Source organism: Peribacillus sp. AS_2, assembly GCF_026891895.1.
Lineage (GTDB): Bacteria > Bacillota > Bacilli > Bacillales > DSM-1321 > Peribacillus > Peribacillus frigoritolerans.
This window is the reverse complement of sequence record NZ_JAPTGA010000010.1, coordinates 57,517-115,187: the sequence shown is the minus strand read 5'-3', so window position 1 is coordinate 115,187 and position 57,671 is coordinate 57,517. Positions and strand designations below refer to the sequence as shown.

Here is a 57,671-nt window from a genome sequence, read left to right as displayed (position 1 = left end):
GGGAATACGCGTCCAAGGGAGACCCCGCAGGCGCAAAGCGCCGAGGGCGGACCGCCTGCGGAAAGCGAGTGCCTGCAGTGGAAATCAATGTCACAATTTCACAAAAAAAGATGAATCATTTTCTATCTGTATTCCTCCAGAATCGTGCCCGGCTGGGAAGATTTTTCTAGCTTTATCGAAGAGGAGCTAGTTGGTACTTGTTTCTGCTTCAGCTACCTTTTTGACACGATCTAAAAATTCCACGACCACTTTATCGGTAGCAAATACTAAAAGTAATTTCAAAAACCACTTCAATGGGCGACTGGTGACTGTATATGTAAAAGAAGTTCTATTGTCATTGATTTTATTTAGTTCATAAAAAGCCGTAATATCAAACATTTTTGCAAGTATAAATCCTACTTTTAGCTTTTTCTCATTAGTTTCATTCAAATATTCCAATGTTTCTATATCATACTCTTCTGTTCGTTTTCCTTCTCGATATTTTTGGCGATATACACTTCCAACCACTTCTTCCGTTATTTTAACCGGCTTTTGTTCAACTACTTGAGGCATGATTTTTTGCAAATTTTCTACAGAACCATCAAGAAACTTCCATACCTGTTCAATTGGGGCATTTATTTCTATTTCTTTTGTCCATTTTTTCAATGAAAATCACCTCTGCCTCTATTATATTTCCTTTATTATGTAATAACCAAATTCGAACGGATGAATCGTTAAATAATTCTAATTAAATAGATACATTAACCAACTTTTTTTTAATTTAAATGTCGTTCTGTAAATAAATTACTTATTAAGATTCTCTTTTTTGGTGTTATTCTTGTATAATAAACCAAACGGTTACTTTTTCAGGAGAATCTTATGAATTTTATTTATATTAATCAAAACATATTAGATAATCTTTTTTATATCTTAGTAAGCATTTTGATTTATTACATTTTATTAGATCATGGCAAAAGGTTAAGTCATTATGGCAAGACCCTTATTACTGCATGCATGAGCATTCCTATTATTTTATGTATGAAGTTTCCTATTTATATCGATGAATATTGTGTCCATGATCTCAGGCAAATCCCTTTTATAATAGGGACCCTTTATGGTGGTTGGCCTGTAGGAGCTGCACTGTTAGTCATCATATTAACTTTTAGGTTTGCTTTTTATGGTTTCAATTTACTTACGTTAACTGTATATATCGTAATCTTTATTATAACGGCTTTATTTTCTTCCAAATTCAAAAATTTCAATCGAAAAAATAAGCTTAATAGCTCGATACTATTAATTTTGTTTCTTGGAATACTAACGAGCTTCATTTCAATCGTTATGTCTGATTATTTTCGAATAACGGAGGCATATGTATTTTACTTTATTATCCTCCCTCCTTTCATTATCGTTTTGGCTTTATATATCATAGAAATTTTAAAAGATGCCATTATAATCCGGACACAAATGGTAAGGCTTGAAAAAATGGAGGTAGTCAGTCAGCTTGCAGCCAGCATTTCACATGAGGTTAGAAATCCTCTAACGGTTGTGAAAGGATTTGTTCAACTGCTAAAGGCTCCTGATCTGACTCAGGAAGTAAGAGAACAATATATCCAACATGTAGTTAGAGAGCTTAATAGTGCAGAATCCATTATCAGTGAATACTTAGCATTTGCGAAACCTGCACTTGAGAAAGTGGAAAATATTTTAATTAACCGTGAAATAGGATATGTAATTGAAATGATCAAACCATTGGCTAACATGAATTTAGTTACTATATCTAATCAGTTGGCTCCAGGCATCACCCGGGGGAATATTCAACATTTCAAGCAATGCTTTCTAAACCTCATCAAGAATGGTATAGAGGCAATGCCAAACGGCGGGGAACTTAATATTGTTTCTTATGTAAATAATTTCGATATCATTATCGAAATCAGTGACAATGGAGTGGGAATGAACAAGGAACAAATAAATCGTTTTGGTGAGCCTTATTACAGTTCCAAAGAAAAAGGAACTGGGTTGGGATCTATGGTGGCTGTCAAGACCATCCAAACGATGAATGGTACACTTCATTTAACTAGCGCTTTGAATAAGGGAACAACGATTTCAATAACACTTCCCGTTTATCAAGAAGATCATTCTGGAAAATAATAAAAAAGTCCGCCATTTTCGGCGGACTTTTAGTTTGTATAAGGTTTTTTTAATTTGACCGTTGATTTCCACTCCAGGCACTCGCTTTCCGCGGGCGGTCGGGGAGCCTCCTCGGCTTTCGCCTGCGGGGTCTCACTTGGACACGCTTTTCCCGCAGGAGTCTCGCACACCCGCTCTCCTATCAACTTTGTTTTAAATCACTTTTCGCCGACTGTCTGCACTGTCTTAGGCCATTGACGCAGTTTATCGTCCTGAACCACATAGTATTCGCCGCTCACGAATTTTTTTCGACCTTCACCTCACTATTCGGACTCTTAACCCCTTATGTCCCCAAAATAAAAGTCCGCCATTTACGGCGGACTTTTTACTTTATTTTTTCTGTTCTAGGCATTGATGAACCGCCATCATGTCTCGTTTGTTCAATTCACGTATCCGGGCGAAAATGGGGATATCGGCCACGGCCTCGGTACGTTCACTTTCGGCCACGACATCCTTCACTTTCCCTGTCAGCCAGGTCTGGACGTCGATGCTTTCGACGGTTTCTTTGCGCCCTTCATCATCGATGCCACTGGCATGACAGCTCACACAAGGGATCGTTAATTTATACACACCGTCATGGATGTTGTCTTCTGAAATGACTTTCTTGCCATTACAGAATGGGCATTTATGACTTGCTTTAATTTTATTGATTTGGGTAACGATTTTTTTGTAGCCGAATGCTTCATAGACATAGGTTAGTTTTTTGTATTTGCCATTGGTGAAATATTTATCAATAATGGTTTCTCTTGTTTCGTTAATATTGGCAAAGTCACAGATGGTAATCTGATTTTTGCTGCTGATTGCTTCGATATTGCCTTTAATGCTGTCCCAGAATGGTTGGGTATTTTGTAAAACCACTTCATAGCCGACAAAGCTTGCTAGTTCGAGTTCGAGCATTTTCAACGCCGCTTTTGTTTCACGTGGAAGGAATGAGACATCATCAGTGAGTGCGGTATCGCTGCCCACAATCGCTTTTAGTTTTTCCAGTTCCGGCAGCTTTCCTACAATTTTGATGACTTGATCAATTGGCTGTTGGATGATCTCGCGAATGTCCGTATCACCAAACATCAGCTTTTTATGATGTTTGAGAACCGTTCCTTGACAGACTGGACAGTCGATCATCTCTTTTGTTTCTTTCATCTGCTCTTTAATGATTGATTTCGATACGAAGATATAACGCCCAATGATGAAATTGAACCCTTCCCAAATTCTCGATGCCTTGCCTGCTTTATCGTAAAAGGACTTTTCCCAATACCCATATAAGAAGGTATGCTTTTCGGCATCTGTCATCTCATTATAGCTTTTACTAATGTCGTGACCTAGTTCATTCTTGATCTCATCAAACAGGAATTGCAGTTTGGAATGCTGATAATATTTTAATACTTCCATCACGTCCGGATGTAATAAACCATCCCAGAATGGCACGTTTTTGTCTTGTATGACTACATCGAAATCGAATTTTTCAATGAACCGGCGTCCCGAACAGCTTGGACAATGATTTTCTGCAGAATAGAAATCGAAGCTTCTTGTATCCTTATTGGTCGGATGTGCAGCCACTATATGGTTGATCATTCCGCACAATTCATAAAGAAACGTATATTGACTGTACAAGTGCCGTTCAAGATCAATGGCGATCACAGGGGCAATCGTATCGGACTCGTACTCCCCATAAATCACGCGAGCGATTGGTGATAAGCTTTTTAAAATGCCGCCCTTATAAACGTTCTCTGCGTTTTTGAAATAGTCCAGATGATTTCCCTGTAAATAATCGATACCAGTTTTTGACCGGATCGTCGAAGAGATATGCAAAGGCTCCACCCGTTCGTCACTGTTTTTGTGACTGTAATAATCATCATGACTGACAACGTCAAGATGCTGGACAGGTGTTAGCTGTCTTTTGCCAAAATCCACGATATAATCCGAGCTTTCCAGCATATAGGCATTATGTTCAATCATGATGATGGAGACGGATTCATCCTCCAGAATGACCCTGACACTGTCGATGAATTGGTTTAAAATATTTTGCGATAACCCTTTTGAAGGCTCGTCAAAAATGAACAGCGTGTGCGGGTTCCTTGTCTTCGCAAACAGCTCGGAAACTAAGTGGACACATTGAAATTCACCCGTCGATAGTGTTTGTGTTTTTCTCTCTAACGTTAAATAACCAAGCCCAAGTTTGATCAATAAGCTCAAACGTTTATGTGCGATGTCCTCTTTTGGGAGTTCTTCGATGATATCTTCGATCGAACGCTGAAAAATATCATCAATTTCATCACTGTATTTGGTTAGCTTCTTTTTAATATCAAGAAACGTCGCAACGGTCGACCGGCTGGTGATCGATTTATTTCGGTCCTGCCCGACCATGACCAGCTTATCCTTTGGATACCGCTTCTGAAAATCTTTGGAAATGCATTCATTGACTAGTGTAGATTTACCGCAGCCGGACTCACCCGTAAAGGTAACGAGTCTATTCTTGGGAATCCGGATTTCTTCCATTTGAATATTACGGCAGTAAAGATCCTGAAATTGATAGTATTCCGTTGGCGCTGCTTCATTACGCTTCCAGCTGATTGGTTTGGGCCGCGGTGATTCCTCAACGATTTTCCCGCCATATTTTCCGCTGCCGGGTCCAAAGAACAATTGGTCATCCGTGCTATCCAACACCGTGTCTGAATGATCAATGAGCCAAATTTGATTTTTATAACCTAATTGCTTAATCTGCTCCAAAATTTTCAAAAGGGTTTGATGATCAAGACCGACGGAGATTTCATCGATGATGATCACGGTATTTTCACTTGTTGCCATGAATTCGGCCAAATAAAGCCGGGTTAATTCCCCTCCTGACACTGTCCCCATAATACGGTTCAAGCCTAAATAACCAATATTCATATTGATAATATTTTGGAGAATATGCTGTTTGGCTTCACTTATATGTAAGGTCTCTGCGAGTGAAAGGATCGTTTCGATGCTTAAGTTGTTGATATCGGATATAGTATGCGGGCGGTCTAATAATTCAATGGTATATTGCTCGACTTCTTGATTGTAGCGCTTGCCCTCACACTTTGGACATTCGACGTTTTTCGTCGTACCGCGTCCTTTACAAGTGGGGCACCAGCCTAAGGCATTATTAAATGAAAAAACTTCCGGAGAAAGATTGAATTTTTCTGCAAGACAAACACGTATCTCTTTAAACACACCAGTATGTGTACCAATGGTCGAACGGGGATTAGCTGAAATGGATGATTTGCCGAGAAAAAGGACCAGAGGCATTTCCTCCATCTTGATGGCACTGAAGTTGGTTTCCATAATATTAGGGAATAAATACTGATATTCAGACTTCGGCAATAAGGAAACGAGACGCTTCTTGGATTCTTCGCCAATGGTTTGACAAAAAGTCGTCTTCCCGGAACCTGATAAACCAGCAATTCCTAATGATTGGTCGTCTGGCAGTGATGAATCTAAATGGCTTATATTGTTCGCTATTAATCGATTTATTTTCATTTGTAACTCCTCTCATTTTTTTAAGCTCAGTCTTTCATATTAGCACAGCGGTATATGTATTTGGTATTTTTTTAACGGTAACCCCATCCTTCTATTCTTTCACATTCCGCTGCTTCAAACACGTATGATTCATCGACAAAAAACGAGGAGTAAGGATTAGATTTTTTCCATAACCAAACCAATATGATGATTAAAGCCTTCTAGATTATAAAAGCCCCTCTCGACTAAGAGAAGGGCTTTCCTTATAAAGTATGAACGCATTTTTATCCAATACGTTTATTTTGTATTGGACTTTTTTGCCTTGTTTTCAAGATCGCTTTTAGGCTCGGTGGAGAATTCCACATCTTTTCCATGTCCCTGCGGGTTAACACTTGGTGCGATGCGACCTCTTCCTGTCTTTTTACTCATTTCCTTCACCTCCAAGTATATGATGTTGGACGGATCTACTTTACATTACGGGTGTAATTAAATGTGTCTTTGTTCTGAGGAACATCAGGATCTTTTTTCCCGGCAGGCTGTACGGCTCTTCCTGTATTTCCGCTATAGCCTTCTTCCACGGGCCCTGGATAATGATAATGGCCATCATTAACTGTTTGAGTCGTTGATTCACCAGTCACCTGGCTTCCTCCCGTTTCCACCTGTTCTTTATCGTTAGTCAATCCATCTCCTCCTTTTCTAAAGCTTTTCTTTTATAGTATTTCGATAAAAGAGCAATAAAATGAAAGGAGAAAAAAGGAAGCACTAATAATGACTCCATTCTTTGTTATTTGGAGGTCAGAAGTGAACTCTCCGCTGCACTGTTTTTCAAGAAGGGACTGGGTTCGCCAACCGTATAAATTTGCAAGTCATGCATAGCCCTGGTGCATGCGGTGTAAAACAATCTACGCAGGCTCTCATCACCGTATGTTTGCATGGATGCATCATAAATGATGACTGCATCGAATTCGATGCCTTTGGCTAAATAAGCCGGTATAACAACTACACCCTGTTCATATTCATTTGTGCCTTTCTGTACGAGTTTAATTTCACCGTGGGCTTTAAGGGCATCGTATGCGGCGGCACTTTCGGCAGCAGATTTACAGATTATTGCGATTGTATTGTACTCACGGCTTTGAAAGTCTTTGACCTTAGACATGATCTCACGGTGCAATTCATCACGGCTAGACACTTGAGTGAGTACCGGCTTCTCGCCTTCACGATTGAATGCCTTAATTCGATGGCCTTCTGGAATTAGTTCACGTGTGAATTCTATAATCTGCTTTGTGGATCTGTAGCTTTGATCCAAGGTAATGCTCTCGGTTTCACTTATCCCGTATAAACTGGTCAGAGTCTGGAAATCCACCCGTTCGCTGGCATGAGCGAATATTGCCTGGTTAAAGTCACCGAGCACGGTCATCCTGGCATTAGGAAACAATCGTTTCAAGAACTCGAATTGAAATGGAGAATAATCCTGTGCTTCGTCTACAAGCACGTATTTTATAGCTGTATTCGACTGAAATCCTTGAATTAACTCCTTCAGCAGCAAAAATGGAGTCGCGTCTTCATAATACAGTTTACCTTCGTCCAGCATTTTTTGGGTTGATAAGCAAATTTCCCTTTCGGCAGGTGCTTCACCCTCATTCCACAGTTCGATCCGTATTCGTTCGTCAAAAAGTTGCTTGTATATGCCCTTAATATTGATAAAATGAAGTGCTTTTATCCGTTTGCGTAACGTCTTCAATTTCTTTCGAACAATCATACGCGCAAGCATTTTATTTTCCATCTCATAATCGTCAAAGGAATCTTCATTATCACTGCGTTTTTTCTCTAAATAGGTGTATACCTTTTGGTAGTCTTCTTTGCTAAGATACTCGATTTCCTCCTCGACCCAGGGTTGTTTCAACTCGAACTTTTCCCTTTCATCAAGTAACTTACATAACCACTCTTTCAGCTTTTCAATCCTATTATGAAATTTTAATGTGGTGTCTGTGTTATAAAATCTTTCCGAGATTTGTTTGGCGGAGACGAGCGTTTCCCCTCGGAACTTCACCCCTCTAAAGATCATTCCGGATTGCTCCAGTGATTGTCTGTAGGTCTTGATGATTTCAAAGAAGCGAATGGATGCCTTAAATTGGATACTCGCTGTCCTGGTGCTATAGGAAGGATCCTCCGCTCCAGTCAGCAAATATTCCAGTTGCTCATAAGGATCCTCAACTTGAAACGAGTCAGTCAGACGATGATCCAGATATTCCTGGAATGTTACCTGCTGCATATTCTCTTCGCCAAGTTCGGGCAACACATTGGATACGTAGTTATTAAACATGGAGTTAGGAGAGAATAAAATGATTTGATCGGCTTTCAGCCTTTCTCGGTTCTTGTAGAGCAAGTAAGCGATCCGTTGAAGGGCAGCTGATGTCTTCCCGCTGCCAGCTGCACCTTGAACAATGAGCAGACGTCCGCGATCGTTCCGGATGATCCTATTTTGCTCACGTTGAATGGTGGACACGATACTGTGCATATGCTTATCCGTTCCCTTGCCCAGTACCTGCTGCAGGATTTCATCCCCAATGGTGAGACTCGTATCGAACATCGATTCGATAACGCCGCCCTTGATGGTGTATTGCCACTTGTTCTCCAACATCCCCCGAATTACGCCTCCGGGAGTGGAGTATTCTACAGGACCGGGAGGATAGTCATAATAAACACTCGAAACCGGGGCCCTCCAATCGTAGATAATGAAGTTTTCTCCTGTTGCATCAGTTAGAGTGGAAGTCCCAATATAAATTTGTTCCGTAAGGGGAGACCCTTCTTCAGTGATATCAATCCGGCCGAAGTAAGGCACTTCCTGCATGCGGCGTAGTGTTGACAGCCTCTTGAAGGCATATCTATGTGCGCCTTCGCTTTGTGACAAGTCTTGGGCCTGCTGCCTTAAGCCAATGATGGTCTCGAGGTAATCATCGAAAGTATCGATATTAACTTTGAGGTCATCCCAAAAGTGTTTACGGATATTAACAACTTCTTTTTTACGCTTTGAAGTTTCTCCTTCTATTTTGCTGATTTGTTTCGTGATTGTTTCTATCACCTCATTCAAACGTTCTTGCTCCTGCCGAATTTCATTGTTCATAACGGACACTCCTTTAAAAAATGAGAAATTAGGGGTTGACTAGAGGTGAGTTTTACCTTATACTTATAGTAAGGGGTAAACTGTTTAGTGCGTATTTAAATGTGTTTCTATACTAATTTATCATAAATTCCGAATGATATCAATGTATTTTACACAACAGTTGCCATAATGAATCGTCATTTTAAACTTGAATTTAACATGTAAAGCCAGAACCAGTTGAGCAATAGCTTGGCTGGTTATTTTTATGATTATTGAAGGCCTAAAGCTTCGCCAGTCCCGCCTTTCATAAGATCTGCAACACCCACATCAACGTTTGATTCGTTTCGATGAGATGTGATTCATATTGTCTTGACTTAACTTTGTTTGTTAGATAATGTTTAGGATAAAACTTTTTGTAGGAGAAATTATCATGAAAAATTATAAAGCATGTCAAAGTTGTGGAATGCCGCTATCTAAAGATGAATTAGGTGGTGGAACTGAAAAAGATGGTAGGATAAGTACTAAATATTGCAGTCATTGTTATATAAATGGTGAATTCACTCAAAACATTACTGCGATAGAAATGCAAAAAGTTGTTCAAAATCATATGATGGAAAATATGAATATGCCTAAATTTATTGCTAAGTTTTTCACTAGAGGCATCCCAAAATTAGAGCGATGGAATTAATCAACGAATAGAAAACGAATGAACTTTTTTATCATTTTTCTATAGATTTGAAACAATACTGTTAATAAAAAAGCCTGTTTTCACATACTTTGTTGCTATTCACCAGGTAGTGGGCTGTGGTTGATTTCCCCTCAAGATGCTCGCTTTCCTTGGTGCGGGCGGTGAGCCTCCTCGGCGTAAACGCCTGTGGGGTCTCACCTCTCCCGCTGCTCCCGCAGGAGTCTCGGACTTCCGCTCCAATCAACCTTAAATAGTTTCGTTTAAAAACAACAAACTTTACGAAAAGAGCCATAAAAAAAATACGGAGAAAATAGCGATAAAGACAAATCCCATATAAACGGATTTGCCTTTATGCTTCTTCCAACGAAAAATAAGAAAATGTTTTTGGGAATTTTCAATCTATTCCGCTTGTGTTACTGGTTTATTATTTCATCATCTGCCTTGCTTCCATAAACAGCACTTGGATAAATTTTTTCATATTATTGCGGCTCTGACTGCTTACTTTTTTGCTTTTGTCTTCTAGCTCCAGCATTTTTTTTCGGACTTCCGAGAAATCAAAAAATGTGGATGAATAGGCTTCGAATTTTGGATTCATATAATCCGTCAATCCTAATGAAGCGATATGGATGAGTGCCTGGTTAAGAGCGCGACGGACACGCTGCTCGGAAGCTTTCATTTCTTTCTGGATTTCGGCTTCTTTCGCTTGATCTCCCAGCTTTTCAGCAGCAATCCCAGCAAAAATCTCCTTTAAATATGGAAACGAGTAGGCAGGACCGAGTCTTTGCTTTTCATTTTGGAGGAATCCTAAAATGTTTAATAAATCCTCGCTTCCCCCTTCGCCAATCATACCTAAATCAGAAATCAAGGACCGTCCGGCTTCCATGATATTTTTTGTATGAAAGGTTTTAGAAGACTTCGGGCGGTCCGTAAACACGTTCAACGACTTTTGAATGCCCTGGATCGATTGATCAACCAGTATTCGCTCGTTCACTTTGTTTAATATGCATGAAATTTCAACTTGGTTCAGCGGTTTTGTAATGTAGTATTCCGCTCCTAATCTATACGCCTCACCAATCATTTCTTTCGTTTCCACTTGCGATATCATCACAAATCTTCCTTGAAATCCATCAGCAAGAGACCTGATTGTTTCAATTCCATCCCTTAATGGCATGAGCAAATCAATTAAGACAACGTCTGCTTTTTTTAAAAACAACAAGCCATTATTCACTAAAGCTCCGTCTTCTGCTTCTCCCACCACTTTGCCTAAATCTTCGTCTTCAATTATCTCTGTCAACATTCCTCGAATGGCAGGATCGTCATCTATAATGAAATAATTCATCTCGTTAGCCCTTTCTCCATAATAGCATCAATCGGAATTCCTACGATGAATACGGTTTCTTTATAGGTATCCATTAGCCTGATATGTCCTCCAAATTTTTCAACTGTTTGTTTCACATACGATAAGCCAATTCCCGTCGAAGGGTTTCCCGCCGCATCGAATTTCTTTGTATAACCTGCTGTAAAAATGATTTCCTTCCGCTTTGGCGCAATGCCTGGGCCATTATCACAGATGCAAAACTCCACGAATTGATCTTTCCTTTTCACATGCAGTGATACGTATCCTTCTTCTTCAATGGCTTCAACTGCATTGGCCAATAAATTATTTATTAATGATAATACCATATATACATGATAGGGGGGATGGTCATCATCTATATGCAAGGTAAATGTAATAACTTTGCGAAGGGACTCTGCATATCGTCTATTGGACACGATCATGATGTTACCAAGGTCTTCGATCTTCATATATTCCTGCAGGTTTTTGGATGACATAAGTTTCGAAAGCCCCGCATGAATCCGCTGGTTATCTTTTTTGATCTCATGCACGAGACCGGCAATCTGCAACGCAGTTTGCGCATCGCTTCCATTAGTCCCCCTCGTTTTTATCCGACTGTAAAAGTCATAACAAGTTCGGGTGATTTCTTCCGCATTTTGCATCGTTTTCTTCAGTTGAACCGATTCCTCATACAAACTTGAAATGAAAAGCAGCATTTGTTCCTTTTGGATGCGTTGCTCCGCTTCTGCGGATTTCGCTTCTCTCAGCTTTAATATATTAAAAAAGCCGAGAACGAAAAAGCTTCGAATAAAGGCGATTAAAACAAGTTGGTCAATGGCTAACAAGGGTGTGCCCTGATTCGCCAGGATGGATCGGATCGTCATCTCCGATACACTTGCAAAAAGCTCGATCAATACCCCTAAAAGCCCGATCATAAACGGCTGATCGTGCCGTTCGTTCAATTTCGTTTTATGAAAGGCCAACGCGTAAATGAAGTAGTAGAAAAAGGCGGGAACATGAAGATAGATCGCATCCTCAACAGATATGTCCCGTATCCCGACAGCCAGTGAAAAACGCAAAAAAAACACACTCACTCCCGTCACTATGCCTGCAATTATCGGACGGATGCTCCTCCCCCATAGTAAAAACAAGAAGAAGACGGGGGTTCCCAAACTGACTCTGAATGTATCATCGAAGGGGTAAAACTTGAATTCGCCCGCAAGAGGCACCGCAATCATAATCAATAGTAATATCCTTATACTCTTTTTCAATACGGTCCCTCCCCAGTCACTATATTAAAAACATAACACATGAAAAGGTAAAAAAGTGAGAAGGGTTTTGACTGAAATTATTATTTTTTATGGCCCTTGTAAGTATCCGTAGGATTCAGTAGGTTCCAGTAGGATGATCATAAACTTGAAATAATCTAAAAATTGAAAGCGCTAACAACAGAACGACTATCGAAGGAGGAATTCAAATGAAAAGGATTGGCTTAGCTACTCAAATTTTTGTTGCACTTGTACTAGGTATCGTTGTCGGTGCTTTATTCCATGGTAATGAAACAGTCATGGCCATTTTGGTGCCTATCGGCGATATTTTCATTCATTTAATTAAAATGATCGTCATCCCGATCGTCATGGCTGCACTAGTCGTCTCCATAGCGGGGGTCGGCGATATAAAGAAACTGGGAAAATTAGGCGGGAAGACTCTTCTTTATTTTGAGATTGTCACCACAATTGCCATTGTTATTGGATTACTGGCGGCAAACTTGTTCCACCCAGGGTCTGGCTTAGATACAAGCAATCTTGAAAAAAGTGATATTTCAAAATATGAAGAAACGACAAATACCGCTGGCAGCAGTGGCTTTGGAGAAACAATTTCTCATATTGTTCCTTCAAATGTATTTGAATCAATGGCTCAAGCGGATTTATTACCGATTATCTTCTTTTCTGTTTTATTCGGCTTAGGTGTGGCTGCGATAGGCGAAAAAGGAAAGCCTATTCTTGGATTCTTTGAAGGTGTGTTGGAAGTAATGTTTTGGGTGACGAATCTAGTCATGAAATTTGCCCCCTTTGGTGTGTTTGCACTGATTGGTGTAACCGTTGCAAAATTCGGTATCGCAACATTAATTCCTTTAGGTAACCTAGTAATTGCTGTTTATGTGACGATGGTATTCTTTGTATTCGCCATTCTTGGAATGATAGCGAAAATGTCAGGGACAAGCATTTTTGTTATCCTGAAAGTGTTAAAGGATGAATTGATTTTGGCATTTACAACAGCAAGTTCAGAGTCGGTATTACCAAGGCTTATGGACAAAATGGAGAAGTTTGGCTGCCCGAAATCCATTACTTCTTTTGTTATTCCAACAGGCTATACGTTTAATCTAGACGGCTCATCGATTTATCAAGCACTTGCTTCACTTTTCGTGGCACAAATGTATGGTATAGATTTATCCATTACAGAACAGATCACTTTGTTACTCGTATTGATGTTAACGTCAAAAGGAATGGCTGGCGTTCCGGGTGCCTCATTTGTTGTTGTTTTAACAACACTTGGTTCTATGGGACTGCCGGTGGAAGGTGTTGCGTTCATTGCCGGTATCGACCGAATTTTGGATATGGGAAGATCAGCGGTTAATGTCATAGGGAACTCATTGGCGGCGATTGTCATGTCGAAATGGGAAGGGGAATTTGACCAGGATAAAGCAAACCATTACGTTAATTCAATTAAACAATCAGACGTAGCATAAACTAGAGGAGGAAACACGGTCATGACGATCGTATTAAGAAAGACTTCTAGGGATCAAAACAAGTACCAGTGCATGCATACTATGTATCCAAACATTGCGTGCAGTCTCCGATTACAAGTCTTACGCGATGACAAACCCAGGTATTTCTTGTGCTGAACTGTTTGATAGATCGCAGTTTCCGATTTTGATGAAATGGCTGATGTGATTGATGAATAATAAAAGTCTGGGGAATTGATATAAAAGCCCTCCTTTATGGGAGGGCTTTTTGTTTTGCAGAATGAGTAAAAATCATAATCCGAAACAAAAAAATGGATAGCCCCAATTAAGGCTATCCAGCTTAATTTATAAAAGATCACTTCACCTTTACGCCAGCTTTAATCAACGTAGGCGGAGTTTCGCCCTGTAATCCGGCGACAAGGTTTGTTGCGGCCAGCATCGCCATTTTCAGGCGGGTTTCATATGTTGCGGAACCGATATGAGGCAGAGTGACGACATTCTTCATGGAAAGCAGCGGGTTGTCTTCCTGGACGGGCTCCTGTACAAAGACATCCAGTCCTGCCGCGTGAATTTCTCCGGTCTTTAGCGCATCGATCAACGCTTCTTCATCCACTGTTTTCCCTCTTGAACAATTGATGAAGATGGCGGACTCTTTCATGAGCTTGAATTCTTTTTCCCCCATCATCTTTTCGGTTTGAGGAGTCAGCGGTGTCATTAAGCAGACAAAATCAGATTGCTTTAACAGATCTTCCAGAGAACAGTATGTAGCTCCATACTTTTGTTCCGCGTCTTCGTTTCTGGATCTATTGTGATATAAGATGTTCATATCGAACCCAAAACGGGCCCTTTTTGAAACGGCAGATCCGATTCCGCCCATTCCGATAATGCCTAACACTTTATGATGGACGTCCAACCCAAACGATTTTTCCCCGATATTCGATGTCCATTGCCCTGACTTTACCATTTGATCCAACTCAGGCATTCTTCTCGCTGTGGAGAGCATCAAACCCATGATCGTATCGGCGACTGTCTCGTTCAATACCTCGGGAGTGTTCGTAGCCATGATTCCTCGATTGGACAACTCGGTTATATCCAAATTGTCGTAACCAACCGATGAATTACAGACGATTTTTAATTGCGGTGCTTGATCCAGTAAAGTTTTATCCACCTTTAATCCTGAACCTAATATACCTTGTGCGTTCTTCAGCTCCTGAAGAAATTCAGGATAGTTTTGTGAATCAAGACCCTCAAAATAAACGACCTCACAAGTCTCTTGAATATAATCCAACACCTTTTGATCCACTTTCTTATAAACGATTACTTTCGGTTTCATCATTGATACCTCACTTCCAATAAAGTAGGACCCCATCGGGTTCGAATGCTGATATAACCTTTTTGTTTTACGCCTCTATCTATAATCTACCATTATTTTAAAAAAAGGTAGTAGCTAATTGAACGGCGGACCAAATCGCTAAAACGGAAGCTAACGTTAGAATAATATTTTCGAACCAATTGTTTTTATATTTTCCCATCAAGCTTTTTTTATTTGAAAGCACGAGCATGCCAATTGCGATTACCGGAAAGCCGATTATATTTATTGCATTTACGCCAATTGTCAATGCAATGAAACCAGGCATGCCGGGAATGGACCAAATAAGCGGCGTAACTAATACAAAAATCATAATCCATTTAAACATTGGATCTTTTTCATATTTACCATTGTACTTTTCGCGTCGGTTTTTATTTATTACGTAAAAGGCATCTACTATCAATCTTGGAAAACCAGTTGATTTCCCTACTATACTCGCGAACAATACGCCAAATACCCCAAGATAAAAAATGTACCAGCCAAATTGTCCTAACGACATTTGTAATGCCATTGCCAAGTCATCAATCGTTTCCACATGAATTCCATTCGGTTTTAAAATTTCTGCCCCAACCACCCAAATGGCTAAATTAATCACAATGCAAACTCCGATGGCAAACAGTAAGTCATTTCTTTGAACCTTGACATGACTCGGCTTCGTCCAGCCCTTTTCCTTCATGAAATATGGATGTACAAAGTTCGAAATCGATCCTGCCACTGCACCGATAATTGAAATCGCCACCAATAATGCTCCATGAACGCCAGTATCACTTGGAATGCTAAAACCAACCGTTCCTTTAATGATTTGCCCCACATCCGGTGTAGCTTGAATGGCCAGGAACAAGAAGGCAATGGTCAATAATGCCAAAAGCACTTTCATTACACTTTCAATTCTATTATAAATATTCCTGCCAATAAGCATAAACACTAATCCTACAACTACCATTGAAGCTAAGAATGGCTGATTGACATGGAAGAGTGTCGATAATACCTCTCCCGCTCCCTTAATCATATAGGCATTAAACAGATGGCCCATGATTAATGCATAACCAAACATGAAATAACCGAAAAATGGGTGGATACGTCCATAGCCTTCAAGAATGGTTAAACCCTCTGTGTTACAAAGCTGGAAACGGGCAATAACATTAACGATAAGAAAACGAAGAATTAATGACAGAGCTAAAATCCACATTAAACTATATCCATAATCTGCACCGGCAACAGAAGAAGTCACCAGATCCCCGGCGCCAAGCCACGTTAACACGGCAAGAATTCCTGGACCATAGGCGGTTTTAAACTTCGTGAAGAAATTTGTTTTCTTACTTTCGACCTCCGGAGCAATCACAGTGGATTCAGCAAGATTTGATTGATTTTTCAAGTTATTCACTCCATTCCAAAGAGTATGTATTCGCTTTCATTTTTTCTAAAGCAATAATACTTAGATAACTCTAGACATTCAGATATTGAAATTATGACAGAACTTTACATCATTTCCGGAATTGACATAAAGTTAATGCGCAGTATGTTGTCATGCTTCTTGTTGAAGTGAATTAGCTCTTAAGTAAGTTCTCCTTCCATTTGATTGAATCTTTCGACTATTTACATTGAAATTGTAAGACAAATTAAAATGTAAGTCAATCATAATATTTAGAAGTTTTTTTTAAGCATAAAAAAGACCCTTCATACTTGTTGATCAATCAAGAGAAATTGGCGTTGCTGCAAATTGAGGAAAACAGGATAAATAAAGGATAAAGTACAGTGTGCGAATAGATTAATGCCATCAGCGGATAATATAAGCGAAGGAGTGAAATATATGCCACAAGATAATAACAATGATCCAAATAATACTGCCGGGAACCTTGATGCTCGCAGAGACCCTAATAATGATAGTTTGAACCCCGGGTTTCAAAGAGAAGAACGCCCTATGCCTAATGGTAATATCCCAACAACAGAGGGTGTCGCAAATGTTAAAGAACGTTTTCCTTCTGACCATGAAAGACTTATGAGCAGAATCAATCTTGGGGATGCACTTATAAATCGGGAAAATACACATTTTGGACGGTTTGAAAGATAACCCACGAGAAAAAAGCTAAAAACCTGTTTAGGCTTTAGCTTCCGTTTTTTTAGTTTTGTACAAATATGAACTTTCCTCTCCAGGCACTTGCTTTCCGCAGGAGCCTCTCACACCCGCTCCAATCAATATGGAACACGTTTTATCTACAAAAATTAAAAGAGACCTTCCTATAAAAGGTCTCTTTGAATAATCCTTACTTTTCACAAGCGATAAAGTCTTTGTCGCGATCGCTTTTTTTATTGGCATCATAAAGCGCCTTTGAAACGTGAGGCTTGTATTTCGTTTTTCCCCCTTTATTTTTAACGGAAGATGTACGGGCTACGCCTCCTTTGTAGTCTTTATTCAATGCTGTACAGTTTTTATAAGTCTTCACCTTTGTTTTGGCACTGGCAACGTCATTTGCGCCAAACGAGAGACCTAAAACTAGTCCAAAAGATAGTAAAATAGCAAATATTCGTTTCAAAATACGTACCTACACCCCTAAATATTAACTTTTTACTAATCATAATGTATCATTCCATTTTTTATAATAACTATTTTTCTGGATGTTAAATAATACCCGCTCTCACTTAATCCACCCCTAAGAAAAGACCGCCAATTCAGCGGTCCCATAGATTATATTATTCCTTTCCCTTCACCCTGTAATGGACCTCCCCAGGTTCTTTGCAAAAGGTGATTCCGCTTCCCGGTTCGTAATAAAAGGTCTTTTTACCCAATGAGCGTTCATGGAAGGTCGTATGCAGATAGGCTGCTTGGTCCCTTTTGAAGGCGAGCTGATTTTTGCTTAAGTTTACTGGTAAGCAATGACCGTAGTTTGTGTGGACCAGTGTTTCCTTTTCGTTCATTTCCTCTAGGTCACGAATGTGGATGTAGGAAAACCAGACTCCTCCTCTTTTCCGGAATGAGCGGGAGGAGAACCAGACCATCCCCAGTTGGGCATTTATGCAGACGGGCAGTCTGTATTTACCGCCTAGTACGGATTTGGCTGCTGCTAGTCCGCCATCCAGATCCAATCCAAAGTGGTTTAACGTATTATTCAGGATTTCCTGGCGCGGTTGCCTAACATGGAAAGTGCTGTCTCCCTCCACTACCGTAGTCATCTCGACACCATTGGCGTCGTATCGCTCCATCATTCCTACCGTTTCCATATTCAATAAATAGTTTTTTCGTATCATCATTCCATTCACTCCCCATTTCACTATTCCTTTTTATGGAGTATACTGGACATAGAGGCAGGTATACTCCTGCTCGCAAGCCCTTAGGTGATTGTCTGACCGGACGTCCTCACCTAGGGGTTTTTCACTTTTTCATTATCACATTTCCCCTCACCTCCTCAACAGCTATACAGCCAGAGTACTAGCTCTTCGATATTGTTTTTATCTTTGCTTAGGTGAAATAATGGCGGCCGCCCTTTGTATGTTCCTTTAAACTCTTTCCAAATGGGATTATCAGGGCTCCAGTCCACCTCTTTCAATTTTGACATTCTCGTGGCAATCAGCTGTTGTCTTTGTTCGATTGGCTGGTTTTCCATTTTGTCATTGATATAAAGGGCAACGGCAATGAAAAGCGGGTAACTGGCAAGCATGCATTTTGTGTAATCACCCATCTGTCCTGCCGGGTATATGTCGAATAGTTCATTAAGATAGAGATGAATGAGTGTGATGTATTCACTGTTCGAAAGCGGACTTTGTGATACTTTCTCTTCGATGTTTACGTGTGCCTTCCCAGTCATGAAGATGCCGATGACCTGCCTCAATTGCGATAGCGATAAGAGGTTTTTATTGGCTGGACGATTGATGGAACGCTTTTCAAGTTCGACACCGGCTGTTTTTAGCGATTGATGGGTATGGAGCACCTGATTGGTAATGACGTTGAGGTTGTTTCGCGAGTCGAATGATATCCGTTTGGAAAGGGCAACTTTCTTGCCTTTTAGATTGAGATCCAGGTAGAGCTGGGATTCTTCCGCTCTTGTTAGCCCTTCAAATACTTGGATCGCAATCGAGCTGTCCTTCATGAGTGAATCCAGTTCGTATGCTAGTTTCACCTTTTCTTCACCCTTCTTTAACGCTTTAAGGATACTGTCCTCCACTTGCGCGAAAGCCGCTATTCGTTGTGTTCCGTCGATGATCGAAAGTTCGATGGGATCTCCATTAGGGGCTGCTCCTTCCCTGCTGCTGGCAACAAGTGGCGGCAGGTAGATATTTTTCGTTAACGCATTGTCCAAAAGATAGTTTTTGATCGATCGGACCCGCAGCTGGTTGATTTCCCTCGTGGCAATCTGACCGTTGCGATACATATGGACCAGCTCGATGATGGAGCAGGAAACCATCGTCCTTCTTTTCCGGTCCAATTCACCTAGAATCATGCAGCCATCCTCCTTCTTGTTCTATTTTTCGTTTGAACGCGAGAGCCGTTTTCTGGATGGCGTTTGTAGTCGAATGGTTTTTGACTCTTTTTTTCAAGGGGTCGTAAATGTGTGAATAAAGGGCATCATCATGCTTCCAAGTACAGGCTTTCTTCAAATGCAGCATATGATTTATTGCTTCTTCATAGGGGATTTCATGATGTTTTCGGAGTTGGTGGATCGTTTGGGCAAGGGCTATTTGAATGCCGGAATACCCTGATGTGAATGTAGTCCGGTCTGTCATCTTCTTCGGAAAGATTTCCAGCCATGACTCGAAAAACGCGGTCGCGGTGTTGATGATTTCGGCTTTGGTCATATCACCATAATTGGCTTTACCCGTTTTCGCGGTGACGTTTCCTTCAAATAAAGCAATAAGGCAGCGCCTCATGATCGTCAGCGTAGTCAGCGCCGTACATCTCACGGTGATCCTCGAAAGGGTGGCCTCTATCTCCATCTTACTTTCTAATATCCTGGCAATGTTCCGTGTTAGTTCTGCATATTCATCGCGCTGGTCATACTTCATCACCAAGCCGTTATGCGGCTCTTTTCGCTTCGTATTAATATCATTGAATAGCTGTCTTTCTTCATGCGTTTCCAGATTTAAATAGATTTGAATCGTGACCGGATAGGTTTTCAACTTATCAATTTGGTTTTGGAGCTTTGCCGCTTCGGGAAAGTTTCCGATTTCTTCTTCCGTTTCCTTCCGTGCCCTTAGGTGACTGATGGCTGAAATGAGGGCATAGGTCCTATGCTGCCCGTCAAGTATGTATATTTTACTTCCTGGTGGCAGTTCCCCGCCCACGGGCACTTCTTGGATCGCTCCCCTGCTCGAGAAAATGAATGGGGAAAAGTAAAAGTCCCCTTCCGATACAGAATCGATGATGAACTCCCTGATTTCAGTCCTTCGATTGAGATCAAGCTTTCTTTGAACCGCCTCATCGACTTCGAATATCGCCTCCAATGTCGAGAATTGAATCTGCGAGATTAATATTCTTTTCCCGAATTGGGTAAGGCTGTTTCCGGCTATCGTCACTTTCATTTCTTGATATGTCATTCACTTCACCTCTCTGCGACCATTATCCTATTTTATGCTTTTTTTGTAAAACCGCTCTTGTATTACCTCTTTCAAAATTGGTTCCCTTTTGTGACTGCTTTACCTGTTTGATTGGCTAACTCTTTACAAAATCTCATCAAATGGCTATACTATCTAATTTCCGTTTCAAATTTGCTGCTGCGGATCGCTATTTTGTGTCCATTTAGAGAACAAACAGCCAAAATCCAGATAAAAGTGAAACGAAATGACATTTTTGTGAAGTTTTACGACTCGTCAAAAAAAGTCTATCTGAATGATAGACTTTTTTTGACGTGGTTATTCTGCCAGCTTTATATCAATTGCTAAATTCCGTAAATAATCCAATAAGGGCCTGACTTCCTCTGGAGCTGTTGTGTCTGTGAATGAGAAAGACTGCTTCTTCTTTTCATCGGCTATATCCAGCTGGTATGAAAACGAGTCGAACCCTTGCGTTTTTACCATTTTACTTTGGGCAGCATTATGAAGGTCAGCATGTTTCATTAAGTTCTGCAATTCCTCATACTTCTCTTTCGGCAATTCATCCGTATCTATTTCGAAATTCAAGTCGAGGTTGGCAAATCCCCCTATGCAGCTAAATTTGATATGCATGGTAGATGGAGCCTCCTATTCATGGAATATTTCTACTCAGGCAGTCCAACCGCTTTAAAAGCATTTTCAATTGTCTTGATGGCTGTTTTCGTAACATCACCGCTATCAACAAGTTTTTGCGCTGCCTTGATGACGATTTGCACGAATTGATTGAAATTCGCCGTCGCAAATAAATTCTGCATCGCATTGAACCAAATCAAGGCCGCTTTGTCCGTTCCAATTTCCATCGATACTAGATAAAAGGCCTTGTTTGGTATGCCGCTATTGATATGGACACCATGATTATCGCGTTCTCCCTTATAGAAGTTCTTCATATGATCAGGCTGAATATCCTTACCCATTAACTTATTGTCAAATGCCGTACCTGGTGCCTTCATCGAACGGAGTGCCTGCCCTTTCAGTGTCGGTCCCATTATATCAGCACCGATCAGCCAATCGGCATCTCCTGCAGTTTGCTTTAAGTGAAATTGTTTTATGGCAACTCCAAACACATCTGAAAGATGTTCGTTCAATGCCCCGGACTGACCTTCATACTCCAATCCACTTGTGAACTGCGTAACCCCATGTGTCAATTCATGTCCAATTACATCGAGTGAATTGGCAAAATTGCTAAAGATGACCCCATCACCGTCTCCAAATACCATTTCATCTCCGTCCCAATAAGCATTCGTGAATTTATTGCCATAATGAACGTTCAGAATGAGATCAAGACCTTGGTTATCAATTGAATTACGGTGCAAAACATCCTTGAAATAATCACGCACAACTCCGCTATAATCATATGCAGCGTTAACAATGGGATCTGCACTTGATCGGTCTCCTTCTTTCCTAGCCTCATTCTCGCGGAGTTTCGTTCCTCCCTTGCAATCGTAAACATGACGGGCAGATTCACCTTGACGTTCAGATCCTGCATCCGTTAAAGCGATAACACCGTCAATATCATATTCTTTCAATATTCTGCGCCTGCGCATTTGACGGCTTTTCGCTAAACTGATCCGTGCTTCTTCCACTTCATTTTGTGCCAAATTCTCTAAGATATAGTTAGGTACGATGAAACACTGACACCTTTTGGAACAATCCTTATTATGCATATTCGTCACTCCTTCATGTTTTTTTACGATCTATTATCATTTCGTTTCTCAAACCGTTCTTCATGCTCAATAGCTGTTTATCTGATCCGTTCACATTTGCTGCTCATCCTATCTTCAACACATTTCTATAGACTACTTTCGCCGCAAGTACCTCATTTCCCTCCATTCCTTCCTCTGATCCGTTCAATCCTTTTTCCGGCAACTGGTAACTCATCATGCAAAATCAGGCAGGGGATGTAAGAGTTCACCTTTCTTTATTAAATTATTCTGCTCGTACTGCATATACTGCTTTAAACAAGGAATCTTCCTCGGAACATAAACGAGCAGCTATTGGAGAGTGGATACCCCATACAGATGGGAATGGAAAGCTAACCGAAGCAGTTCCCTGTGAAGTTACCAATGCTATGCCCTCCCTTAAAATAGATAATAGGGTGGTTGGTACGGTTAATTTTCGCGGCAGACCCATTCCGATTAATGGATTTTGGAATGAAAACACCAAACTAATCGCATTTGATTCACCTTATGCCACATTCTCTGGCAACTTAACCATAATCGATGATCAACAGAGCAGAATTCGGCATTTTATTCTTCAAGGACGTTTTCTAGTGAAGCCTCCCTCTCTGCAAGCAGGTGAGTCTGGATCGTAGATTGCCACTACAGATAGAGCTCAGAATCAATTTCCGGTTAGCGGTGATGCGTATACCGGGCAATTGCCTCCTGCAGGAGCTTTTTTAACATCTAATTTCCTTCATCAACACCGGAATTTTTTAGGAAGAACAATATAGGGCTGATTGCAATGCTTCCCCGTCTTGGTATCGTTTTGCCTATTTGAGATAGTTATTTTGGTAGATAAGTTATGAAGGCGATCACTAAAAATGGGAATATAGATTGACAGCATTTTCCCTGTACTTCATACTATTGTATTAATAGAAGTGACAGAATATTTGGTTAATTAGGAGGATGAAGCTATGAAATTAGCAGATGTTCTAGAAGAAAAGGGTTTTCAAGTGGCTCATGTATTGATATTGGAGGATAAATGGGGGGAGGACATGTGACTAAGCACAGAATCCTTTTAAGCATTCCCATTTTGTTATATGGAATGTACATATTTGTTGTTATTCAAAATGATAAAGATGTTCCACTTTATTTGCATCTCCTATTCGCAATCTACTTGATGTTTTTTGTACATTATGAAGATAACACAGAAGGAAAGCATGACGGATTTTGAGAATTTCGATGCTAAGCAATGCGTGTGGAAGATGTTTGGACTTCAACTGAATGTATCGAGCTGCCCGCAGGCTGAGTCCGTTGTAATCCCTAGGTTGTTAACACGTGAGCCAGTTTAGTATGACCCACCCCAATATTCATTCCAAAAACATTAATAAAGCCTAAAAAAGCCTCAACTCCTTAAAGGAATTGAGGCTTTCACTATTTATCAGCTTTATTTTGGTTCCAATTAGATGATACGAGTTGTAACGATGCCTTCGATTTGTTTGATTTGATCTTCCAAAGCAGGAATGATATCGCCGTTTACTTCTCCATCAATGTCGATGATCGTATATGCATATCCCCCACGGCTTCTGTTAACCATGTCAGCGATGTTCAAATTGAAGCTTGATACAGCCAGCGTGATTTGCCCAACCATGTTCGGAACGTTTTCGTGGAAAGTTGCCACACGACGGTTTCCTGTAAAAGGAAGGGAAGTATTCGGGAAATTCACAGAGTTCTTGATGTTCCCTGTTTCTAAAAAGTTCTTCAACTGACGAGCTGCCATGATGGCACAGTTTTCCTCTGATTCCAGCGTAGAGGCACCAAGATGCGGAATTGGAACGACATTTTTCATTTTCAACACGTTTTCATTCGGGAAGTCAGTAATGAATTTGCCTACTTTTCCGCTTTCAAGTGCAGCTTGCATATCATTTTCATTCACTAGCTCACCGCGTGAGAAATTCAAAATATGTACGCCCGGCTTCATGATGCTGAATGTTTCTTGGTTAAACATTCCTTTTGTGTCGTCAGTTAATGGAACGTGTACTGTAATATAATCAGATTCTGCAAACAATTCTTCAATTGTCATGGCGCGCTGTACATTGCGGGATAAGTTCCAAGCTGTATCAACAGAGATGAACGGGTCAAAGCCAATGACATCCATGTCCAAATCAAGCGCGTCATTCGCTACAAGTGCACCGATTGCTCCTAAACCGATTACGCCAAGAGTTTTTCCCTTGATTTCTTTACCAACGAATTGTTTCTTTCCTGCTTCGACAAGCTTCGGAATTTGTTCCCCTTCGCCTTCAAGCGTCTTTGTCCAAGCCACACCGGCAAAAAGGTTACGAGATGAAGCCATCAATGTCGTCAGCACCATTTCTTTTACAGCGTTTGCGTTAGCCCCTGGTGTATTGAAAACGACAATTCCTTGCTCCGTGCATTTGTCGACCGGAATATTATTGACTCCAGCCCCTGCCCTTGCGATTGCTTTTAACTGATCGCCGAATTCCATAGTATGCATATTAAAGCTGCGAAGAACGATCGCATCAGGGTTTTCACTGTCATTATCGACCTTAAAATCGCCTTTATTGAAAACATTCAGCCCGCTTTCGGCAATATTATTTAACGCTTTGATCGTTTTGACTTTTTCTAAAAGTATTGTGCTCATTTTGTTAGCTCCTCTTTGATTATGATGTTTTTGAAATTTCAAAATATTGACTTTAAACCTTTACTATCTGTTAATATACAGAAAGAGGCAAGGGATAAAATCCCTTACCTCTGCCCAGGCGAACGGCTACGACACTATGTGTTCCCTCACGGTTATCCGTGTTTCGCCAGTTGCACATAGTCTTTTTCATTTATTTTATTCTATCAAACTATTCAGCATTCTTCAATATCATTTTAAAGGTTTATTTCTTTTTTTGCAGAAGCCATGACTCACTAGAAATATCGACGAAACTTGCAGTTTTATCTGCGAAAATAGAAATATATCGTCGAAAACTATGGTTTCATCTCCGAAAATGGGAATATATCGTCGAAAACTACCTCTTTATTATAACTCTAAATAGTAATAAGACTAAAAACAGGAAGGAAATGATCATAAACGGAATGGTCGTTGTAAACAGGGTGACCCATCCGCTTGTCTCTTTGTATGGTGTAAACTCCATTTTTTCTATATCATTTTCCTCTGCAGCATTATTCATTCTATCTAGCGAAGTTTCACTATTTGGGACAGACGCGACAAAGTATTGATCCTTTTCATACCCTGCCAGCCGACCGCTTATTTCAATCACACTTTTTCGCTGCTCCGCCTCTATAAATGTCACTTTTCTATCCGCTAAATTTGTAAAAAATTCATCGTCAGTTAATTTCTCAGTCGGTTCTTCGTCATTATTAAAAACCAGCACAACCCCCAAGCTAATCAAGAAGCTTATTAAATAAAATATTTTACTACGGAAAATCTGTTTCATCTCATTCCTTCTCCTACATTAAGCAAGCTATAGGAAATAGTAACATAAAAAGTTAATTATTGGAATATCCTAGGCCGATTAGTTGCTAATTGGATAATATTAGTAAAAAATAAGAAGTATAGCAAACTTAAAAAAGGAGGAACCACTATGCTAATAAGAGAGGCGACGTTGGCTGATGCGGAAGGGATAGCGAAAGTCCATGTGGATTGCTGGCGGACCACTTATAAAGATATAATGCCGAGTGATTTTTTAGATAAACTTTCTTATGAGAAAAGGAAAGACATATGGATAAAGAATATAACTAGTAATGGAAATCATGTTTATGCCGCAGAAAATAACGAAGGAAAAATCGTAGGATTTATATGCGGAGGGAAAAGGCAGACGAATCAAGTTGAGGATTCGGGCGATTTAACTGCGATATATATCCTCGAAAATTCACAAAGAATGGGGATAGGTAAGAAACTCATCAAAGAATTATTCTTTAAATTCGAAGAACTGGGATTCAAGACAATTTTCGTAGAGGTGCTTGAAGATAATAAATCTCGATACTTCTATGAGGCATTTGGTGCTGAATTGCTTAAAACCGAAAAAATCAAAATAGCTGGTACTGAATTGAATCTATTGGTTTATGAGTGGAAAGACATTAGCCCCGTATTGTTATGAATGAAATTCAGCTAATATTGCTAAAAAAGGCACAGTCCTTCGTGAAGGATTGTGCCTTGCTTTTTATTTAATCTTGATTAAATCCGCTTTCGTCCATGTAAAATACTTCCCAAGAATGGCCGTCGATATCCAGAAAACTCCAACCGTACATGAAACCATGATCAATGGCTTCATTGAAAGGCTTTCCGCCAACATCCAGTGCCCTATTCACGATCTCATCGACTTCTTCCTTGCTTTTAACGGACAGGGCGACGATGGTTTCCTTACTCGCAGCAGAATCAGGGATTTCCTTCTTGGTAAACGTTTTAAAGTATTCTTCCACTAACAACATGACATATATGGACTCACTTATCACCATGCATGTCGCATTTTCATTGGTCATTTGCTCGTTAAACTCAAAACCGACCTTTGTGAAAAATTCTATTGAGGCATCCAAATCTTTAACAGGCAAGTTTACAAAAATCTTTTCTGCTTGAATTCCCATCCAATTCACCCTCGCTTGATTTTATTTGTTCACTCACCTACTATTCGCTGCAATTTTCGATTTTCCTGCTTGCAGCCTAAAAGGAGAAATCAGCATGGAATCTTTCTTTTCATTTCAAATAAACACTCATGATCTCCGTATCGTTAATAGTTGCTTGGGTATTATTTGTTTTTTCCAGTTTTTCAACCAGCTCGCCATTCGTGACAACGATCGGAGTAACGATGCTTGGAGCGTTGGATTTTAGAAAATCGATATCAAATGTTACAAGCTTGTCTCCTGCTTTTACCCTTTGCCCTTCTGCGACATGGACTTCAAATCCCTCGCCTTTAAGGTTAACTGTTTCCAAGCCAATATGAATCAACAATTCTATGCCATTCTTCGTACGGAGGCCTAGGGCATGTTTAGTATGAAAAACCTGGATCACTTCTGCATCGATTGGAGATACGACCAACCCTTCCTCAGGGAGAATCGCTATTCCGTCCCCCATCATTTTCCCGGAAAACACCGGATCCGGAACATCTTCTATTTTTATTACTTGTCCGTTTATAGGAGCAAGCAGTTGTTCCACACTTTCTTTTTTGCTGAATAATTTTTTGAACATATTATTTCCACCTTTCTCTTTCGGTCCTTAAATCCTTGCAGTTCATACTCTCATATATTAAGCATTTTGTGAATTCTGATAATAATCGATGCTATTTTTTCTTTTGAGATTTGCCTTCTGCTTTTTTCCTTTTGTTCGCTTCCACTCTAAATATAACCATCTCGGTTATTAATTCATAAGGAATTGGCTTGTTTAGTGGAAACTGAACGGCCCCTTTTGAACATTTATATTCAGATAAGGCAGATTCAAACGCAGAGATCGCGCTTGGAGTTGGATAGAATCCTATATGTTTTTTATAAGCTGCGAAATGTACCAGATTTCCATATAAAACAAAGGTAGGCATTTGATAGCTTATCTTCTCTTCTGCATCCGGTGCTGCATCCTTTATGACTTTTCTTAACGTTTTTAATATCTCCTGAACTTCCTCGGGAAAGTGTATGATATATTCATCAATTGAATGAAATGTATTGGTTCCCACCATCATTTCTCCTTTCAGAACTCCAAACTACAATACTCTTATTATAACATTCTTCACCTGCTAACTCCTGGATTGAATCCCTTTGTATTTCACTAACCTATATTTTTTAAAAACTCTTCCATTCTATTCATTACACCTTCAAGCACGATGATCGTCCTTGAAGTATCGAAAGGTTCAATATCCAAGGAATGATTTGCATGCGGGATTTTATTCATGCTTATGTTCGGTTTATTTTCAATCGCTTGAATTTTATCTGGAATATAATGATGATCTTTTTCACCAATAACTATATGTGCTGAATGATTGCAGCTCAATAACCCATCAAAAATCGAATCGAACTTTAATGGATGCTTGAATATATCCTGGTCATAGGCGTAATGAATATGCACGACATCATACTGATTTTGAAGCATGATCATCGTCGAATAATAGAATAGCGGCTTCTCATACGTGTACCCTGCACCTGAAAACATAAAACAAATGGCCGGACTTCCGGTTTCAATATGTGTGTATGTAATTTCTTTTTCATTACTATTTATTTTTCTTTGGTTAACCTCCATGATAGATTCCTCCCATTCCATCGTTTGCTTTATATATTCATTAGCTACTCGCTGCATTCCTCCTTAATCGATACTATCTAGATAGAGTCCAAGAATAAGGTTTCGTTTTTCATCAGGAATAGGTATACTTTAGCTATCAACCTATTTTATGGAAATTATTTGATGATCGATCAATCCATGCCTTAAAGGAGAGTGTTTAATGAAAATCAAAACGTTATGTTTCATTCTTGTCCTGCTAGTCACTGGTCCCATGGGCACGATTCATGCAAGTGCTAACGATCAAAAGGTGAAAGAACTGGATATCGGTGATTCCTTCGATGGTGCGGAAGGCACGATGGTACTCCAAAACTTAAAAAATGATAAGGTATTTATCTATAATAAACAGAGAAGTAAAGTACGCTACAAACCAGAATCGACATTCAAAGTGGCAAATGCATTAATCGGTTTACAGACAAAAGCAGTGAGCGATGAATATGAAGTGAAGCGCTGGGATGGCGTAATCAGGGAATTTGAAGATTGGAACAGAGATCATACGCTTGCTTCAGCCATGAGGCATTCCGTGATTTGGTATTATCAAGCAATGGCCCGCGATATCGGGGCGGAAAACATGCAGCAGTATGTGAACCTGCTCGATTACGGCAATCGTGATATCTCCGGCGGGATCGATCAGTTCTGGCTGGATAGCAGCATAAAGATTTCTGCCCGGGAACAAGTCCAATTCATGGAAAAGCTTGTAGAGGAAAAGCTGCCTATCGATAAGCAGCATATGAGAACCGTAAAGAGAATCATGATTAATGAAGAAGCGGACTCATATGTCCTCCATGGAAAAACCGGTACACGCCTTTCTGATATGGGATTGGGCTGGTATGTGGGGTACATCGAAACGGACAAAGGGGAATGGGCCTTCGCAACGAACATGGATGGCAGCGGAAGCAAAGCCAAAACGATTACGCTTGAAGCGCTGAAAGAGTTGGATATCATAGAAGAATAAACGTTCACGCATGCTCTTAATTAGGGCATGCGTTTTGCTTTGTCTAAAAAGATCGCTGAACCTATTTCTTCAAATATTCATGTGGCATTGCCTGATATAAAGCCTTTTTTTGGTTTGTCCAATCAATAAAAAGAAAATTATCATCTAATATAGTATGGATAGTATAGAAAGGGGGATTAATAGTGAAATTAACGGAAATCAAGAAATCTTATGATGTAATCATTCCTTGCGGCAGTGCTTGCACTCCCGCTTTGAACCTAAGAAGACTTGGCTTAAGAAGATTTTCTTTGCCTCTTGACTGGGTCTTTACCGAGTCATTTGCAGAAGTGGCCAGGCTATATAGTAATCAGTTCAAGGAATATATGGAATTGAAGAACTTGACTTTAGTAGATGGTTCCGGTACTTATTTTGACGATGACATAGATATAAATGCTGTAAATACCTATTTTGTAAGAGATAACCATTATAAAGTTACTTCAGTTCACGATTTCCCCATCCTGCCTGATAAAGAATGGTTTGAAACATATCCTGATTTCAAAGAGAATTTAGATAAAAGAATAGCAAGATTCATTGAAACGATCAAAGATAGCGATTCAATCCTATTTGTAAGATGGTCAACAAAATATGAGCAAGCCACTTTGTTTCAACAAGTAATGAAGGACATGTTAAAAGAAAAGGAATTTACTGTATTAATACTAATCCCCTCGGATGATGCAACAAGTATTTCTGATTTAGCATGGAACATAGAAAATGTTTGTGTTTTAGAAGTACCTAACCAAGTTTGGGATGAGGCGATTTGGGATCAGGTTTTTAGTGGCATACAATTAAATAGTCAGGATAAATCCCTGAGCGAACAAGCTCGATGTGTTAATGATTTCAATAACCCGAAATCTTGCAGCAGAAATAAAAGAAGTTGAAGAGAAAGGCATCCGCCAAAAGCGGATGCCTTTTCTTCTTGACGGGAGTCAAGTTAACCCTATCTCCCGTTTTCTGCTTTGTTTTAATAACGCAGGCTTTTGAACTTGCTGTGAGAGTGAGGTACATTCAGCAAATGAAAACTGTTTACACCCTTTACAACGGTTCTCATCCAGTTTGGATAAAGCTTTATTGATGGCATCACCCGTACTGGAAAAGAACTGTTCCTCACCAACCAGTTCAATAAATCCGGTTTTTCTCAGCATTTCTTTAGGTTCCTGTTGAATTCCTGAAATCAGCACTTGCAGGTTATGAAACTTGAATTGCTTCACGATGTCGGTTAGCAGTGCTTCCCCCGATGTATCGATAAAGGACACATTGCTCATTCTTAATAGAAGGACTTTTGGTTTTGATCGCATTATTTCCTCGATTTCTTCTTGCAGCCTTTCGATTGTGCCAAAGAATAAAGGTCCTTCTATCGTATAAATGTTAATCTGCGGGCAGCTTGAACCTTGTTGCACCATTTCTGGTTTAACTAGTTTATCAGCTGGATCTGGTAATACCTTTGATAATTTCAATGTACCGCTCATCAGTTTAACGAACGATAGAATGGCTAATAGTAATCCGATCCCGACGCCTGTTGTCAGGTCAATCACTACGGTTAACACGAAGGTAACGAGCAATACGACCGAGTCCATGGTTTTGGCTTTTAAAATATGCGAAAATTCTTTGCGTTCGCTCATGTTCCATGCGACAAACATAAGAATCGGGGCCATGCTGGCCAAAGGAATGGCCGAAGCATAAGGCGCCAAACTGACTAACACCAGCAATACCACCAACCCATGAAGCACGCCTGATATGGGGGAGACTGCACCGTTTTTAATATTCGTCGCAGTACGGGCGATGGCACCTGTAGCCGGAATGCCTCCAAATAAAGGCGCAATCATATTGGTCAATCCTTGTCCCATCAGCTCTTTATTGCTGTTATGTTTACTGTTGGTCATGCCGTCTGCCACTACAGCGGATAAGAGTGATTCAATACCTCCAAGCATGGCGATGACCAAAGCAGCCGGAAGGAGTTCAATCACCAGACCGCCAGTGATATGGGGAAACTGAAAATGGGGCAATGCATTAGGAATGGCGCCATATGCCGATCCTATGGTCGCTACCTGACCTGGAAAGAATAAGCTGGCGACAAGAGTTGATACAATCAATCCCAGCAATGCTCCAGGGATTTTCGGTAAATATTTTGGAGTTAATATGACGAGAGTCAGACTTATGCTAGCTACCAGTACACTATAGATATTCACTGTATTGAGGTTCACTAAGATTTCTTTCATATTTAAAAGAAAGACCTCTTCTTTTTTTAAGTTACTGAGTCCAAAGAAATTGGCAATCTGCCCCGAGAAGATGATCACGGCAATTCCAGCTGTAAAGCCGATGGTAACTGGACGCGGAATAAACTTGATGAATCTTCCCAGTTTGAAGACACCTAAAAGAAAAATCATGATACCTGCCAGGAAACCGGCGATTAACAGTTTTTCATATCCGTACTGCATGACCACCCCTAACAAGACCGGGACAAAGGCTCCGGTCGGGCCTGCAATTTGATATTTCGATCCGCCAAAAAGGGAGACCATGATTCCTGCAATAATCGATGTGTACAGTCCGTATTCCGGCCTTACTCCAGAGGCAATGGCAAAAGCCATCGCTAAAGGAATCGCTACTATCCCAACTACCACCCCGGCAACCAGGTCTTTCTGAAAATGGTCTAAGTTATATCCTTCAAACCTGCTAGAACCCATCATTTTATCGCTCCTTCTTTTATTGAATATGCATTTCTTCCTTGCTGACCATATTGCTATATCCATCTATGATTCGATCCAGTTTACCCGTTTCGGGATGGATGACCATACCGTGGACGGCAATGGAATCCGGTAATAATGGATGGTTTTTGATCAAATGGACACTATTCCTTACACTCTCCTCAACGCATTGAAAGCCTGTCAGCCACTTTGATAAATCAATACCAGAGTTTGTAAGGATATCAATTTGCTCCTGGCTGATTTTCTTCTCCTTTGCGGCATCAAGCAGTGAAGAGGATTGAAGCCCCACCATACCGCATCCGTGATGTCCGATCACACACACTTCCTCCACTTTCAGCTCATAAATGGCGACAAGGATACTGCGCATAATGCTGCCAAATGGATGAGAAACAATGGCTCCGGCGTTTTTAATGATTTTCGCATCTCCATTTCTTAACCCCATCGCCTTTGGAAGCAATTCCAACAGCCGGGTATCCATGCACGTTATGATGACGATCTTTTTATCTGGAAACTTTGTCGTTTGAAACCTTTCATATTTGTTTTGATCGACAAACGTCTTGTTGTAATCCAGAATGCTTGAAATAACAGACATTACTGATTCTCCTTTCTCTTTGCAAAACTTTGTTAAGGTGTAGAAATATGATGGACTGTTTTATGTACAATAATCCAGATGCCTTTCATCCACTCGCTTCTTTGGCTCTGTTTTATCATTTGGTGCTTTATTCCATGTTAGAGATAGTTAATTAGAGTTAAATGATAGAAGGATTAGAAATTGGTGAGAATTATTACAGTTCCTTCTCTTTTTTTTGCATTTTCCTTACTCACCAAAGCCAAAAAGGGTGATGCATATTAGACAGCTAATAGCATCACCCTTTTTTTTGCTTTATTCAATTTACGTCTAGATTAGTAAACCCTTATGAGCCACTATTTTATTCAGGGCCATCATTATCGTTCTCTTCGTCATCTTCCCACGTGATTGTTTTTACTTCCTTCGTGTAGCCGTCCACTTGAACGACTGCGTCTCGATCGTCCTCCAATTCAACTTCGACCAAATAATAAGGTGTCTGATCTAGAGGTTGATAAAACTCTGTATCGTCACCTGTTCCTTTTACATGTTTTTCGGCAATCGCAATTGCTTCGCTTTCTGTAATGATACTATCTGCCACCAATGTCGAGTCAATTATAGCTCCTGTATATGGATCGAGTATCAAGGTGATTTTTTCGTTATTCTTATTTACCACTGCTTTATAAAAGGAGTTGTCTTTCTCCTGTACAAAATCAATTTGTTCCAGGTCACCTTGTGAGGAAATACGCGTCTTTATTTCGTTTTGGGTCAGTAGCTTTTGGTGTGCTTTTTCCGTAGTCGCTTCAGCTGTATGACCAATGGTTTCTTTTTTTATAGAACGGACTTCCCCGCTTTTCGCATCCATCCTAATTTGATAGACCCCGGTTTCAAGCTGCATTTCAATCTGATATTCTTCACCTTCACTTTTTGTTGTCTTCATAATGGTTCCAGGAAATTTATCCTTTGCTGTCTGGTTCACTTCTTCTTTCGTCAAACTTTCCGCGGATAATGATGGAGCCCACCATTGAAATCCGACGAATGATAGCAGACCAAAAACAAGAGTCGATCCGGCTGTTATCAGCACTTTTCTAATCTTCATCGTATCCCCCATCCAACATCATTCTGGCTTAATTAAATAAAAGAGTAACGATCGTTCCCCTGCCTTCGAGACTGTCCATTTCAATCCGTACATCTATTGCATCAGCAATTTCCTTTGCCACGGAAAGCCCCAATCCAGATCCGCCTTGCTTTCTGTTTCTAGCTTTATCCACACGATAAAAACGATCGAACACTTTTGGCAATTCAGCCTTTGGAATTCCATCCCCTCTGTCTTCGATGCGGATATATGCTTCATTACTTGTTTGTCCTATGTAGACGGAGATTAGCTCGTCACTATACTTTCTGGCATTGTCTAAAAAAATAAACAAAAGCTGTTTTAACTTTTGAACATCCGTTACTGCTTCAATTGCATCGCCACTATAAATCTCCACTGTCCGATTGTACGCATTCTTATATACTTTCGCTAACTCTGCCATGATATCGGTCAGATTGACGTTTTCCTTCTCTATATTCCATTTTTCCTGATGCCTTGCAAGCAGGAGCATTTGCTCTGTCATCTCTCTCATTCTAATGGCTTCAGAATGAATGGCTTCTATGGATTCATCAAACAAATCAGGACGCTCCAACCCTTTTCTCTTCAAAAGGCTTGCATAGCTTTCGATGACAGTTAGCGGTGTTTTTAATTCATGTGAAGCATTCGATACGAATTGCTCCTGCTTTTCGAAGTTGGCCTGCAGTAAATCGATCATGTGATTAAACGTTTTTCCCATTTCCACAAGCTCATCCTTTGATTTTTCTTCTAGGCTAAGCCGCTTAAATTGGCCGCTAGTTTGAATTTCCTTCATCGTATCGATCATCGATCGAATCGGACGGGCGATGAAGTTACTAAGAATAGTGCTTGATATCAGAACTGGTATCATGGCAATGATGGTTACAGCGATTAATACGATGCGGAGAACAGCGAGCATTTCTTCGGTTGCTGACATGCTTTTGGTGATTTGAAGATTAACTACACTTCCATCCCCCCAAACGATCGGGTTTGAAACGAATACATACTTTTTCTGCTGATAAGTGATGATCTCGCTCTTCTCACCGGGGTAAAAGCTGCTATTTCGATTGCTTAATTGTTTTTCAGAATTGGATGTAACAGCTGTTCCTTTTCGTTGACCTTCGATTACGATACCAATCATGCCATCTATAGGCAGATAGGCTCGAAGTAAATCATTTGGAGATATATTATTAACATTTTCACTAACATCAAAGGCAATTTTCCCCGTCTCCGCTTTCGCACGGTTCATTTCATTCACCATCATCAGATTACTGAAAACAAAATAAATGGAAACATTCATCAAAAGCAGCAGGAAAATGAATAACACCGCAGTATATAAGTTGATTTTCTTGCGAAGTCTCATTTTGCTTCCTTCATGACGTAGCCAACGCCTCTTACGGTATGAATGAGCGGCGTTTCAAAGCCATGTTCGAGCTTTTTGCGAACATATCGGATATACACATCCACCACGTTTGTTTCTCCCTGGAAATCATACCCCCAAACCGCTCCCAGAATTTGATCACGGCTTAGCACCTGACGCTTATTCTTCAGTAAATATAGAAGTAAATCATACTCCTTTGGCGTTAGTTCAATATGGCTATCACCTCTAATGACCTCGCGTGTTTTGACATTCACTTTTAAATCGGCAGTATTTAGCCATCCACCGATTTCAGCTTCCATTGAAGGTGCAGCAGGCCGCATTCTTAAAACCGCACGAATTCGGGCAAGCAATTCCTCAATTTGGAAAGGTTTGGTGATATAGTCATTCGCGCCGAGATCAAGACCGGAAACTTTATCTTCAACCGAGCCTTTTGCCGTTAACAGGATGACAGGAGTGATATTATTCTTCGTTCGAATTTTCCGAAGCAGCTCGATCCCGCTTATGCCCGGAAGCATCACATCCAATAAGATCAAATCCCACTTTCTTGATTGATATGCTTCAAGGGCCTCCTTGCCGTCCATTGCCTTTCCAACTTGATAGCCTTCGATTTCAAGCTCCAATTCAAGCAGTCTTAAGATCTTTTCTTCGTCTTCCACGATCAGTACTGATTCTTTATTCATTTGGAAGACCTCCTTTTGTGTGGGACTCTCCCCATTAATTGTCATTCATTTTCAAATTAAATCGATTGGATTATCGGTAAGTATGCCTGTTCGTTCAATAAGAAAAAGGCTGCCTCAGCAACCTTCCCTGTTTTGAAGTAAAGCATTTGTCAGTTGAAAAGGTCAGGTTATTAAAGAAACCATTCACCTTGAGCAATTTTCACTACTTTACCTCCAACATGAACGTCGATTTCCCCATTATCATCACTTGCTTTTAAAAACAATAAAGAAGGTCTTTCGATTTCGTATCCTTGTTCTACGCGAATGTCTATTTCACTTCTTTCAAAATACCCGTATTTAACTAGGTAAGCAGCTAAACATCCATTAGAACTGCCAGTGGCTGCATCTTCGGGAATACCATAATAGTCCGCAAAGTCGCGAACATTCAAATCATTTTTCGAATCATATGTTTCTGGAGAAAAAACCATAATGGCTTTTGCATCCATATGTTCAATTAACTCAAAATATTTTTCTCTATTTATCTTTACTTTTTTAACGGCTTCCAATGATTTTAATGGGACAACAAGCACTGGAAGTCCCGTCGAAACTTCTTGAATGGGGAATCTATCATCTATGTTTTCTTTATGTATATTTAAAACTTCAGAAATTTTATCTGTATCTAAAATCCGGCCAAAAGTTGGTTGATTTTGTTTCATCCATAGAAGCTCTTCTTGATTATTGAATGATACTGTTATCTGTCCACCTTTAAAGTTTAAAATAATGTTATCCAATGGTGCTTCTAATACTTCGTTTTGAATGATATATGCAGTTCCTATAGTCGGATGTCCAGCAAATGGAACCTCTTCATTAGGTGTAAATATCCGGACATCATAACCGCCATCATTTTTTGAATCAGACAAGATAAAGGTAGTTTCGGAAAAATTAATTTCTTTGGCTATCTGTTGCATTTCTTTATCCGGAATATTCCCAGCGTTTTTAAAAACCGCGAGTTGGTTTCCTGTATATTTTCCATTTGAAAACACATCAACAATAGAATAATTAATCCTCTCCATCAGACTCCCCCTCGTTTACTTTTTAGTTATTTTAACGAATGTCCCAATTATTGCATGTAAATTTTAAAAATTAAAGTCGCTATTTGCCCAGTTAACTCCAAAAAAAAAAGAGCTGCCAGAACAACTCTCATGTTAAAAGCCCTATTTACTTTGTACCTTATTTCAATCTGATCCTGTCAAAATGATTTTTTTTGGATTTATATTTAGGTTCGATAAACTCCCACCAACTAAAAATAATTGGCGACTTCAAAGGATATGGAGTCCATACTTTTCATTAACAGAACTTATCCCAATAATTGAATTTTAATCCTTTTTTTCGTGGGACCTTTTTGTTGAATTTTCATTATGGAAAAGTCTTTAATTTCATTCGTGTTGTTGACGTGGGTTCCCCCGCATGCTTGCTCATCAATATCTTTTATTTGAACGATTCGAATTTCGTTAAGCGAAGCCGGAAGTAAATTAATGACCGTTTTAATTACCCCTTCTTTTTGCTCTGCTTCAGCTCTGCTAATTGTTTTCGTGTAAACATTATGGGGTTGTACCAGTACCTTCATTATCGATTGTTCCAATTTATCGAATGGTATTTCTTCCATTATTTCAGGAGAAAAAGACAGCTCTAATCTCGCATGTTCTTTTTCAATTTGACTGTTTGTAGCTAAAGCATTGTAATGTTGATAAAAATAACCTGAAATGACATGCAATAATGTGTGATACTGCATATTCTGATACCGCCAAGTCCAGTCAATCTGCATCTTTGCCGTTTGATTAATGTCCTTTAATGGCCGTTCCAATTCATGAATGATTTCACCATCTACTTTTTTTACTGTTAATATTTTATAAGTTTCATCACCTTGTTTTATGATTCCCCGGTCACAGGGCTGCCCACCGCCGCCTGGATAAAAAATGGTTTGATCGAACACAACAAACCGGTCTTGTATTGAAACAATATTTGCCGAACATTCTTTTAGATAACTATTCTCTAAATATAACTCGATCGTGGCCATTTTTTTCTCCTTTTATTGCCTTGATATCCTCTATGAGCATGTCAACATGTTCTTTTTTCGTAGCCCAACTGGTACAAAATCTCACAGCACTGTGTGTAGCATCGACTTTTTCCCAGAAGGAGAATGAATACTTTTTACCTAATTCCTGCATTACATCTTCCGGCAAGATGGGAAACTGCTGATTTGATGTGGAATCATATCGTAATGAAAATCCATTTTCAACAAATGCTTCCCGAATCATCATGGACATTTCCACGGCATGTTTAGAAATTTCATAGTATAGGCCGTCTTCAAATAAGGTTTCAAACTGGATCCCCAATAGTCTCCCTTTAGCGAGCATTCCTCCCCTTTGCTTGATGAAATAGCGGAAGTCCTTTTTCAGGGCATCATTCATGATGACTGCCGCTTCACCAAACATTGCCCCAACCTTCGTTCCCCCTATATAGAACACATCACATAGCCTTGCAACATCAGCCAAGGTTAAATCGCTGTCCTGCGAAGCCAAGCCATACCCTAATCTGGCGCCATCCAATACCAATGGCAAACTACATTCCCGGCAAACTTCACTTAATGCTTCCAATTCGGCTTTACTATAAGTCGTTCCATTTTCTGTAGGGTTGGAAATGTAAACCAAGCCTGGCTGTACCATATGCTCATGGGTAACATCATTCCAGTGGGCATCATATAATTCTTTCACCTGTTCAGGTTGAATTTTTCCATCATCACTCGGCAAAGTAAGCACTTTATGGCCAGTTGCTTCAATTGCGCCTGTTTCATGTACCGCGATATGCCCGGTGATTGCAGCAATCGCCCCTTGATGCGGCCGCAAAATTGAAGCGATGATAGTTGTATTCGTCTGTGTTCCTCCCACTAAAAAGTGTACATCCGCATTCGCGGCATCACACTCTTTTCGAATGTAAGCTCTCGCTTTTTCACAGTGTTCATCCACTCCATATCCGGGTGTTTGTTCTTCATTGGTTTCTATTAATCGGTTCAGAATTCGCTTATGGGCACCTTCTGTATAATCATTTTCAAAACGTATCATCCTTTAATCTCCCCAAACCATCCAATTTCTTCTGAATGAACATCATAGAAGCATGGATTTCTTTAATTTCATTTTGTGATAATCCTTGGAATAATCTCACTAATTGTTCATCAGATCTTTCATTAAGCTGGTTAAAAAGAGTCATCCCCTCTGGAGTCAACCGAATCAGAATCGTTCTGTTATCCAAGGTCGAGTGTTCCTTCATAACCAGTCCATCTTTTCTTAACTTGTTAATTATTCTGCTCATATAGCTGCGATCAATTTCCAGTTTATCAACTAAGTTGTTTGCTATACACTGCTCCATCAAACCGATTTCCATAATGACCCGTGCCTCAGTGAAAGAATATCCGGTATCCAATATATGCTTATCCAACACACCAAGTATATTTGTATAAAATCGATTGAATTGCCTGATATCAGCCATGGTATTTTTATTTATATTCATGATTCACTTCCTTTTAGTGGACTTTATCCACTAATACTTTATTGTTATTAGTGGACTTTGTCAACGTTTTTTCATAAATCTATCTATCGATACCACTAGTTTGACCCATTTCAAAAAATTCACTTTTAGGTTGATTGTTTCTTTTCGAGGAAGTTACAATACTTTAGTTAGAAACACTTGTGAAATTTTCCACTTAAACTACCCTCCACCCATTGTTAAAGAAGAACATCCTTTGCCCCATAACTTTTATCTATAAAATTAGAGAATATCGAACACGGGATAAGTTAAGGTGCATAAAATAGGATTGTGATATTTATCTATATTTTTGAAAGGATGTAATATTGTGTATCCTTCTTACACTAACCCACACCATCTCAAACAAGAAACATTGTCACAGGTTGGCCCTTGGGTACAGTATGGTTTAAACGAAGCTCAAAAAACATCTGTCCCACATGCAATGATGGAAATTGCAGCTATTGCCTATCTGATGGGTAAAGGATATGATCCAAGGATGGCGCATCAAATAGTCGAATCATGGGAAGTTAATGAAATGTTTTAACTGCTGTAGCTTTGAAATAAAGATTAATCAAAATGTCCTTTTTAACCCCCATATTAGCGTAAATAAAAAAAATCCATTTTGAAAAAGGATTGTTCAAAATGGATTTTCTTGTGATTCATTATTCAGTTGCTTACACTGTTTTAAGGTCCACAAAAAAAAATCAGGCACCTGTATGGGAGCCTTTAAATAGTCGAGCTATCTAGTGTTTCGTTTACTTCATAGAAGTTTTTAAGATCTAGTTTAATACTGTCAGCAGGGATAAAAGCTGACAGTCTAAAAACACCCGAAAATGGGTCTTATTTTAAACGATAAATTTTACTCGGTCTTCCTCGAGAAGAATAAGATTCCTCACCAATGATTTCTGCTAAGTTAACTTCGCATAAACTTACTACAATGCGCCGTGCATTGCTTTCATCCCAATAGAGATGTGTTGTTAAATCTTTTATTGTAAAATCTTTCAATTTCATTCTGTTGACTAAAGCATACAATTTATTATAATTTTTCACACTTATTTTAGCTTTTTTTAGTTTTTCCATAAAATTCTTGTCATCTATCCGGTAAGAAAAACGTAATTCTTCCTCTTCACCTGCAGACTCAATCATTGTTCCGTCCTCTTGTACAATGACGATGCCCTTGTCTGACTTTTCTTTTGAAAGTTGGATGGCACGTTGAGCGTTTATTTCTGCTGAGTGAAGTGTTTGCCCATATCCAATACCTACAGTTACAGTAGCATTGGATTCATTTGACAACAGAAAGACAGTATCTTTTAAATCTTTTATTTTGGATTCGATTGTACCCCGTGTACTAAAGATAAAGTAGCGGCCGTTTCCCTTCTCAACTAATGACCCCTCCAATTGTTCGCAAAATTTAAGAAGAGTTTCTTTTAATTTTATCTCTAAAAATTGCAGATGATACGAGCTTTTAGCTTTCTCAAATATTTTATCAAAATGTTCAATTTCAATAATTTGAACACCAATTTGGGTATCTCTAAAGTAAAAAGTTCTCGATTTTTCTGCAAGAATTCTTAATGATTGGCGAATTTCCATATCAGTTGTAGATATTCGATAGGTTGGTACACCTGCTTTTTTTAAATTTAGATATACAGCCTCGAAACAAGTTAGTGCACCTTCCGTTTTTCCGGCTTTCCATAAATCAAGATGGAATGCGATTAATTCTTCCGTGCTTGAATCGATATTGAAGTTTTTTATATACATTTCTTTTGGAGTAATATCAATTTGTTTTAACGCCTGCTCTAAATGGGTTGTAGTTATTTCGTCAATACTTACTTTACTCAAAAACTCCTTTTGAAAATATCCCATATGCAAAAGACTTTTATAGATGCCTGATTCAGTATGATCGATATATAATAGGTTTTCCCCTATTCCCACAGTATTTTTTGCAACCATATATGAAATTTGGCCTGAAAAAAACCAGACATCCACATTTTTGTTGAATTCCAAAACTATTTTTTCAGTTTCTCTGAAATCCTCATATGGGTAGGCTTTAAATTCCATGATCGACTCATATTCTTTACCTAAATTAATAATGCGCTCAACTGATGAATTAGGACCAACTACCCCAATTTTATACATATTTTTCTCCTTAGTTCAAAAACTTAATTACTTTAATCTTATCTTTAAAATGGAGGAAATTAAAGTTTAATCCTTCTTCTATTGGAAAAACATTTATCACAAAACATTGTATCTCTAGATTTAAAGGGGAGTTTGATTATGTTTTTTTTAAAATATAAAGAGCTATTAGCATAGATCGTACTTATCTTCCATGCTATAGCTCTTCAATTGGAGAAAATTAGATTATTTTAATAAATTCACCTTAATGCCTTTATTTAATATATTTTGATAATCAATAAAGTCATATAAGTCCCCTTCAATTAATGGATTTAAGCTCTTCAATTCTTCCGGAGTCAACTCTTCTATTGATTTATTATGATCTTCACAATAAATGACAATAGAACCAACAATACTGTGGGCATCTCTGAACGCAACCCCTTTGCTGACTAAATAATCAGCGACTTCTGTTGCATTGAGAAAGCCATATTTTACAGCATTTTTCATATTTTCAGTATTCACCTTCATGGTAGAAATCATATTGGACATAATTTCAAGACAAGACAAAACTGTATCCAATGCATCAAAAAATGGTTCTTTATCTTCCTGCATATCTTTATTATAAGCCAATGGTAGCCCTTTCATCGTCGTTAAAAGCGAAGTAAGAGAACCATATACTCGTCCTGTTTTCCCCCTTATAAGCTCTGCTGCATCAGGATTTTTCTTTTGAGGCATAATACTACTACCTGTAGAATATGCATCATCAATACTAATAAATTTAAACTCTTGACTACTCCATAAAATCAGTTCTTCACTTAATCTGCTTAAATGCATCATGATGATCGAAAAACTAGACATTAATTCTAAAAGGTAATCTCTATCACTAACACCATCTAGGAAATTGTTTACAGGTTTTGAAAAACCCAACTCCGCCGCTGTCATTTCTCGGTCTATATTATGAGTCGTCCCTGCCAATGCTCCACTCCCCAATGGACTTTCGTTCATAATTTCAATTGCATTAAGAACTCTTTTTCTGTCCCTATCCAGCATATTAAAATAGGCCATTAAATGGTGCTTAAGAGTTACTACTTGAGCTCGCTGTAGATGGGTGTATCCTGGCATAATCACATTGTTTGCTTTTGCCTTTTCTTCCAGGTTATTTTGAAGCTCTTCAATATACTCGATCACTTCTAATGCCTTATTTTTTGCGTAAAGCCTGATATCTAAAGCAACTTGATCATTTCGGCTTCTTGCTGTATGGAGTTTTTTTGCTGTTTCACCTATTCGTTCTGTTAGTTTTGTTTCAACAAAACTATGAATATCTTCAAAATCGCCTTCGATCTCTAATGTTCCGCTCTCGATATCTTCCAATATAGAAAGAAGTGACTTTATAATGCTTTCTCCTTCTTCCTTGGTAAGCAATTCACATTTTACAAGCATATTCACATGTGCAATACTCCCTTTAATATCTTCAGAATAAAGTCTCATATCAACATGAAGAGAACTATTAAAGTCCTCCATTAATTTATTTTCTTCTTTTCTAAAACGTCCACCCCAAAGCTTCATAACCATTTCTCCTTTTGTAAAATGAAATTGATTTTAAATATCTGTGTTATCCATATCTTGCAATTCTTGGACGTTCCCCTTTTTTCGCATGTACCAAACACCGTTATAAACAGCAAAATAGTAAAAAACGAATCCTATTATTGCCACGATGTAAGACATAAATGGCTCTGGAATAATACCCTTACCACCAAAATTTCCGATTGATGATATCCCAACGAGCATCAGAATATAAATAACTAGATAGATCCCACCTAGGATTTCTACCGATTTATGTTTATTGATAAAATGAGTAATCAAATATCCAACAATTCCAATTGCTAATCCCCAAATTGCAAGTTGAACCCTACTCCAATTTGTCCAATAAATAAGTAGAGTGGCAAATATAAAGGCTAAAGGAGCAATAAAATTCATGCCTGGGATACCGTTGTCTTTTGTCAAACCAACCTTACGAAACACCATTACCGTGACACATGCTGAAGCGTATTTGAAAATACCAATTGCTCCAACAATTGCAACTATCGCAGTCCAACTCTTTAAAGGAAACAAGAAAAGCAACCCGATTAGGAAATTAAGAGTAAGTGCACGTGTTGGAACTCCAAATCTTTTATTAATGGTTCCGAAATAAGAAGGGAGGAATCCACTCTTCGCCATTCCAAAAACATGTCTTGAAGTTCCTGCTGTATAAGCAAGTGCTGATCCAGTTGGGGAAATCATTGCGTCCGCTGTAATGGTCCAAGAAAGCCAAACCATATTCGCCATCAGTGCTAAATTAGCAAATGGAGAGTCAAATTTAATTCCACTCCAACCATTAGCTAGCATTTCGGGCGGTACGGCTCCTATAAAAACGATTTGAAGTAAAACATATAAAATTGCCGAGACTGACAGCGATGTGATAAGAGCAAGTGGAATATTCCGTCTTGGGTTTACCACCTCGCCACTCATCATTACCACATTTCCGAATCCTGTATAGGCAAAAAATATACCACTAGTTAAGATTGCGCTTAATCCTGCGCCATAGCCATTAGGGGCAAACCCATGACTTGTATAATTCTCTTCATGAAAACCTGTCATAAAAAAAGCAATGATGGTTAGGACAGGGACTATAAATTTAATCGTGGTGATAATGGTATTCGTGACCGCAAATAATTTCACGCCAAAATAGTTCACCACAACAAAAAATACCATTAAAACAGTCGATGCTAGAATTCCTGTTGTCGTTAGTTGCTCCTTAGATATATCATATAGGCCTGGCCAAAACTCGTTAGCGTATTGAATAACTCCCGATGATTCAACGGGTGCAGTGGCGCAGTAGCCAAGCCAAATCGAATAACTAGTCACTGTAGCAAGCAATTTTCCATGGGAATAAAGGGGATAACGACCTAAACCACCTGTTTCTGGTCTGACCCTTGCTAATTCAGCATAAACAAGAGCTATAAGAGTAATGACGAATGCAGCAATAATCCAAGACATAATAGCGGCTGGTCCAGCCATTTTTGCCGTATTCCATGGTCCAAAAAGCCAACTTGATCCAATAATTCCTCCAAGAGATAATGCAGTAAGTGACCAAAAGCCCATTTTCTTTTTCAAATATCGTTCTTGATTCATGAAATTCCCTCTCTCTTAATGGGGTATATTATTATTCGCCAACATAGATAGCTTAGTACTGTACCTAAAATAATTAACTCCTTTCAAATTTTTACGTTCATATGAGAAGCTAAATTTACCTAATGGTTACAAAATCCATAAAACAGCTAGGACACTTTAGCTTAACCCACATAGATTAGCTCAATTGCAAATCTATTTTAAGGTAATAAAAAAGTATTTACCTTAAAATAGATTTTATTTGAATTGTTTCCATTTTGCAATATCATTTTTTGAAAATTCACAATACAAAATTCTAAAGGATCTCGTTCACTAAGTAAGGCGTGCACAACCCGCTTCATGTGGCCCGTTCCAGGTGCTTTCCGTTGTCCAATTTCAGACTTAGATCCACTCTAAGGCAAAAATACCCTTTTTTGTCCTCTTCCTATGCTTGTACCATTTTCGGATGGAAAACTGTTGGCCAGCCCCTATAGGTTAGGGGAAATTTGCTTTATTAATTTCTAAATTTGCTTAGAGTATTTTTCCCTCGTAATGCTGCTACCTCATGCCCATCAAGCTAAGATATCAAGTCGACCAAACGAAACCATAAACCATTCCGAAAAAAGTTGAGCTAATTCACTAGAAACTACTTTCTTCGGAGGGTTACACGGCCATTCTCCCCATTATCTAAAACATCGAGTGAGAGACCCACATATCTCATGGAGATCACCCCTCACATGTCTTTCTGAGTCGGTGCTACTACATTCCTTCGTTCAACCTTTCAGGAGGTGGATGTCGGTCATGATGCCCCGTTTTTAGTAAACAAAAAAAGCAACCGATTAGGCTGCCCTGGACCTTGAATTCATTTGAATGCAGTGTTATTACTTTGCACAAACAACGAAGCTATTTAATGATCCCTCCTTACCATTCGAAGTGTTCATCAGTTCATAATAACCAGTTATTAACGTTTGTATCATGTTAGGGACTTCTATGAATTCTGCACGGATACTATTGGCATAATCTTTTTCCCATTGACCGTCCTGTAAAAATGTTGCATCGACTGTAAGTTGTTTTATCACTTCAAAATTTGCTTGCTGGAGCAGCTGGAGAATTTGAGTTTTATGAAATAAGTTTTGGATATTTCCTTCATTCTTTACGAAGTTTGAATGCAGTGCAAGAATGGAAACTGCACAAAAGTGGGAACGTTGAGAAAGGCAGGTGAAGTCGAGGTCCCATTCTGCAAAACATAATTGTTTTGCCAATCTACGAATCTTTTTAAAGTATTTCAATAAATCCTCTGGTTGCTTGAAATACCATGAACAATGGGATAATACCGCCATATCAAATGGGATGGGTGATTCAAAAAAATCAAAATCCATTTCAAAATGGAAGTCAATCCGTTCTCCTAATGAAGATTTCTTTATGCGTTCTGTTGCTTGATCCAATGTTAACGGTGCTCCGTAATCGGGACGGGCAATATCTATTGCGACAACAGATCCGCTTTCCCCTACTGCATCTGCTATTGCAACGGTAGTATCCCCTTGACCACAACCTATTTCCAATACACGCATTCCTTTTTGGATCCCAAATGCCGCCACTAATTCCAAACGGTGCTGCAACTGCACTTGTTGTATCAAATCATCTTCAAATAATTGATATTCCGCTAAAAAGGATCTTGTTTTTTCGTTTAGTTGAAATGACTTCAAGTATCATTCACCCCACATTTAGTGTGTATTGGTTCATCAACAAAGAAAAAGGCTGCCTAAGCAACCTCCTTCATTGAAATTACCCTTCATTTTGCAAAGCCAATCTTAACATCTTACATGCTTTCGTTTAAAACCAAGCCTTCCTCTACCGACTTCTTTTTGAATACTTTCGTATGCATTTAGAAAACTGCTTTTTTTCTTGTCCCGTTTGACTTCTACGATCCCTATTGCCTTTGCAGTCTCGACTGCCTTTTCATGGAGCGGCAAATAGGAGATCCCCACGGTGGATAGAAAATTATTCATGGCGGATTTCGTTCGTTCTGGCGATTCGTGAATCGTATGTTTCACAAGGTCCAGCATATCGGAAATTTTGCTTTCTGAAAATTCAACGTCTTTTCGATTCCCCAAAAGCCAACAGTAGCAACTCCAGCCCGCTGACATTCTCAGCTCTTCACCGCTTGCAATCCATTTATCGGATACTTCTTGTGCAATATCTGACTCCGATAATGTTACAGCCACTACATAATCGGACAGCATATAAAAATAGGCAGCATCCATCCAACGATCATAATCAGACTCAGTCATGGCCTTTGGGTCTGCAATGATGCCTGCAAAGTACATGGCATCATAGTTGCCTGTCGAATAAAGCTCTTCAGCCAAATCCTGATTTATTTTTATTTTCCTTACGATTGGTTTCATGGCGCCTGTCGCCACGCCAAAAAGCGGCTCATGCGCACCATTGGATATGTACATTTTTTCAGTTCGTTCCTTGCCTAGGGCTTCAAGCTCCTGCATGACCATTTCTACATTCATCGTTAAGCACATCCTTCTATAGGGAGTTTCCCCCCAATATTTTGCCCATCAAATATATATCACCATTATCCTATAACAGACTGCCATTTGTCAGCACCATCTAAGTACGTGTGTGTTACGCAGGGTTCCACTTGTAAACTTTATGACTCTCAATGTTTTGTTGAACTATCCTGCCTCGATAGTTCCATAAGGGGTCTTGTCGCATCCCCATCAAGTTAAAATTTCTTTACGCCCCAAAACGAAAAAAGCTATCTTCAGCAGCATATAGCTTAATTTTTCGTTTTGGGTATAATCCTTTTACTAAGCTTGATGGCGATAGGCGGTACCCAGAAAACAGATGAATTTGTCTGAAGACCCCCTAAAATTTTGGTTTAAAATAGTAATAATGTAATATAAATCTATTTTTCTTGTATGATAAGGTAGAATAGTAGGAAAATGAATCGAAGGGTGGTATTACTTGATGGTAAATGTAAAAAAAATGTCGTTTGTTATTTTTATTTGTTTCATGTTTCTTATACCCAATTCAATCTTTGCTCAAGAAGTTTTACACAATGGAAGTCAAGGACAAGCAGTTTATGACTTACAAGAAAATTTAAAGGAAATGGGTTACTTTAACAGGCAACCAACAGGGTATTATGGTTCAATTACTGATCATGCGGTGAAACAACTTCAACTAGATTCTGGAATTTTGCCAGATGGAGTTTTTGGATACCAAACACAACAAAAATTAAATAGTATTGAAATGATGGCCAGGGTTGTTCATGGAGAAGCTCGAGGAGAAACTTATGAAGGAAAAGTAGCTGTCGCTGCAGTAATTTTGAACCGAATGTCAGCGTCAGGTTTTCCTAAAAATACTTACGATGTTATTTTCCAGACAAATGCTTTTACAGCTGTACATGATGGGCAATATTATTTGACCCCAAATAGCCATTCTTATCGAGCTGTTATTGATGCATTACAAGGTTGGGATCCTACTCATGGTTCTGTTTATTATTATAATCCGATGTCGGCAACAGATGAATGGATTTTCACAAGGGAAACAGTCATTAGAATAGGCAACCACTTATTTGCAAAGTAAAACTAATCTACATACATATTGAGGAATGATATATATAGTTTCGTATTATAAATATCCCATTATCTATGTCGTGGAGTATAGTTGAAAGGTCGGGCAGTAATTGCCCGACCTTTTTGGCGGTACCCCAGAAGAAAAATTCTGCCTTAAAGACAGTTCCGATCTTCAGCTAACGCACCCGTTAGCCATCCATGAATCGCAAAGAACCTATATTGATGATAGTACTATATAAGAAAAGCGAAACTTCTTCCAGAAACGCGCCCTATTCTGGAAGAAGTTTTTTATGTTAATTTCTCCTCTAACCTCAAACATCTTTTGGTTGCATCATCTTCATCGTTTCACTGTTCCAGCCACTACGTTTGTTGAACTATCCTGCACCTTTTGTTCCATAAGAACTGATCGACATAGCTCTTTATAGAACCGAATTAACAAGGTTTTTGCTAAAAATGCAAAGCCATGGACTTTACATCCCCCCACTTAAAGGGGCTTTTTCATGAGTACAGAGCAGGTATTGTCGGAATACATCATTAAAATATCCTACATCAATAATTGCTTTTTCTCCTTTATAAGGGCATTGGATATGCGTCAGCTGAAGTGATTCATTTATGATGACCAAGTCTATTGCGTCCAATTCTTTTTTGCAGCACGAACATTTCACAGCTAGTAATTTTTCTTTTTCCATTAAAGAAGCCCCCTTTTATAAATAGGTATTCTTTATGTCTAGTTGCTAATCCTACCTGTTCACACAACCGTCAAAAATTCCTTTTTCCATTAAGTATTCAGTTGGTTCATCATAGCTTGTTTAACTAACCTGCCGCGATAATCCCATAAGAAAAAGCTGCCTTAAAGGCGCTCTAACCTTCAGCTAACGCACCCATTATTAGCAAAAAAACCACCATTCGGCGCTCTGGTTCTCAACTTATGTACCTGTTTGTTGAATAAAATTTTTAAAGTCCATTACCCTGGAATACCATTCTCATTAAAGCAAACGATATAACCCCTAAATGTTTTTTCATGATTCCCTACCCTTTTCCTGTCAGTTAGCTCCAATAGAAAAAGAGCTGCCGCAGCAACTCCGTTATTTGATGGTTCAAAACGCTCTTTTTTCCGTACCGTTTCGATCAATTGTCTTAATTTTTTTAATGAAATAATAATGTTTGTAGAGGGCGAGTACGACCAATAAGATTTTCACCAATAGGATGTCCACATAAAATACAGAAATCACGATGAAGAAATCGGCAATTAAATTGATTCTTATTTTCTCTCTTCGGGTCATGCCTTTTTTTTGAAGGAATGCTTCAACGTATTTTTCATATAATGAGGTGCTCTTGAACCAGTTTTCAATCGACTTGGAGCTTTTAGCAAAGCAAAAGGCAGCAAATAAGTAAAACGGACCGCCTGGCAGAACTGGTAACACAGTCCCTGCGATACCAATCAAAAGAGATATGGCCCCAAGAAGAAAGAATAGGATACTTTTTACTTTTTTTATTGTCATCACCTTTTTATTTATATTCTATCTCCTTATAACGTAAAGAGGAAGCTTAATTGATTCAATTCATTGATTAGTATCTTTCCTTTTTGTACTTGACCTAACCTGCCCTTTCGTTATTAACAGGATCTCTTATCAATTCGCAACATTTTTTAGACATCGCAATCATTGTGATTCACATCGCAGCCTTATATTCATTCATAGAGCATGGTAACGACACCAGCATATTCCGGCAAATTTTCTTTGGAAATATCCAATGTCTTAACTTCGGTTGTTCGCTGTCCGGAAATCTGAAGAAACTTATCTACCTTTGAAAACATCAAGCCAACAACCGACAATGACTTTGTTCTGTAATGCATGGGAATCGTAATAGTAGATTTCAATTGACGCATTACTTGAGTGGCTTCTAGGGCATTAATCGTGACTGTACCTCCTACAGGAATGATGAGAACATCCACTTCTCCAATTTCATTTACTTGTTCTTCTGATAATAGATGCCCTAAATCTCCGCAGTGACAGATGGTCAGATCGTCCATTTGGAAACGATATAAAATATTGGGGCCTCTCTTCTCGCCATTTACCTTGTCGTGAAATGTCTTAAATCCTCTAATTCTTACATCTTCGCGGATGTATTCCTTCGGCTCATTTACAAGCAAGTAATCACCTGTTGCAGCTTGAATTTTATTGTGATCGAAATGATTATGGGTAACGGCGACTATATCTGGTTCAACGCTTGGCATACGGTAACGAATGAAGCGATAATATGGATCAATAAGAATCCTGGTTCCTCTTTCGGATGTTAGTAAAAAGGCAGAATGTCCAAACCATTTTATTTTCATACAAAAATTCTCCTTACTATGCAATTGATTTAAAATCAAGCAACTTTTAAGGAACCTTGGACTACAGTTGAAAATATATTCCATTTATTATAATTCCACTATTCCTGTAATAGTCCTTCTACCCCCAATCTATCCCTTTTGTTCCATAAAAAAAGAGATGCCTTAAAGACACCCCTTTTCTTACAGAGACAACTATCCCAGGTAAGTTTCTCATTAGCTAGTTATACAATCCTCTCTAACAAATCCCCCACCTTTTCTGCCATGACACGAGGTGGATAAGGCATTCCATTCTTTAACCACCATTCCACTATCCCTACGTATGCATTTGCAACAAATTGAACAATTACATCTTCATTTTGATCGGAATTTTTCCCTTTTGTTATGTCCACATCTTTCTTGAACTCTTCGATATTGAACTTAAGGAACTGACTGCGAAAATATGGAGCTCCTTCACTCGCTAACATCGTTGAAAAGAATAAATAATTGCTCTTAAAATATTCCATACAGTGCACAGTCGATTCTATATAATCCATTTCAGTTGCCGATTCACAAAAATTACCCATGTTGTTTATATGTTCTTCCATGATTTTATCTAATAGATCAAATTTATCTAAGTAATGTAGATAGATGGTTCCTCGATTAACATTTGCTCTGTCTGCAATATCCTGAATGGTAATGTCATCAAAACTTTTTTCGGACATCAGTTCAATGAGAGCCTTTTTAATGGCTTCTTGGCTTTTGGTTATTCTTCTGTCTACTTTCGGCATGGTTTGGTCACCAAACTTTCCTGAGTATGTGCCCACTGCCTAGCCTTTTCAGCGATTCAGAATAACCGACCCATTTCAGGATTGCTGGAAAGAGGATTGATTAATGTTTCAATAACTTATGAAGAAATGCATGTAAACTGCACTGCCCTAAAATGCCATAAGAAAAAGCTGCCTTAAAGACAGCTCTGCTCGTAAACTATGAGTGCTTAATTTTGTTCATCAAGTTCTATAAAATGATGATCTTTTCGGTATGACACTGCCTCCATGGCTGCGAACAGGTTTTGCTCATGCAGGACGTCTATTGCCTATACCTGCCCCTTCCAATTCCATTGATATCAGTAATTGTGATGGGAGTTGGCTGTGCTGATCATTATCTCTTTAAAAAACCAATTGAATCAGCATCATGTAGACAATCGTTCCCCCCGCTATCGAGAGGAGCATCATTTTCTTCCAAATGTGAAGCAGGGCAACTACCGCCACCCCAATGAATTCAGGGATGCCATGACTTCCGGATTGCAGGCTTACATCCTTTAAACAATAAATGATTAAAAGCCCAATTACTGCGGATGGCAGCATTTTACCGAGATACTGTACATACTTCGGTGTGGGTTTTCCTGATGGGAAAACGATGAACGGCAGAAACCTTGTAAGCATTGTACCTAAAACAACCATCGCAATTGTAATGATTTGCTGAGTTAAAGTCATTGTCATATGGTTCTCACCTCAACTTTCTCTAACGGCTTTCTAAGTAAGGAAAGTAACCCCAAAATGGCAAACATGGCAGGGATAATGAAGTTGCTTCCGCCAAATATAATTAGGCAGACAGCTGACAGGCCAAGCCCAGCAAGAGCACTATGATGGTTTTTCTCTTTCATCCATTGTTCAATGAAAATCACAACAAAGAGAGCCGTCATAACAAAATCGAGTCCTTCTGTATTGAATTTGACAAAAGAGCCAAAGATGCCGCCAATCGCTGCTCCTATCACCCAATAGCAATGGTTGAGCATTGTCACGAAAAACATGAACCAGCCCTTATCCACATCCTTCGGTACATCAACAGTACAATTGATGGAAAAAGACTCATCGCAAAGCCCAAAAATCAGATACAGCTTTTTCTTACCGGTCCCCCTATATTTATCAAGCATGGATATGCCATAAAACAAATGCCGTGCATTCACCATTAAGGTTAGAAAAAGGGCGTTAATCGGATTGAACGCGACAAGCAATAAATTGGCTGCAATAAACTCCATCGATCCTGCAAATATCGTTAGACTCATCAATATCGGGTAAATCGCGCTGAACCCTAATGAATTCATAAAGATCCCATAAGCGATGCCTAAAAATAAAAAGCCTGCCAAAATGGGCACTGTGTACGGAAAAGCCGCACGAAATGCTGGTATCAGTTGAGTTCGTTTTTTCATATAAATCACATCCTGATGGCTAAATTTATTTAAACTTAACATACAAAATCCGTACAAAAAACAAGTTAATTGTATGGATTACAATTAAAATAAAATTGCCCCATTTCATCAAAATGGGGGAGTCTGATAGGTTAATCACCTTATATTCTTTTAAAGCCGACCGTTTCAATATTAGAATTCCATACAAAAAATGATATGATTGTATGGAATAAGTCTAGGAGAGGTGAAATATGCCAGTAAATTCATTTGACAATTATCCAATGTCCTGGAAACCTGATAAGAATGCATTAAAGCGTCCTTTTTATAAATCTCTCGCATCATTACTTGAACAAGATATAACAAATGGCTTTTTAGCACCTGGAACCAAGTTGCCCCCTCAACGAGAATTGGCAGATTTTCTTGACTTAAATTTCACTACGATTACCCGTTCCTATAAAATGTGCGAGGTAAAGGGATTGATATATGCCGTTACGGGAAGCGGAACCTTTGTGGCACCCAATGCCACTCGTTCCATCACCATTTCCGCGGATAAAACGGCAAACAGCATCGATCTTGGTTTTGTGGCATCTTTTGAGCAAACCAATGATATCGTTTCAGAAACTTTACAAAAAACCGTGAACAAAAGTTATTTGGAGCAGCTGCTCAATTACAACGATCCGACTGGTATTCCACATCAAAAAACAGCAGCTCTAAACTGGATGGAATCTTTCGGCATTCACGCGGATCAAGAGCATATAGCAATCGTTTCCGGTGCCCAAAATGCATTGGCTGTTGCCCTCGCTGCTTTGTTTGAGCCTGGTAATAGAATTGCAACCGACTTATATACCTATTCAAACTTTATCGAGCTGGCAAAGATGTTTCATATTAAGTTAGTGCCCATTCACGGGGACCAGTTTGGAATGCTGCCAGATGAACTTGAAAAGCAATGCTGTCAAACAAATATTGACGGGATATTTCTGATGCCCTCCTGCAACAATCCGACCACAATCATGATGTCGGATATTCGAAAGCAAGAATTGGCAGCGGTAATCCGAAAGCATCGTTTAATTTTGATTGAGGATGATATTCATGCATTCCTGACGGCAGGCATTATCTCCGACTACCGGCAGCCGATGTTCCATTTGCTTCCGGAACAGAGCGTTTATATTTGCGGCACCTCTAAGTCCATATGTTCCGGATTAAGAGTTGCCTATATGGTTTATGGAGAAACATTACGCGAGAAAATTTCCCAGGCCATTTTCAACATAAATGTAAAGACCTCTTCTTTTGATGCAGAGGTTATCACAGAGCTAATCCTATCAGGAAAGGCTCATGAAATTGTTTCTCATAAGAAATGGCTTGCACAGACTGCAAATGATATTTATTCGGAATATTTTCCCTTAAGAAAGGATGTCGGACATCCTCTCAGTCTATATCGCTGGCTTCCAATTAAAGGGCATAACGATGCGTTACAGCTGGAAACCGATTTGAAAAGGCGCGGCATTCGGGTTTTTCATTCCAATCGTTTTCAAAGCGGGCAGACCACCCCTGATATGTATTTGCGTATCGCCCTTTCTTCCACAAACTCATTCGATGAGTTAAAAATAGGATTAGAAATATTAAAGCAGTATTTAGGCTGATTTAAGTCTAGTAAAAAAACATTCTAGTTGATTGGATCGGAAGGTTCAAGAATCCTGCGAGAAAATCGAGTATTAAGGAGATCCCCCAGGCGCAAAAGTACCGAGGGCGAGCACCCGCCGAAAGCGAATGCCTAGAGTGGAAATAAATGTTCAAGTTTTGACAACTTGATTATTATGAGTTAGTCTACAAATCTTCGGAATGGTCTCACCCCGGACCATTCAAATGAAGACCCGTTTATCCTTATGAGAAATTTACGACACTCCTGCCGAATAACTGGCTAGCCGAAATCCCACAGCCGCTTGCAGTGAGGGCTTGGCAGACAGTCGGCGGAAAGGGAGCGGATTTCTGAAATCAACTCCGAACGTTTTTTACTAAAGCAACTATAATTCTGATGAATTTCGCCTTTAAGGATTCAAGTCTCAAAAGGGTAAGAGATTCGTTCAAGATCTATGCATTTGACCATTTTTGTAAGTGAATGTATAGTTTCCTTCTTTTTTCAATAAAACCGGCAAGTACTGTGAAACCATCTCAGCAATTCCGAGATTAAGCGGATGAAGTATCCAATCAATGGATTTCCAATCAAGAATGCCTTCCCGCGTTTTTTTCGGTGTTTCATAAATTAAATCCTTATCCGCGATATACAAATATACATATATTCCATCCAATTCACCTTCTGGAGTCTCCCAGGTTACGGTTCCTTTTGAAAAAAAGGACTCAACCTCTATCCCCGTTTCCTCAAATACCTCACGCTGCGCACCCATATCAGCTGTTTCACCTTTCTCGATTTTGCCCCCCACCCCATTCCAGACACCCATAATTGGAGCTTTCTCCCGGTTAAGCATAAGAAGTTCATTATTCTTCTTTACAAAACAAACAGTATACTTAAACATTTTAAAAAGAACCCCTTTATCGTTAGTTCTTGCCGCATCATGACTAAGCTGGTTAATCAGAGTAAAGCAAAAAATACTTAACACAAATATAGTAAGAAGGATCTTGACCAAACATCCCTCACTTCCACTGCCTCCAAAGTATTAACACATTCTCAAATTCTAACAATGAATATCGAATCCGTAAACGCTCTCCGTCATCACTCGAGGTTTGAGCGATATATTCAAGAGTTTGATTGATATATTTGTGAGTTTGGGCGATATATTCAAGATTTTGGGCGATATATTCGAAAGTTTGAGCGATATATTCGAGATTTCTGCTGTTTTACACGTGTATTTGCAATTTACTCGTGAGTTTTGCTGTTTTACTCGTGAGTTTGAGCGATTTACTAGTGAATTTCCGCGATTTACTCGTGAGTTTCGCTGTTTTACTCGTGAATTCGAGATTTACTCGTGAGTTTCGCTGTTTTACTCGTGAATTTCCGCTATTTACTCGTGAATTCGAGTGATTTACTCATGAGTTTCCGCTATTTACTCGTGAGTTTTGCTGTTTTACTCGTGAGTTTGAGTGATTTACTCGTGAATTCGAGATTTACTCATGAGTTTGAGCGTTTTACTCGTGAATTCGAGTGATTTACTCGTGAGTTTCCGCGATTTACTCGTGAGTTTCCGCTATTTACTCGTGAGTTTCCGCTATTTACTCGTGAGTTTCGCTGTTTTACTCGTGAATTTCCGCTATTTACTCGTGAATTTAGCTGTTTTACTCGTGAGTTCCCACTATTTACTCGTGAGTTCGTATTTTCAAATAGAAAGCAGCGATTCCTTTAAGGATCGCTGCTTTTCTTATTTATGCTCCTGCCCAAACATCTTTCGCATATCTGCCATTCTCCTCTAATGATTGCAGCCATTCTGTGGCTTCTTCTCTCTGTGTTTGATAGATATGCATATAGCTGTCAATTATGGTTCTTTCAACATCTGGCGCCATTTTGCTTCCGTCTCCGCAGATGTATAGGTGTCCTCCTTCTTCTTTTAATAAAGGAAGGATGTCATGGGCGTTTTCCGCCAATCGGTTCTGTACATATGTTTTTTCTTGACCGGGACATCTTGAGTAAGCGGTGTGCAGTGTTACAAGGCCCTCTTGTTCGGCTTGGACGAGTTCTTCTTGATAGAGGAAATCGTGTTCCGGATTACGGCATCCAAAGTAGAGGTGGGCCGTCCCTAGCGTTTCACCTTTTTCTTTTAAAGCGCGACGTGATTGTATGAATCCCCTGAATGGTGCAATGCCTGTTCCAGGGCCGATCATGATGATTGGTTTTCCTGTTTGCTTTGGCAGCTGGAAGTTGGATTGCGGCGTATTGATAAAGCAGGCCATTTTGTCTCCTTGGGAGCGTTCTGCCAAATAATTCGATGCAATTCCTTTGTATTCCCCGTTGCCGCTCAAAGCTTCTCCACGGACGACGCTTACGGTGATGCTTGCTTCTCCATCGTTGTGCAGTGGTGAGCTTGAGATGGAGTAGTATCTTGCTTTTAAAGGTGGCAGTAAAGCCAGGAAACGTTCAAACGGGATTTCACATGCAAGATATTTTTCGATTAGGTCAAGCATGGTTATGCGCTTGTTCAGGATTTCTTGTTTATAGGTATTATCCAATAGAAGATCTTCAAGTTCTTTTACATGTGGAGGACATACCGTATGAGTGGCAAGCGCCCGTATTTGAGACCGGGTGGCGGGTTCTTGGAACTCCACATGGTTTGATAGTAACTCTTCCAGTTTTACCGGTTTTCCTGTAGGAAGATGGGCAGCTTTTCCGGAATCCCCAGTCAGATTCACGTAATCTTGGCCGTTTAGGTTAAATCGATTGAGCACTCGCTCAACAAGTTCCGCTGGATTTTGCGGGAGCACCCCAAGATGATCGCCTTCCTGATAATGTATTCCCTCTGGGAGCGTTAATTCTATATGCCGTGTACTTCTTCCGCTATCTTCATGCTGTAATTCAGTATTCCTTTTTACAATGGATGTAAACGCATGATGGGTGCGGGCAAGCGGTGTGCCGCTCACATCACTTACGAAGTTCATCGTAATCGAGCTGACTTCCCGATCATTCTTATTCACTTCAATTTTCAGGGCTTCGGCAAGATTCGGCCAAAGGGCTTCTGACCATTTCTCGTAATCCCCTTCAAAGTCATCGCTTGCATCCCCATAGCCTGTTTCTGACAGCCGCACTGCTCCTTTTTGTTCCAGCTGCTCATCAATGAAGATTGGAATGCGTTGGTACGTATTGGCCCAATTGCGGTCCCCGCAGCCGAAGATCGCATAGTGAACACCAACCAATGTGTCACCATGGTTTTCCTTCAGCCATGAAACGAAGTCACCTGCATTATCAGGGGGATT

The 57,671-nt window shown here is 39.5% G+C and carries 57 protein-coding genes and 1 riboswitch (1 of these 58 running past the window's edge); of the genes, 14 read left to right on the top strand and 43 right to left on the bottom strand.

Translation table 11 applies throughout. From position 1 onward, the window contains the following. Window positions 1-186: 186 nt before the first annotated feature. Complete coding sequence (locus OTG27_RS18230; protein ID WP_268937667.1) at window positions 187-645, bottom strand: SRPBCC family protein; 459 nt, start codon at window positions 643-645, stop codon at window positions 187-189. 213 nt (window positions 646-858) lie between these two features. Here OTG27_RS18230 and OTG27_RS18225 point away from each other — a divergent pair, with 213 nt between their 5' ends. Beyond that, complete coding sequence (locus OTG27_RS18225; protein WP_268937666.1) at window positions 859-2,127, top strand: ATP-binding protein; 1,269 nt, start codon at window positions 859-861, stop codon at window positions 2,125-2,127. 369 nt (window positions 2,128-2,496) lie between these two features. Here the strand turns inward: OTG27_RS18225 and OTG27_RS18220 are convergent, their stop codons facing one another. From OTG27_RS18220 to helD, 4 genes are all read right to left on the bottom strand, one after another. After that, window positions 2,497-5,667, bottom strand: coding sequence for an ATP-binding cassette domain-containing protein (locus OTG27_RS18220; RefSeq protein WP_268937665.1), 3,171 nt, complete (start codon window positions 5,665-5,667; stop codon window positions 2,497-2,499). Window positions 5,668-5,943: 276 nt separating this feature from the next. Then, entirely contained in the window at window positions 5,944-6,075 is a 132-nt protein-coding gene (gene sspL, locus OTG27_RS18215) for a small, acid-soluble spore protein L (RefSeq protein ID WP_034304091.1), read from the bottom strand. A gap of 35 nt (window positions 6,076-6,110) precedes the next feature. After that, window positions 6,111-6,326: a hypothetical protein gene (locus tag OTG27_RS18210; protein WP_191929309.1), complete on the bottom strand. Its 216-nt coding sequence runs from the start codon at window positions 6,324-6,326 to the stop codon at window positions 6,111-6,113. Window positions 6,327-6,430: 104 nt separating this feature from the next. Next, window positions 6,431-8,770: an RNA polymerase recycling motor HelD gene (helD, locus tag OTG27_RS18205; protein WP_268937664.1), complete on the bottom strand. Its 2,340-nt coding sequence runs from the start codon at window positions 8,768-8,770 to the stop codon at window positions 6,431-6,433. Between the two features lie 409 nt (window positions 8,771-9,179). Between helD and OTG27_RS18200 the strand changes: the two genes are divergently transcribed. Continuing rightward, entirely contained in the window at window positions 9,180-9,437 is a 258-nt protein-coding gene (locus OTG27_RS18200; RefSeq protein WP_057276990.1) for a zinc ribbon domain-containing protein, read from the top strand. 424 nt (window positions 9,438-9,861) lie between these two features. On the opposite strand, the gene OTG27_RS18195 is transcribed toward OTG27_RS18200, so the two are convergent. Together OTG27_RS18195 and OTG27_RS18190 are read right to left on the bottom strand one after the other, a co-directional pair. Continuing rightward, complete coding sequence (locus OTG27_RS18195; RefSeq protein WP_063590197.1) at window positions 9,862-10,776, bottom strand: response regulator; 915 nt, start codon at window positions 10,774-10,776, stop codon at window positions 9,862-9,864. Then, window positions 10,773-12,044 carry an ATP-binding protein gene (locus OTG27_RS18190; RefSeq protein ID WP_268937663.1) on the bottom strand — a complete coding sequence of 424 codons (1,272 nt, stop codon included), beginning with the start codon at window positions 12,042-12,044 and terminating at the stop codon, window positions 10,773-10,775. Before OTG27_RS18190 ends, OTG27_RS18195 begins: the two co-directional genes overlap by 4 nt. 206 nt (window positions 12,045-12,250) lie before the next feature. Here OTG27_RS18190 and OTG27_RS18185 point away from each other — a divergent pair, with 206 nt between their 5' ends. Further along, on the top strand, window positions 12,251-13,522 hold the full coding sequence (locus OTG27_RS18185; RefSeq protein WP_268937662.1) for a cation:dicarboxylate symporter family transporter: 1,272 nt from the start codon (window positions 12,251-12,253) through the stop codon (window positions 13,520-13,522). 352 nt (window positions 13,523-13,874) lie between these two features. Here the strand turns inward: OTG27_RS18185 and OTG27_RS18180 are convergent, their stop codons facing one another. Then, complete coding sequence (locus OTG27_RS18180; protein WP_268937661.1) at window positions 13,875-14,852, bottom strand: 2-hydroxyacid dehydrogenase; 978 nt, start codon at window positions 14,850-14,852, stop codon at window positions 13,875-13,877. 97 nt (window positions 14,853-14,949) lie between these two features. Further along, window positions 14,950-16,272, bottom strand: a complete 1,323-nt coding sequence (locus tag OTG27_RS18175) for an Nramp family divalent metal transporter (protein ID WP_249597197.1) — start codon at window positions 16,270-16,272, stop codon at window positions 14,950-14,952. A 426-nt stretch (window positions 16,273-16,698) separates the two neighbouring features. On the opposite strand from OTG27_RS18175, the gene OTG27_RS18170 reads away from it, so the two are divergent. Next, window positions 16,699-16,959: a hypothetical protein gene (locus OTG27_RS18170; RefSeq protein WP_057276994.1), complete on the top strand. Its 261-nt coding sequence runs from the start codon at window positions 16,699-16,701 to the stop codon at window positions 16,957-16,959. A gap of 193 nt (window positions 16,960-17,152) precedes the next feature. Here OTG27_RS18170 and OTG27_RS18165 read toward each other — a convergent pair whose 3' ends face one another. The 6 genes from OTG27_RS18165 to OTG27_RS18140 form a co-directional block, all read right to left on the bottom strand. Continuing rightward, a complete protein-coding gene (locus tag OTG27_RS18165) occupies window positions 17,153-17,422 on the bottom strand; it encodes an excalibur calcium-binding domain-containing protein (protein ID WP_034304099.1) in 270 nt (89 codons plus the stop codon). A gap of 157 nt (window positions 17,423-17,579) precedes the next feature. Then, entirely contained in the window at window positions 17,580-18,137 is a 558-nt protein-coding gene (locus OTG27_RS18160; protein WP_034304100.1) for a competence protein ComK, read from the bottom strand. Window positions 18,138-18,292: 155 nt separating this feature from the next. Beyond that, window positions 18,293-19,324, bottom strand: a complete 1,032-nt coding sequence (locus OTG27_RS18155) for a DNA sulfur modification protein DndB (protein ID WP_268937660.1) — start codon at window positions 19,322-19,324, stop codon at window positions 18,293-18,295. Continuing rightward, window positions 19,311-20,417 carry a DNA sulfur modification protein DndB gene (locus OTG27_RS18150; protein WP_268937659.1) on the bottom strand — a complete coding sequence of 369 codons (1,107 nt, stop codon included), beginning with the start codon at window positions 20,415-20,417 and terminating at the stop codon, window positions 19,311-19,313. The genes OTG27_RS18155 and OTG27_RS18150 overlap by 14 nt, the downstream gene beginning before the upstream one ends. 315 nt (window positions 20,418-20,732) lie before the next feature. Continuing rightward, a complete protein-coding gene (locus OTG27_RS18145) occupies window positions 20,733-21,044 on the bottom strand; it encodes a protealysin inhibitor emfourin (RefSeq protein ID WP_268937658.1) in 312 nt (103 codons plus the stop codon). 32 nt (window positions 21,045-21,076) lie between these two features. Continuing rightward, window positions 21,077-22,135: a M4 family metallopeptidase gene (locus tag OTG27_RS18140; RefSeq protein WP_268937657.1), complete on the bottom strand. Its 1,059-nt coding sequence runs from the start codon at window positions 22,133-22,135 to the stop codon at window positions 21,077-21,079. A 215-nt stretch (window positions 22,136-22,350) separates the two neighbouring features. Here OTG27_RS18140 and OTG27_RS18135 point away from each other — a divergent pair, with 215 nt between their 5' ends. Both OTG27_RS18135 and OTG27_RS18130 read left to right on the top strand, forming a co-directional pair. Continuing rightward, window positions 22,351-22,782, top strand: coding sequence for a hypothetical protein (locus OTG27_RS18135; protein ID WP_268937656.1), 432 nt, complete (start codon window positions 22,351-22,353; stop codon window positions 22,780-22,782). Between the two features lie 404 nt (window positions 22,783-23,186). Continuing rightward, window positions 23,187-23,363 (top strand): hypothetical protein, encoded by a 177-nt coding sequence (locus tag OTG27_RS18130; protein ID WP_156500252.1) that lies wholly within the window; start codon window positions 23,187-23,189, stop codon window positions 23,361-23,363. A 228-nt stretch (window positions 23,364-23,591) separates the two neighbouring features. Here OTG27_RS18130 and OTG27_RS18125 read toward each other — a convergent pair whose 3' ends face one another. Both OTG27_RS18125 and OTG27_RS18120 read right to left on the bottom strand, forming a co-directional pair. After that, window positions 23,592-24,791, bottom strand: a complete 1,200-nt coding sequence (locus tag OTG27_RS18125) for a phosphoglycerate dehydrogenase (RefSeq protein WP_034304108.1) — start codon at window positions 24,789-24,791, stop codon at window positions 23,592-23,594. Between the two features lie 105 nt (window positions 24,792-24,896). Continuing rightward, window positions 24,897-24,975, bottom strand: a riboswitch (ZMP/ZTP riboswitch). A 189-nt stretch (window positions 24,976-25,164) separates the two neighbouring features. Next, the gene (locus tag OTG27_RS18120) at window positions 25,165-25,593 is read right to left on the bottom strand and encodes an ATP-dependent metallopeptidase FtsH/Yme1/Tma family protein (RefSeq protein WP_268937655.1); all 429 of its coding nucleotides are present in this window, start codon (window positions 25,591-25,593) and stop codon (window positions 25,165-25,167) included. Between the two features lie 147 nt (window positions 25,594-25,740). On the opposite strand from OTG27_RS18120, the gene OTG27_RS18115 reads away from it, so the two are divergent. Next, on the top strand, window positions 25,741-26,256 hold the full coding sequence (locus tag OTG27_RS18115; protein WP_268937654.1) for a GNAT family N-acetyltransferase: 516 nt from the start codon (window positions 25,741-25,743) through the stop codon (window positions 26,254-26,256). A gap of 67 nt (window positions 26,257-26,323) precedes the next feature. Here OTG27_RS18115 and OTG27_RS18110 read toward each other — a convergent pair whose 3' ends face one another. The 4 genes from OTG27_RS18110 to OTG27_RS18095 all read right to left on the bottom strand — a co-directional run bounded on the left by OTG27_RS18110 (window position 26,324) and on the right by OTG27_RS18095 (window position 28,379). Continuing rightward, window positions 26,324-26,740, bottom strand: a complete 417-nt coding sequence (locus tag OTG27_RS18110) for a VOC family protein (protein ID WP_187050019.1) — start codon at window positions 26,738-26,740, stop codon at window positions 26,324-26,326. Between the two features lie 109 nt (window positions 26,741-26,849). Further along, complete coding sequence (locus tag OTG27_RS18105) at window positions 26,850-27,341, bottom strand: PTS sugar transporter subunit IIA (protein WP_048687174.1); 492 nt, start codon at window positions 27,339-27,341, stop codon at window positions 26,850-26,852. Between the two features lie 91 nt (window positions 27,342-27,432). Then, the gene (locus OTG27_RS18100) at window positions 27,433-27,822 is read right to left on the bottom strand and encodes an iron chaperone (RefSeq protein ID WP_374941269.1); all 390 of its coding nucleotides are present in this window, start codon (window positions 27,820-27,822) and stop codon (window positions 27,433-27,435) included. A gap of 89 nt (window positions 27,823-27,911) precedes the next feature. Continuing rightward, a complete protein-coding gene (locus OTG27_RS18095) occupies window positions 27,912-28,379 on the bottom strand; it encodes a hypothetical protein (RefSeq protein WP_268937652.1) in 468 nt (155 codons plus the stop codon). A gap of 199 nt (window positions 28,380-28,578) precedes the next feature. Between OTG27_RS18095 and blaOXA the strand changes: the two genes are divergently transcribed. Together blaOXA and OTG27_RS18085 are read left to right on the top strand one after the other, a co-directional pair. Further along, window positions 28,579-29,370, top strand: a complete 792-nt coding sequence (blaOXA, locus tag OTG27_RS18090; protein WP_268937651.1) for a class D beta-lactamase — start codon at window positions 28,579-28,581, stop codon at window positions 29,368-29,370. A gap of 182 nt (window positions 29,371-29,552) precedes the next feature. Then, window positions 29,553-30,287, top strand: coding sequence for a DUF1796 family putative cysteine peptidase (locus OTG27_RS18085; RefSeq protein ID WP_268937650.1), 735 nt, complete (start codon window positions 29,553-29,555; stop codon window positions 30,285-30,287). Window positions 30,288-30,335: 48 nt separating this feature from the next. On the opposite strand, the gene OTG27_RS18080 is transcribed toward OTG27_RS18085, so the two are convergent. The 9 genes from OTG27_RS18080 to OTG27_RS18040 form a co-directional block, all read right to left on the bottom strand. After that, a complete protein-coding gene (locus OTG27_RS18080; RefSeq protein WP_268937649.1) occupies window positions 30,336-32,093 on the bottom strand; it encodes a SulP family inorganic anion transporter in 1,758 nt (585 codons plus the stop codon). Between the two features lie 16 nt (window positions 32,094-32,109). Then, window positions 32,110-32,703 (bottom strand): beta-class carbonic anhydrase, encoded by a 594-nt coding sequence (locus OTG27_RS18075; RefSeq protein WP_268937648.1) that lies wholly within the window; start codon window positions 32,701-32,703, stop codon window positions 32,110-32,112. 337 nt (window positions 32,704-33,040) lie between these two features. After that, on the bottom strand, window positions 33,041-33,775 hold the full coding sequence (locus OTG27_RS18070; protein ID WP_268937647.1) for a PepSY domain-containing protein: 735 nt from the start codon (window positions 33,773-33,775) through the stop codon (window positions 33,041-33,043). A 28-nt stretch (window positions 33,776-33,803) separates the two neighbouring features. Beyond that, entirely contained in the window at window positions 33,804-35,147 is a 1,344-nt protein-coding gene (locus OTG27_RS18065) for a sensor histidine kinase (RefSeq protein ID WP_268937646.1), read from the bottom strand. Continuing rightward, on the bottom strand, window positions 35,144-35,845 hold the full coding sequence (locus OTG27_RS18060; RefSeq protein ID WP_034304119.1) for a response regulator transcription factor: 702 nt from the start codon (window positions 35,843-35,845) through the stop codon (window positions 35,144-35,146). Before OTG27_RS18060 ends, OTG27_RS18065 begins: the two co-directional genes overlap by 4 nt. Window positions 35,846-36,015: 170 nt before the next feature. Then, window positions 36,016-36,897, bottom strand: coding sequence for a PhzF family phenazine biosynthesis protein (locus OTG27_RS18055; protein WP_063575238.1), 882 nt, complete (start codon window positions 36,895-36,897; stop codon window positions 36,016-36,018). 284 nt (window positions 36,898-37,181) lie between these two features. Next, entirely contained in the window at window positions 37,182-37,901 is a 720-nt protein-coding gene (locus OTG27_RS18050; RefSeq protein WP_268937645.1) for an alanyl-tRNA editing protein, read from the bottom strand. After that, a complete protein-coding gene (locus tag OTG27_RS18045) occupies window positions 37,870-38,946 on the bottom strand; it encodes a threonine aldolase family protein (RefSeq protein ID WP_268937644.1) in 1,077 nt (358 codons plus the stop codon). The genes OTG27_RS18050 and OTG27_RS18045 overlap by 32 nt, the downstream gene beginning before the upstream one ends. After that, on the bottom strand, window positions 38,933-39,391 hold the full coding sequence (locus tag OTG27_RS18040) for a MarR family winged helix-turn-helix transcriptional regulator (protein WP_197483631.1): 459 nt from the start codon (window positions 39,389-39,391) through the stop codon (window positions 38,933-38,935). Before OTG27_RS18040 ends, OTG27_RS18045 begins: the two co-directional genes overlap by 14 nt. Before the next feature lie 343 nt (window positions 39,392-39,734). Here OTG27_RS18040 and OTG27_RS18035 point away from each other — a divergent pair, with 343 nt between their 5' ends. Then, window positions 39,735-39,950: a hypothetical protein gene (locus OTG27_RS18035; RefSeq protein ID WP_054399744.1), complete on the top strand. Its 216-nt coding sequence runs from the start codon at window positions 39,735-39,737 to the stop codon at window positions 39,948-39,950. Between the two features lie 296 nt (window positions 39,951-40,246). On the opposite strand, the gene OTG27_RS18030 is transcribed toward OTG27_RS18035, so the two are convergent. From OTG27_RS18030 to OTG27_RS18010, 5 genes are all read right to left on the bottom strand, one after another. Then, window positions 40,247-41,542 (bottom strand): hypothetical protein, encoded by a 1,296-nt coding sequence (locus tag OTG27_RS18030; RefSeq protein ID WP_095679018.1) that lies wholly within the window; start codon window positions 41,540-41,542, stop codon window positions 40,247-40,249. A 222-nt stretch (window positions 41,543-41,764) separates the two neighbouring features. Continuing rightward, window positions 41,765-43,084, bottom strand: coding sequence for an argininosuccinate lyase (argH, locus tag OTG27_RS18025; RefSeq protein WP_268937643.1), 1,320 nt, complete (start codon window positions 43,082-43,084; stop codon window positions 41,765-41,767). Window positions 43,085-43,117: 33 nt separating this feature from the next. Then, window positions 43,118-44,689, bottom strand: coding sequence for an APC family permease (locus OTG27_RS18020; protein WP_063575231.1), 1,572 nt, complete (start codon window positions 44,687-44,689; stop codon window positions 43,118-43,120). Between the two features lie 857 nt (window positions 44,690-45,546). Beyond that, window positions 45,547-46,371 carry an SAM-dependent methyltransferase gene (locus OTG27_RS18015; protein WP_268937642.1) on the bottom strand — a complete coding sequence of 275 codons (825 nt, stop codon included), beginning with the start codon at window positions 46,369-46,371 and terminating at the stop codon, window positions 45,547-45,549. A 105-nt stretch (window positions 46,372-46,476) separates the two neighbouring features. Beyond that, a complete protein-coding gene (locus OTG27_RS18010) occupies window positions 46,477-47,184 on the bottom strand; it encodes a DNA alkylation repair protein (RefSeq protein WP_268937641.1) in 708 nt (235 codons plus the stop codon). A gap of 460 nt (window positions 47,185-47,644) precedes the next feature. On the opposite strand from OTG27_RS18010, the gene OTG27_RS18005 reads away from it, so the two are divergent. Next, a complete protein-coding gene (locus tag OTG27_RS18005; protein ID WP_034304130.1) occupies window positions 47,645-48,262 on the top strand; it encodes a cell wall hydrolase in 618 nt (205 codons plus the stop codon). 460 nt (window positions 48,263-48,722) lie between these two features. Here OTG27_RS18005 and OTG27_RS18000 read toward each other — a convergent pair whose 3' ends face one another. The 6 genes from OTG27_RS18000 to azlC form a co-directional block, all read right to left on the bottom strand. Next, a complete protein-coding gene (locus OTG27_RS18000) occupies window positions 48,723-48,941 on the bottom strand; it encodes a hypothetical protein (RefSeq protein WP_268937640.1) in 219 nt (72 codons plus the stop codon). A 408-nt stretch (window positions 48,942-49,349) separates the two neighbouring features. Further along, a complete protein-coding gene (locus OTG27_RS17995) occupies window positions 49,350-49,754 on the bottom strand; it encodes a YbaN family protein (protein ID WP_048687144.1) in 405 nt (134 codons plus the stop codon). A gap of 188 nt (window positions 49,755-49,942) precedes the next feature. Beyond that, on the bottom strand, window positions 49,943-50,587 hold the full coding sequence (locus OTG27_RS17990) for an MBL fold metallo-hydrolase (protein WP_268937639.1): 645 nt from the start codon (window positions 50,585-50,587) through the stop codon (window positions 49,943-49,945). 221 nt (window positions 50,588-50,808) lie between these two features. Then, window positions 50,809-51,354, bottom strand: a complete 546-nt coding sequence (locus OTG27_RS17985; protein WP_268937638.1) for a TetR/AcrR family transcriptional regulator — start codon at window positions 51,352-51,354, stop codon at window positions 50,809-50,811. Window positions 51,355-51,732: 378 nt separating this feature from the next. Next, window positions 51,733-52,065 (bottom strand): branched-chain amino acid transporter permease, encoded by a 333-nt coding sequence (locus tag OTG27_RS17980; RefSeq protein WP_063575223.1) that lies wholly within the window; start codon window positions 52,063-52,065, stop codon window positions 51,733-51,735. After that, on the bottom strand, window positions 52,062-52,817 hold the full coding sequence (gene azlC, locus OTG27_RS17975; protein ID WP_095679027.1) for an azaleucine resistance protein AzlC: 756 nt from the start codon (window positions 52,815-52,817) through the stop codon (window positions 52,062-52,064). The genes OTG27_RS17980 and azlC overlap by 4 nt, the downstream gene beginning before the upstream one ends. Window positions 52,818-53,005: 188 nt before the next feature. Between azlC and OTG27_RS17970 the strand changes: the two genes are divergently transcribed. After that, on the top strand, window positions 53,006-54,394 hold the full coding sequence (locus OTG27_RS17970) for an aminotransferase-like domain-containing protein (RefSeq protein WP_268937637.1): 1,389 nt from the start codon (window positions 53,006-53,008) through the stop codon (window positions 54,392-54,394). A 441-nt stretch (window positions 54,395-54,835) separates the two neighbouring features. Here the strand turns inward: OTG27_RS17970 and OTG27_RS17965 are convergent, their stop codons facing one another. Then, window positions 54,836-55,285 carry an NUDIX hydrolase gene (locus OTG27_RS17965; RefSeq protein WP_268937636.1) on the bottom strand — a complete coding sequence of 150 codons (450 nt, stop codon included), beginning with the start codon at window positions 55,283-55,285 and terminating at the stop codon, window positions 54,836-54,838. A 229-nt stretch (window positions 55,286-55,514) separates the two neighbouring features. On the opposite strand from OTG27_RS17965, the gene OTG27_RS17960 reads away from it, so the two are divergent. Then, complete coding sequence (locus tag OTG27_RS17960) at window positions 55,515-55,739, top strand: hypothetical protein (protein ID WP_268937635.1); 225 nt, start codon at window positions 55,515-55,517, stop codon at window positions 55,737-55,739. Then, entirely contained in the window at window positions 55,736-55,915 is a 180-nt protein-coding gene (locus OTG27_RS17955; RefSeq protein WP_268937634.1) for a hypothetical protein, read from the top strand. The genes OTG27_RS17960 and OTG27_RS17955 overlap by 4 nt, the downstream gene beginning before the upstream one ends. Before the next feature lie 214 nt (window positions 55,916-56,129). On the opposite strand, the gene OTG27_RS17950 is transcribed toward OTG27_RS17955, so the two are convergent. Then, window positions 56,130-57,671: the final stretch of a bifunctional cytochrome P450/NADPH--P450 reductase gene (locus tag OTG27_RS17950; protein ID WP_268937633.1), read on the bottom strand. 1,629 nt of this gene lie beyond the right edge of the window; 1,542 of the gene's 3,171 nt are visible here — the last part of the coding sequence; the start codon falls outside the window, past its right edge; it ends in the stop codon at window positions 56,130-56,132.

Bases quoted from the DNA above. Each gene is read 5' to 3' on its own strand.
- OTG27_RS18000 (WP_268937640.1), bottom strand. From the start codon at position 48,941: ATGGAAAAAGAAAAATTACTAGCTGTGAAATGTTCGTGCTGCAAAAAA.
- OTG27_RS18095 (WP_268937652.1), bottom strand. From the start codon at position 28,379: ATGGAGGTTAACCAAAGAAAAATAAATAGTAATGAAAAAGAAATTACA.
- OTG27_RS18145 (WP_268937658.1), bottom strand. From the start codon at position 21,044: ATGCATATCAAATTTAGCTGCATAGGGGGATTTGCCAACCTCGACTTG.
- OTG27_RS18115 (WP_268937654.1), top strand. From the start codon at position 25,741: ATGCTAATAAGAGAGGCGACGTTGGCTGATGCGGAAGGGATAGCGAAA.
- OTG27_RS18005 (WP_034304130.1), top strand. From the start codon at position 47,645: ATGGTAAATGTAAAAAAAATGTCGTTTGTTATTTTTATTTGTTTCATG.
- OTG27_RS18220 (WP_268937665.1), bottom strand. From the start codon at position 5,667: ATGAAAATAAATCGATTAATAGCGAACAATATAAGCCATTTAGATTCA.
- OTG27_RS18135 (WP_268937656.1), top strand. From the start codon at position 22,351: ATGCAAAATCAGGCAGGGGATGTAAGAGTTCACCTTTCTTTATTAAAT.
- OTG27_RS18180 (WP_268937661.1), bottom strand. From the start codon at position 14,852: ATGAAACCGAAAGTAATCGTTTATAAGAAAGTGGATCAAAAGGTGTTG.
- OTG27_RS18070 (WP_268937647.1), bottom strand. From the start codon at position 33,775: ATGAAGATTAGAAAAGTGCTGATAACAGCCGGATCGACTCTTGTTTTT.
- OTG27_RS18125 (WP_034304108.1), bottom strand. From the start codon at position 24,791: ATGAGCACAATACTTTTAGAAAAAGTCAAAACGATCAAAGCGTTAAAT.
- argH (WP_268937643.1), bottom strand. From the start codon at position 43,084: ATGAAGCTTTGGGGTGGACGTTTTAGAAAAGAAGAAAATAAATTAATG.
- OTG27_RS17985 (WP_268937638.1), bottom strand. From the start codon at position 51,354: ATGCCGAAAGTAGACAGAAGAATAACCAAAAGCCAAGAAGCCATTAAA.
- OTG27_RS18010 (WP_268937641.1), bottom strand. From the start codon at position 47,184: ATGAATGTAGAAATGGTCATGCAGGAGCTTGAAGCCCTAGGCAAGGAA.
- OTG27_RS18195 (WP_063590197.1), bottom strand. From the start codon at position 10,776: ATGAATTATTTCATTATAGATGACGATCCTGCCATTCGAGGAATGTTG.
- OTG27_RS17990 (WP_268937639.1), bottom strand. From the start codon at position 50,587: ATGAAAATAAAATGGTTTGGACATTCTGCCTTTTTACTAACATCCGAA.
- OTG27_RS18065 (WP_268937646.1), bottom strand. From the start codon at position 35,147: ATGAGACTTCGCAAGAAAATCAACTTATATACTGCGGTGTTATTCATT.
- OTG27_RS18225 (WP_268937666.1), top strand. From the start codon at position 859: ATGAATTTTATTTATATTAATCAAAACATATTAGATAATCTTTTTTAT.
- OTG27_RS17970 (WP_268937637.1), top strand. From the start codon at position 53,006: ATGCCAGTAAATTCATTTGACAATTATCCAATGTCCTGGAAACCTGAT.
- OTG27_RS18120 (WP_268937655.1), bottom strand. From the start codon at position 25,593: ATGAAACAGATTTTCCGTAGTAAAATATTTTATTTAATAAGCTTCTTG.
- OTG27_RS18185 (WP_268937662.1), top strand. From the start codon at position 12,251: ATGAAAAGGATTGGCTTAGCTACTCAAATTTTTGTTGCACTTGTACTA.
- OTG27_RS18060 (WP_034304119.1), bottom strand. From the start codon at position 35,845: ATGAATAAAGAATCAGTACTGATCGTGGAAGACGAAGAAAAGATCTTA.
- OTG27_RS18040 (WP_197483631.1), bottom strand. From the start codon at position 39,391: ATGAATATAAATAAAAATACCATGGCTGATATCAGGCAATTCAATCGA.
- OTG27_RS18080 (WP_268937649.1), bottom strand. From the start codon at position 32,093: ATGATGGGTTCTAGCAGGTTTGAAGGATATAACTTAGACCATTTTCAG.
- OTG27_RS18140 (WP_268937657.1), bottom strand. From the start codon at position 22,135: ATGCATAATAAGGATTGTTCCAAAAGGTGTCAGTGTTTCATCGTACCT.
- OTG27_RS18155 (WP_268937660.1), bottom strand. From the start codon at position 19,324: ATGATTCTAGGTGAATTGGACCGGAAAAGAAGGACGATGGTTTCCTGC.
- azlC (WP_095679027.1), bottom strand. From the start codon at position 52,817: ATGTTAAGTTTAAATAAATTTAGCCATCAGGATGTGATTTATATGAAA.
- OTG27_RS18055 (WP_063575238.1), bottom strand. From the start codon at position 36,897: ATGGAGAGGATTAATTATTCTATTGTTGATGTGTTTTCAAATGGAAAA.
- OTG27_RS17980 (WP_063575223.1), bottom strand. From the start codon at position 52,065: ATGACAATGACTTTAACTCAGCAAATCATTACAATTGCGATGGTTGTT.
- OTG27_RS18110 (WP_187050019.1), bottom strand. From the start codon at position 26,740: ATGGGAATTCAAGCAGAAAAGATTTTTGTAAACTTGCCTGTTAAAGAT.
- OTG27_RS18030 (WP_095679018.1), bottom strand. From the start codon at position 41,542: ATGTATAAAATTGGGGTAGTTGGTCCTAATTCATCAGTTGAGCGCATT.
- OTG27_RS18050 (WP_268937645.1), bottom strand. From the start codon at position 37,901: ATGGCCACGATCGAGTTATATTTAGAGAATAGTTATCTAAAAGAATGT.
- OTG27_RS18100 (WP_374941269.1), bottom strand. From the start codon at position 27,822: ATGGTGGGAACCAATACATTTCATTCAATTGATGAATATATCATACAC.
- OTG27_RS18170 (WP_057276994.1), top strand. From the start codon at position 16,699: ATGCCACAAGATAATAACAATGATCCAAATAATACTGCCGGGAACCTT.
- OTG27_RS17995 (WP_048687144.1), bottom strand. From the start codon at position 49,754: ATGACAATAAAAAAAGTAAAAAGTATCCTATTCTTTCTTCTTGGGGCC.
- blaOXA (WP_268937651.1), top strand. From the start codon at position 28,579: ATGAAAATCAAAACGTTATGTTTCATTCTTGTCCTGCTAGTCACTGGT.
- OTG27_RS17965 (WP_268937636.1), bottom strand. From the start codon at position 55,285: ATGTTTAAGTATACTGTTTGTTTTGTAAAGAAGAATAATGAACTTCTT.
- OTG27_RS18045 (WP_268937644.1), bottom strand. From the start codon at position 38,946: ATGATACGTTTTGAAAATGATTATACAGAAGGTGCCCATAAGCGAATT.
- OTG27_RS18075 (WP_268937648.1), bottom strand. From the start codon at position 32,703: ATGTCTGTTATTTCAAGCATTCTGGATTACAACAAGACGTTTGTCGAT.
- OTG27_RS18160 (WP_034304100.1), bottom strand. From the start codon at position 18,137: ATGATGATACGAAAAAACTATTTATTGAATATGGAAACGGTAGGAATG.
- sspL (WP_034304091.1), bottom strand. From the start codon at position 6,075: ATGAGTAAAAAGACAGGAAGAGGTCGCATCGCACCAAGTGTTAACCCG.
- OTG27_RS18105 (WP_048687174.1), bottom strand. From the start codon at position 27,341: ATGTTCAAAAAATTATTCAGCAAAAAAGAAAGTGTGGAACAACTGCTT.
- OTG27_RS18150 (WP_268937659.1), bottom strand. From the start codon at position 20,417: ATGACATATCAAGAAATGAAAGTGACGATAGCCGGAAACAGCCTTACC.
- OTG27_RS18200 (WP_057276990.1), top strand. From the start codon at position 9,180: ATGAAAAATTATAAAGCATGTCAAAGTTGTGGAATGCCGCTATCTAAA.
- OTG27_RS18020 (WP_063575231.1), bottom strand. From the start codon at position 44,689: ATGAATCAAGAACGATATTTGAAAAAGAAAATGGGCTTTTGGTCACTT.
- helD (WP_268937664.1), bottom strand. From the start codon at position 8,770: ATGAACAATGAAATTCGGCAGGAGCAAGAACGTTTGAATGAGGTGATA.